Source organism: Prevotella heparinolytica, assembly GCF_004342845.1.
Taxonomy (GTDB): domain Bacteria; phylum Bacteroidota; class Bacteroidia; order Bacteroidales; family Bacteroidaceae; genus Bacteroides; species Bacteroides heparinolyticus.
Genome location: NZ_SLXB01000004.1, coordinates 115,343 through 162,454, shown reverse-complemented (window position 1 = coordinate 162,454; position 47,112 = coordinate 115,343). Strand labels below are relative to the sequence as shown.

31 protein-coding genes are annotated in these 47,112 nt (G+C 50.5%); 7 read left to right on the top strand and 24 right to left on the bottom strand.

Features of this window, described 5'->3' with window-relative positions; all coding sequences use genetic code 11:
* Positions 1 to 202: 202 nt before the first annotated feature.
* The 12 genes from EV202_RS03915 to EV202_RS03860 form a co-directional block, all read right to left on the bottom strand.
* The gene (locus EV202_RS03915; RefSeq protein WP_131925579.1) at positions 203 to 4,228 is read right to left on the bottom strand and encodes a glycoside hydrolase family 2 TIM barrel-domain containing protein; all 4,026 of its coding nucleotides are present in this window, start codon (positions 4,226 to 4,228) and stop codon (positions 203 to 205) included.
* Between the two features lie 54 nt (positions 4,229 to 4,282).
* Complete coding sequence (locus tag EV202_RS03910) at positions 4,283 to 6,271, bottom strand: family 20 glycosylhydrolase (protein ID WP_131925577.1); 1,989 nt, start codon at positions 6,269 to 6,271, stop codon at positions 4,283 to 4,285.
* 287 nt (positions 6,272 to 6,558) lie between these two features.
* A complete protein-coding gene (locus tag EV202_RS03905) occupies positions 6,559 to 8,538 on the bottom strand; it encodes a family 20 glycosylhydrolase (RefSeq protein WP_131925575.1) in 1,980 nt (659 codons plus the stop codon).
* Positions 8,539 to 8,556: 18 nt separating this feature from the next.
* Positions 8,557 to 10,017 (bottom strand): TolB family protein, encoded by a 1,461-nt coding sequence (locus tag EV202_RS03900; RefSeq protein WP_106041150.1) that lies wholly within the window; start codon positions 10,015 to 10,017, stop codon positions 8,557 to 8,559.
* Positions 10,018 to 10,041: 24 nt separating this feature from the next.
* Positions 10,042 to 11,520 (bottom strand): DUF6057 family protein, encoded by a 1,479-nt coding sequence (locus EV202_RS03895; protein ID WP_164996518.1) that lies wholly within the window; start codon positions 11,518 to 11,520, stop codon positions 10,042 to 10,044.
* 69 nt (positions 11,521 to 11,589) lie between these two features.
* The gene (locus tag EV202_RS03890; RefSeq protein WP_106041149.1) at positions 11,590 to 13,224 is read right to left on the bottom strand and encodes a RagB/SusD family nutrient uptake outer membrane protein; all 1,635 of its coding nucleotides are present in this window, start codon (positions 13,222 to 13,224) and stop codon (positions 11,590 to 11,592) included.
* A gap of 24 nt (positions 13,225 to 13,248) precedes the next feature.
* Positions 13,249 to 16,509, bottom strand: a complete 3,261-nt coding sequence (locus tag EV202_RS03885; RefSeq protein ID WP_106041148.1) for a TonB-dependent receptor — start codon at positions 16,507 to 16,509, stop codon at positions 13,249 to 13,251.
* A gap of 212 nt (positions 16,510 to 16,721) precedes the next feature.
* The gene (locus tag EV202_RS03880) at positions 16,722 to 17,828 is read right to left on the bottom strand and encodes a FecR family protein (protein WP_106041147.1); all 1,107 of its coding nucleotides are present in this window, start codon (positions 17,826 to 17,828) and stop codon (positions 16,722 to 16,724) included.
* A 1,381-nt stretch (positions 17,829 to 19,209) separates the two neighbouring features.
* On the bottom strand, positions 19,210 to 20,520 hold the full coding sequence (locus tag EV202_RS03875) for an NCS2 family permease (protein ID WP_106041145.1): 1,311 nt from the start codon (positions 20,518 to 20,520) through the stop codon (positions 19,210 to 19,212).
* A 42-nt stretch (positions 20,521 to 20,562) separates the two neighbouring features.
* The gene (locus tag EV202_RS03870) at positions 20,563 to 21,294 is read right to left on the bottom strand and encodes a DUF5020 family protein (protein ID WP_205729957.1); all 732 of its coding nucleotides are present in this window, start codon (positions 21,292 to 21,294) and stop codon (positions 20,563 to 20,565) included.
* A gap of 116 nt (positions 21,295 to 21,410) precedes the next feature.
* The gene (locus tag EV202_RS03865) at positions 21,411 to 22,316 is read right to left on the bottom strand and encodes a DNA/RNA non-specific endonuclease (RefSeq protein ID WP_394336031.1); all 906 of its coding nucleotides are present in this window, start codon (positions 22,314 to 22,316) and stop codon (positions 21,411 to 21,413) included.
* A gap of 57 nt (positions 22,317 to 22,373) precedes the next feature.
* On the bottom strand, positions 22,374 to 24,059 hold the full coding sequence (locus tag EV202_RS03860; RefSeq protein ID WP_131925573.1) for a SulP family inorganic anion transporter: 1,686 nt from the start codon (positions 24,057 to 24,059) through the stop codon (positions 22,374 to 22,376).
* A 592-nt stretch (positions 24,060 to 24,651) separates the two neighbouring features.
* Between EV202_RS03860 and rbr the strand changes: the two genes are divergently transcribed.
* The gene (gene rbr / locus EV202_RS03855; RefSeq protein ID WP_125239470.1) at positions 24,652 to 25,230 is read left to right on the top strand and encodes a rubrerythrin; all 579 of its coding nucleotides are present in this window, start codon (positions 24,652 to 24,654) and stop codon (positions 25,228 to 25,230) included.
* Between the two features lie 116 nt (positions 25,231 to 25,346).
* On the opposite strand, the gene nadB is transcribed toward rbr, so the two are convergent.
* Positions 25,347 to 26,918, bottom strand: coding sequence for an L-aspartate oxidase (gene nadB, locus EV202_RS03850; RefSeq protein WP_131925571.1), 1,572 nt, complete (start codon positions 26,916 to 26,918; stop codon positions 25,347 to 25,349).
* Between the two features lie 377 nt (positions 26,919 to 27,295).
* Positions 27,296 to 28,276: a tRNA dihydrouridine synthase DusB gene (gene dusB, locus EV202_RS03845; protein ID WP_131925569.1), complete on the bottom strand. Its 981-nt coding sequence runs from the start codon at positions 28,274 to 28,276 to the stop codon at positions 27,296 to 27,298.
* A gap of 101 nt (positions 28,277 to 28,377) precedes the next feature.
* Between dusB and EV202_RS03840 the strand changes: the two genes are divergently transcribed.
* The 4 genes from EV202_RS03840 to dprA all read left to right on the top strand — a co-directional run bounded on the left by EV202_RS03840 (position 28,378) and on the right by dprA (position 31,961).
* A complete protein-coding gene (locus EV202_RS03840; RefSeq protein ID WP_131925567.1) occupies positions 28,378 to 28,842 on the top strand; it encodes a DUF2059 domain-containing protein in 465 nt (154 codons plus the stop codon).
* A 20-nt stretch (positions 28,843 to 28,862) separates the two neighbouring features.
* The gene (locus tag EV202_RS03835) at positions 28,863 to 30,155 is read left to right on the top strand and encodes a peptidase U32 family protein (RefSeq protein WP_106069486.1); all 1,293 of its coding nucleotides are present in this window, start codon (positions 28,863 to 28,865) and stop codon (positions 30,153 to 30,155) included.
* 95 nt (positions 30,156 to 30,250) lie between these two features.
* A complete protein-coding gene (locus tag EV202_RS03830) occupies positions 30,251 to 30,661 on the top strand; it encodes an acyl-CoA thioesterase (protein WP_131925565.1) in 411 nt (136 codons plus the stop codon).
* 175 nt (positions 30,662 to 30,836) lie between these two features.
* A complete protein-coding gene (gene dprA / locus EV202_RS03825; protein ID WP_106069487.1) occupies positions 30,837 to 31,961 on the top strand; it encodes a DNA-processing protein DprA in 1,125 nt (374 codons plus the stop codon).
* A 13-nt stretch (positions 31,962 to 31,974) separates the two neighbouring features.
* Here dprA and EV202_RS03820 read toward each other — a convergent pair whose 3' ends face one another.
* Positions 31,975 to 32,778, bottom strand: a complete 804-nt coding sequence (locus tag EV202_RS03820; RefSeq protein WP_131925563.1) for a glycerophosphodiester phosphodiesterase family protein — start codon at positions 32,776 to 32,778, stop codon at positions 31,975 to 31,977.
* Between the two features lie 214 nt (positions 32,779 to 32,992).
* Between EV202_RS03820 and EV202_RS03815 the strand changes: the two genes are divergently transcribed.
* Entirely contained in the window at positions 32,993 to 34,750 is a 1,758-nt protein-coding gene (locus EV202_RS03815; RefSeq protein ID WP_234878236.1) for a phosphatase PAP2 family protein, read from the top strand.
* Positions 34,751 to 34,839: 89 nt separating this feature from the next.
* On the opposite strand, the gene EV202_RS03810 is transcribed toward EV202_RS03815, so the two are convergent.
* The 4 genes from EV202_RS03810 to EV202_RS03795 form a co-directional block, all read right to left on the bottom strand.
* On the bottom strand, positions 34,840 to 35,595 hold the full coding sequence (locus tag EV202_RS03810; RefSeq protein WP_106069489.1) for a succinate dehydrogenase/fumarate reductase iron-sulfur subunit: 756 nt from the start codon (positions 35,593 to 35,595) through the stop codon (positions 34,840 to 34,842).
* A 30-nt stretch (positions 35,596 to 35,625) separates the two neighbouring features.
* Positions 35,626 to 37,572 (bottom strand): fumarate reductase/succinate dehydrogenase flavoprotein subunit, encoded by a 1,947-nt coding sequence (locus EV202_RS03805; RefSeq protein ID WP_131925561.1) that lies wholly within the window; start codon positions 37,570 to 37,572, stop codon positions 35,626 to 35,628.
* 35 nt (positions 37,573 to 37,607) lie between these two features.
* Positions 37,608 to 38,306 (bottom strand): succinate dehydrogenase/fumarate reductase cytochrome b subunit, encoded by a 699-nt coding sequence (locus EV202_RS03800; RefSeq protein ID WP_106069491.1) that lies wholly within the window; start codon positions 38,304 to 38,306, stop codon positions 37,608 to 37,610.
* A 521-nt stretch (positions 38,307 to 38,827) separates the two neighbouring features.
* The gene (locus tag EV202_RS03795; protein WP_131925559.1) at positions 38,828 to 39,730 is read right to left on the bottom strand and encodes a helix-turn-helix domain-containing protein; all 903 of its coding nucleotides are present in this window, start codon (positions 39,728 to 39,730) and stop codon (positions 38,828 to 38,830) included.
* Positions 39,731 to 39,834: 104 nt separating this feature from the next.
* On the opposite strand from EV202_RS03795, the gene EV202_RS03790 reads away from it, so the two are divergent.
* A complete protein-coding gene (locus tag EV202_RS03790; RefSeq protein ID WP_131925557.1) occupies positions 39,835 to 40,437 on the top strand; it encodes a phosphatase PAP2 family protein in 603 nt (200 codons plus the stop codon).
* Positions 40,438 to 40,445: 8 nt separating this feature from the next.
* Here the strand turns inward: EV202_RS03790 and EV202_RS03785 are convergent, their stop codons facing one another.
* The 5 genes from EV202_RS03785 to EV202_RS03765 all read right to left on the bottom strand — a co-directional run bounded on the left by EV202_RS03785 (position 40,446) and on the right by EV202_RS03765 (position 46,918).
* Positions 40,446 to 42,065 carry a S41 family peptidase gene (locus tag EV202_RS03785; RefSeq protein ID WP_131925555.1) on the bottom strand — a complete coding sequence of 540 codons (1,620 nt, stop codon included), beginning with the start codon at positions 42,063 to 42,065 and terminating at the stop codon, positions 40,446 to 40,448.
* A gap of 10 nt (positions 42,066 to 42,075) precedes the next feature.
* Entirely contained in the window at positions 42,076 to 42,546 is a 471-nt protein-coding gene (gene coaD / locus EV202_RS03780; RefSeq protein ID WP_106069495.1) for a pantetheine-phosphate adenylyltransferase, read from the bottom strand.
* Positions 42,543 to 44,477, bottom strand: a complete 1,935-nt coding sequence (locus EV202_RS03775; RefSeq protein WP_131925553.1) for a DNA topoisomerase IV subunit B — start codon at positions 44,475 to 44,477, stop codon at positions 42,543 to 42,545. Before EV202_RS03775 ends, coaD begins: the two co-directional genes overlap by 4 nt.
* A 236-nt stretch (positions 44,478 to 44,713) precedes the next feature.
* Positions 44,714 to 45,850, bottom strand: coding sequence for an N-acetyltransferase (locus tag EV202_RS03770; RefSeq protein ID WP_131925551.1), 1,137 nt, complete (start codon positions 45,848 to 45,850; stop codon positions 44,714 to 44,716).
* Between the two features lie 111 nt (positions 45,851 to 45,961).
* Complete coding sequence (locus EV202_RS03765) at positions 45,962 to 46,918, bottom strand: calcium/sodium antiporter (RefSeq protein WP_106069498.1); 957 nt, start codon at positions 46,916 to 46,918, stop codon at positions 45,962 to 45,964.
* Positions 46,919 to 47,112: the final 194 nt, after the last annotated feature.

Sequence of the window (47,112 nt, the reverse complement as noted above, 5' to 3'; positions counted from 1 at the left end):
ATTTGAAATAAGGGGGCTTGTCCGAAAAAAGAAATACTCCCAACACGTAATAGTTAACGAGTTGGGAGTAGATAATTATGGTTTAGCGGACAGTAATATATCGGAACAGGAAAAAGGTCTGTCAAAAAAACGGAAAGCCCCGATAGCTTCGTGATGCTATCGGGGCTTTCTTTTCATAAAACCGCTCTTCGATTCTCCTTTCTTATTCGGCCAAGATACCTATTTCCGCTCCCGACGCATAATCCTGCCCGTGTTGCTCGCTCAAAGCCATGAAACGGATGTAGCGTGCTTTCACCGGTTTGTCAAAGCGTACGGTCTTTTCTTTCCGGTCGTTCTCGAAGCTGCCTTTAGCCACGGGATCGCTCCAAGTTTTGCCGTCGGTACTGATCAGGATGCTGTAATCCTTCACGTTTCCGTTGTCGCTGTCCTGCCGGGGCAGATAAGTGACGCCTTTGATTATCTTCGCATCCTTGGCATCCAAATCTATCCAATGCGGATATTTGGCAAGGGTCACGGAGTACATGGTATGCCAAATGGTTCCGGCATCTCCGTCGGTCAGGTTCGTGGCTTCTCCGCCATCGGTTTCCTGACTGCTGGCGTTTATCACTTCAGCCTGCACTTTCTCTATCTTGCCGAATGTTTGCGATGCCTTGATGCCGGGAGTCGACTTGAACCATGCCGTCACGTTGCCGCCTTCGCGCATCGGGATAGGAGCGTTGTAGATTCTCGCTTTCTTTTCTTTCCCCACAGTGTAGCATATCTCGGCTTCGGGGCGTGTGGATACGAATGTCACATCGCCTGCTTCGTTGCGCACGATGTTCAGCGGAATCTCTCCGCCGGCAGCCACTTGTGCGGCTGCACTCAGGTCGTGCGCTGCCGGACGGATGATGAAACCGAACGAATGCTGGCCTGCCAATATTCTGTCGTGTTTCAACGGGCCGCCTTGCCCGCAACTGTTTCCGCCCAATCCGGTAACTCCCAAGTCGAGATGCAGATAAGTGCCCGTCACCTCCGGAAGCTGATAAGGATGCCCCGCCAGAATCATCTCTGTGGCTGTATATTGCAAGGGTGCCACAGACATCTTGCCGCCGGTGGCGATGAATTGCGCTCCTGCACCTGCCTCATCGGTCAACGCACACCAACGCACGTCTTCATGGTTTGCCATGTCTTGCGGCTTGGGGAAATTGGCAAATTCATCCGCCACCTTGTTGCGGTGTATCTCGATGAACTGCCCCGTCTTACGGTCGGGATAGTTCTCGACAGGGCCGCAACCGTAGTACGTAAAGTTCTCGTATTTCTGCGGAAGTTTCATCACATAGCCCAAGCGTGGAAGTATCAGCGTAGGACGGTTGGACGTAATGCCTGCCTGAAGTTCTATCGAACCGTCGCGATAGACCGTCCATACCTGATTGGTGGTAAATTTAAAGTCGTTCTCGCCGAACTTCCGGTCGGTCAGTTCCTCTATCTTGTTCTTACCGCTGGATGTTCCGCCCAGAATGCGTGCGGCATTGGGAGCCTGGGATTCCACGGTGAAGGCCAATACCACAGCCCCGTCGGCACGTTGCATGGTGGTGGCGCGCACCACCTTGTGTTGCAGGTTGTGCAACCCGTTTTCAAACCAACCGGCATACACCCAGTTGTCGTTGTTGACGAAAGCACGGAAAGCATCCAACTTCGGCCCGTTTCCGTCGGCAATGATAGTCTCGCCTTTGTATTTCAAGCGATGAATGCTTCCGGTTTGCGTGTCGAAACAAGCTTCGAAATCCTTACCTTGTACGTCAGTGAAACGTCCGTCCGTCTTGCCGGTAATGAGCTCTCCGGCATTTGCGGTCAACGTACCCATGCCAGGCAGATTGCCTGCCGGCTTCAAGGGGAGTTGCTCCTCCGCCATCACATAGCCCTTTTCCGCCCAAGGCTGCGCCTCTTTCAAGAGGAACTGTACTTTCACGAAATATTCGGCGGCGGGTTTCAACGTTTCATATTTATAAGGAATCCGCACGAGAGCGCGGCTGCGTGGAGCAACTGCAACGTGAGGCAGCATGCCGTTCTGCACCTCCACACCGTTTTCGTAAAGCGACCAACGCACTTCATAGTCGCCGAGGTCTTTGAAATAGTATTTATTGAAGATTTCAAAACTGCCCTGCTGCACATCTTTGGCTTGCACACCGATATGCTGATATACTTTCTTCACCTCATAGTATTGCGGTTTGGGCTCGAGGTCGGCAAAGACGATGCCGTTCATCACGAACTGTCCGTCGTTGGGCGTGTCGCCGAAGTCGCCGCCGTAAGCCATGTATCGCTTGCCGTCGGGGGTATAGTTGTACAAGGCTTGATCCACCCAGTCCCAGATGGCTCCACCGCAGATATAGTTGGAGCTTTCGATGGCTTCCCAATAATCCACCAGATTACCCACGGCATTACCCATGGAGTGTGCGTATTCAGAGATGTGGAACGGGAACTTCTCGTCCGTAAGGCCCTTGGCGCGCAAGCGGGTTTTGCTGATGGAGGGGTATTGATCGGAACCCATATCCACAATGTCGTTGTTACGCTCGTATTGCACCGGTCGGGAAAGGTCGAAAGCCTTCAGGGCATTATAAGCGGTTACGAAATTCTTTCCCGGCCCGGCCTCGTTGCCCAGCGACCAGATGACGATAGAGGGGTGATTGACATTGCTGTGCACCATCTCCATCACGCGTGCCACGTGCGCCTTTTCCCATTCCACGGGGTGAGAAAGGGATGCTTTGCCGTAATAATACTGATGCGATTCCAAATTGGCTTCATCTTCCAGATAAATGCCGTATTTATCGCAAAGATAGTACCAATAAGGGTCGTCGGGATAGTGCGAATTGCGCACGTGGTTGATGTTGGCACGTTTCATCAGCATCACTTCCTTCTCCATCTGTTCGCGTGTGATGGCATGTCCTAATGCGGGATTCGTCTCATGGCGGTTCACACCTTTCAGTTTCACCGTTTTCCCGTTGATGTAGTAATAGCGTCCGGCCAGTCCGAATTCATCTTCAGAAGCCGGCGTGTCCTTGATTTCCACTTTGCGGAATCCCACATAGGCAGAAACGGTTTCCATGGTGCGCCCTTTCTTGTCTTTCAGTTCGCCCACCAATGTGTAGCGGTGAGGCGTCTCTGCCGACCACAGCAGAGGTTTCGGCAGTGCCAGTGTGGTTTCACAGGTGACGACGCCCTCTTTGCCCACGGGCACGATGGAAGCAACGGCCGCAACATTTGCCAACGGCGTGTTCTCGTCCGAATAAAGCTTGTTGGCATAAAGCGAATAGACCATGCTGTAGCCTTTTGCCTCTTTCTTGTCCAGATTGCGAATATCGGCCTTGATGGAGAGTGTACCCTCGTCGAAGGCGGAATTCAGGTCGGGGATAACCACCAAGTCGCGCACATGCAGCTTCGGAACGGAGGTGAGTGCCACCGTACGGAAAATTCCCGGCAGGCGGAACATATCTTGCGCTTCGAGGAAAGAAGCGTCGGAACTACGATAAACAGCCACGGCCACCGTGTTTTTTCCGGCTGTGAGGTAAGGAGTGATGTTGAAGCTCGCCGTGTTTCGCGAGTTTTTGGAGAAGCCCACGTATTGCCCGTTTATCCAAAGATAAAAGAAAGAATCCACCCCGTCGAAGTTAATGAATACTTTGCGGCCGTTCCAGCCGGCAGGCAACGTAAAATCACGGCGGTAAGACCCCACTTCGTTGCGATGCTTGTAGGTGGTCCAGTGGGCAGGCGGTGTGCGCATCACTCCTCCGCGCCAGTCGTCCACCGCCACTTTATGCTGGAAAATGACAGGCTGGTTCACGTAGATGGGCGTGCCGTACTTCTGCGTGCCGTCTTTCTGTATGCCGTAAATGTTCCAGCTCGAGGGCACGTGGATGTCGTCCCAAGCCGACACATCATAGTCCGTGCGTTGGAAGTCTTTCGGACGCTCATCGGGATTGGGCACCCACTTGAATTTCCAGTCACCGTTGAGACTCATCCAATAAGCGCTATGCTCCGGCAAAACTTTCCGGGCGGAGACAACGTCGGCAAAGGAAAAGAAAGTGGCGCGAGGTTGCTCTTTGTTCAGGGCCAATCGCTCGGGCGACTCCCATTCCTTCCCGTCGGGTGCTTGGACTAACGCGTATTGAAATCCGCCCAGACTGTCTCGAACCGCGAATGCTGCCGAAACAAACGACTCAAACAACAAAATGATGACAAGTAGCTTTTTCATAAAATTAAAAGATTGTTTCTGTATCAAAATAGTTAGAATTTATTTTAAAGGTTCTCACTCGTTATATACTTTCAAGTTCCAGATTATGCTGTTGAATGTCCCGGCTTCCTTGAGCGGGAACAGAAGCGTACGTACATAATACATCTTCTTTATCTTCTGACTATCGTTTTGCACGAAATCGCGGCGCAGGATGTTGAGTTCTTCCCGCAACTTGCCGTCTACATAAAGCCGTGTCGATTTATTGTCCCCTTCGATGGAAATGGAGACTTTCTCACCCGGCATCACCCGGTAGTTGAAGGTATTGAGATAACCATCGCGCGCAAAGCCCATCATTCCACTTATTGGGTCGGCAAGGTAGAATTCGGCATCGGGCGAGCGGAACAGCACGGCTCCTTTCGACTCTTCGCGTCCTTCCACATCAAAGGAAACACGATAACCGTATCCTATTTCGCGATAAGGGGTGGTAAAGCCCGGTTTCAGTTCGGAGAGTTCGTACACCAATCCTTTCGTCGAACCGATACGCCCCAGCCGGTTTACTCCCGGAGCTTCGCTCAACGCCAGCCTCTTTTCTTCAAAATCATCGTAAGACCAAGAAATGTTTTCGCCCGTCCACATCTTGACAGCCAATGTTTGCAAAGCCGGATACGTGCGATGGTGAATATCTTGCACCGAAATACCGTTCCCCACATGGTCGTTCCATACGGCGAACATGCCCCCAAGCAAATTCGGATGACGTTCCTCTATCTTTACGGAATTGATTTGCGCCGGTGTCCAGCTCTCATACAAGCGCTTCGTATTCAAGTAGTCGTAATAGTATCCGGCAGCAGGTACGATATACGTCAGTCCGTCGGGAATACTGACTAATTTGTAGCCCAAGTCGAGCATCTCAAGCGGATTGGCATAATCATTAGACCAAGCATCCATAACAACATTGTCTACTTTCACCGGGGTGCTGCCTTTGGCATGCGTCAGCGATCCCCAAATAACGGCCTGCTTGCCGAAGCTCTCCACATATCTGATGTAGCGGTCGGTAAAAGCCCTGAACCGTTCCACCACAGCTTTGTCTTTGTTGGAATACTCGTCCGTGCCGATGTGCACCTGCGATCCTCTGAATACGGGTTGCTCTCCTTCCAGATATTCCTTAAACAGCGCATCCACAAAGGTATAAGTTTCCGGGTTGAACAGGTCGAGATGATCCATGCCATACTCTTTACTGCCGATGGACGGTTTGTACCGGGTAAACGCCAACGCATGCGCGGGCACGTCTATCTCGGGGATGATATTGATGCCCATCTTTCCGGCCTCTTCCTGCAAGGCTATAAATTCCTTTTTGGTGTAGTGCCCGTCTCTTGCGGTCAGCCCCGGATAAGTGTCGCACTCCAAACGGAAAGCGGCATACGTCTTGTTCCAATCGTTTTCAAAGTATTCTTTGAAACCATTATCGTTGAGATGCACCTGCAAAGTGTTCATCTTGTAGTAGGCCATCACTTTGAGGAGGTCTTTCAGATAGGCCATCGGTATGAACTTCCGTCCGCAGTCTATCATGAATCCGCGCACGTCGTAGTCGGGTGAGTCGGTTATGGTGCCTTTGGGCAGCCGATGCTGTCCGTCTTGTTCAGCTATTTGAAGCAGGGTGCGGGTAGCCATATAAAGCCCTGTGGCATTTGAAGCGGACACTTCGATGCGGTCGGCTATGCGGACACGATACCCCTCCCTACCCCGGTCGGGTTTGGACTCCAAGCGGAAACGGATGCTTCCTTTCGTTTTGGCACCGGGCTGTATGCGAGGAGAGAAACCGAACATCAGCCTACAATCATCGGCAAACATCTTCGCCACTTCGGCCACATCAGGATTACTCGCATCGAAAGCAAGCAAGGTTTGAGCGTTTAAGTCGAAGTGCCCTTCAGCCCCTTTCCACCCTTTCAGTTCGGGGATGGTGAAAGGCTTGGGATTAACTTCCGCTCGCACAGAGGAAACAGAGGAAACAGAGAAAAGCAAGGCTGCAACAGCCATCAACAATCGGATGTTTTTAAGGATAATCATGGTATTTTTTATAGCAGTTATAAATATTTTTTTACTAAAGATTTACTTATAAGGTTATAGTACGTAAAGATGATAAATCTACACAATAAATTATGCGTATGGCGTTTTTGTTTATATAGTATTAACTCTTTTATACGAATCTCATACTGACAACTTTACGAAAAGTATCTCTTTCGGTGGGCATAGCGAAAGACCAAGGCGTGCTTTCTAAAGAGAAAAGGGCGTGTGCGACATCGGACGACGCACACGCCCTACGTTTGTCTGCTAAAAAACGTCGGTAGGAACAGCTATTCGTTATACACTTTCAGATTCCGGACGATGCTGTTGAATGTTCCGGCCTGCTCCAACGGGAAGACAAGCGTGCGCACATGGTACATCTTCTTCGATTTCTGCGGATCGTCCTGCACAAAGTCCAACCGGCGTATATGCAGTTCCTCCTGCAATTTACCGTTCACATACAGACGGGTCGATTTATTATCTCCCTCAATGGCGATGGATGCCTTTTCACCCGGCATCACCCGGTAGTTGAAGGTATTGAGATAACCGTCACGGGCAAAACCCATCATCCCCGATATAGGGTCGCAGAGGTAGAACTCCGCATTGGGCGAGCGGAACAGTACCGTCCCTTTGCTCTCGTTACGCCCTTCCACGTCGAAAGATACCTTATAATTATAGCCTATTTCCCGGTGAGGAGTTACAGAACCGGACGCCAAGAGAGTCTGTTCATACACCAATCCTTTCACCTTGCCGATACGTCCCAGTTGATTGACGCCGGGTGCTTCGCTCAAAGCCATTCGCTTTTCCTCGAAAGCCTCGTAAAGGCAGGCCGTGCCGACTCCCGTCCACATCTTCACGGCCAGCGTCTGCAAGGCCGGGTACGTGCGGTGATGAATGTCTTTCACCGAAATGCCGTTGCCCACGTGGTCGTTCCATACGGCAAACATGCCGCCAAGCAAACTCGGATGACGCTCCTCAAGTTTCACATCGCCAATTTGCGCAGGCGTCCAGCTGTCATACAGACTCTTTGTGCTCAGGTAATCGTAATAGTATCCGGCAGCAGGTACAATATATGTCAGACCGTCGGGGACGCTTATCAGTTTGTAACCTTGCTCAATCATATCTATCGGATTTGCATAGCCGTTGTACCAAGCATTCATGACGACGTTGTCCGCTTTCACCGGAGTTTCGCCTTTGGCATGCGTCAGCGCTCCCCAAACTACGGCTTGCTTCCCGAAGCTCTCTACATACCTTATGTAATGGTCGGTGAAAGCTCTGAACTTCTCCACCACCTGTTGGTCTTTATTGGAATACTCGTCCGTACCTATGTGTACACGCGGCCCTCTGAACACAGGCTTTTCTCCTTCCAAGTATTCTTTAAACAGCGCGTCGACAAACGTATAGGTTTCCGAATTGAACAGATCCAGATGATCCATTCCATACTCCTTGCTTCCAATGGACGGTTTGTAATGAGTAAACGCCAGCGCATGTGCCGGCACATCTATTTCGGGTATGATTTCGACACCCAGTTTCTGTGCCTCTTCCTGAAAAGCGATAAACTCTTCTTTGCTGTAGTGCCCGTCTCTTGAGGTCAGACCGGGATATGTGTCGCTCTCCAAACGGAAAGCGGCGTAAGTCTTGTTCCAATCGTTGTCGAAGTACTCTTTGAAGCCGTTGTCGTTAAGGTGCACTTGCAGCACGTTCATCTTGTAATAGGCCATCACTTTGACCAAGTCTTGGAGGTAAGAGAGTGGTATGAACTTACGCCCGCAGTCCATCATGAATCCTCGAACCGAATAATCGGGCGAATCCGTTATTGTACCTTTAGGCAGCCGGCGCTGTTCGTCCTGTTCGGCTATTTGAAGTAGGGTGCGAGTAGCCCAATACAGCCCTTTCGCATGCGAAGCCGACACTTCTATGCCTTGGCCTATCCGTATGCGATAACCCTCTTCGCCCAAATCGGATTTCGATGACAGGCTGAAGCGTATACCGCTTTTTTTCCCACCATCGGCATTCACCTTCGGGGCGAATCCGAACATCAGCCGGCAGTCCTCGGCAAACAGCTTCGCCACTTTCTCGGCTTCAGGCTGTTTTCTATCGAAGATTATCGAGGTTTCTCCGTTCAACTCAAAATGTCCTTTGCCTCCCTTCCACTCTTTCAGTTCGGGAATGGTGAAAGGCTTGGGATTGTTTTCCGCCCGTAAAGCGGAAAAGGAAATGCACAAGATTGCTACAGCCAGCAATAATCGGGTATTTTTTAAGGTAAGCATGGTTAATAAATTGTTATGTTAGTTATTGACTGTTTTCGCTCTCTTTTGCGTACCGTCCAACAATTGCCGCTGAGTGTTTATGGGAGCAGTAATCAGTTCGGGAACATTGAATGTATAGGTACATGTGTTGTAAAATTCAGGATCTTCTTGCGGCAGGAGAAAAGGTTTGCCTGCCCGTCCTGTTTCAGGGTCGAAAGCCGCGAAGAAAAGGCGTGCCCATAGTGTGTCCAACCGCTTGCTGCTGAAGACAAACCAATATCCTGACGAAGACCAAGTATGATAACTGTCCACGTCGTTGCTGTTCACTTCGTCCAATGCCCGGACTTGCTTGGTTTCCAGCTCCAACAAAAACAAGTCGCTTTCCGCATGCCAGATGGAGAAATTGCCGTAATCGGATTGAGTAAACATCAGGTATTTGCCGTTCGGAGAGATACGCGGATGAGATACCGACTTGCCTATCGAAGAGGCTTCATACACACATTCCAAATCATACAGCCTTTCTTGTTTCTTGTCAAATCGGATGCGATACAAGTCGTAGCGGATGCTGTCTAAAGAAGTATTTTTCCGATAAGCCTTCGCTCTGCAAAAGTAAAGGTTCTCCCCATCAGGACTCCAAGTCGGGAATGTTTCCATATACGCTTTCGTGTATACCAGCGAATCGGTGAATATCCGATTCGTTTCGGTGTCATAGATGACAATATCGGATTCCAAGTCGGAGACTTCTACCATTTTCTTTCCGGCGGAGTGGAAAAACTGTTGTACCTCATTCATGGAAAAAGCCAAATAGCGACCGTCGGGATTCCACGAGGGATAAGTCGCTCCGTTCTTGAATCCCTCCGGTTTCAGGTTTGTTTTTTCAACCTTACCGTTCTTGTAAATCAGTGTTCCTCCGTCTTTACCCCGAATATGCATCATCATGTTGTCGGGCGAATGCCGAGAGAAAGAGTGGCAGTTGACGCATTGTCTCCCGAAATCGCGATTCTCCACAACGGGAGTTTGCTCATGAGAAGTCAGGTCGCGTTGATAAATTCCCATTTCATTCCATAATTCATAGCCGGGGTAGAGAAGCCGGTAAACCAGACAGGGGTCGATAGGGTGAGTTGAAATCCGGTTGACGATGTCTGCATAGCCCGTCCATTTCTCACCTTGCAGCACACTGATACGGAAAAATATATCCTCCCCTTTGGCTTCTTGTAATAATTGTTTCCATTGCTTTGCCGGAATCCTGATGGTAGGCTCATCATTGCTTATAATCATCTTAACGGCCGCACCGTATCCTATTTCCGCCTGATAAGCCGTTCCGTCTTCTTTTATGACAAAGTTCGGAGGAGCGATATTGCATGGAAACACAACATTCGTATAGTCGGGATATATCTGAGGAACAGCCTCGCGATAAGCGTCGGGCTTATGATGGCGTGCGCATCCTCCGAGCAGGAAGAGAGAACCTATGATATAGATATGTAGGAAAAAGTTTTTCATGGATAAACCTGTATTACTGCATTATCAATTTGTGAGAACCTTATTGCCGTAGGGACTGATGTAATTCAGGTAAAACCAATACGTATTACCGAATTCCCGTTGCAGTTCATTCATCTGATTCTTTTCGGCCAAGTGATAGTAGCGTTCAAATCGACGCTTTGTTTCTTCGCTTACGCGAAAGCCTACTTTAGCGAACTCCTCTTCGGGAACTCCCAATTCATATACATACAGAGCTTCTTCATAAATCCGGGGCAGTTCAGGGTAAGAGAAGTTGCATATGTATTTCAGCGACTTGGCAAATTTTTCTACATGGTTGCTCAACAGCAAGTGACTCATCAGATACTCGAAAGCCATCCGGTTGGCCGTATCTTTCTCACACAGATAGTTCAGTTCCGGACCTATGTTGACGACATTCGAGAAGCGTGCCGGAACATCGTTCACTCCGATCAATGCGTTGTAGGGTAATTCATCGGATGCCTCCTTTGACTGCTGCTCCAATGAGCAGGCGGCATCACTGTAAAACAAGGATTGCTTAAGCACATTGATGAAACGTTGCGCCACCTGGGGACGCTGAACCGCAAGGTTGTAGCGTGCCAAGTTGAGCAGATGCGGAGCAGTCTCGCCCCATACCACCATTGCCTCGAACTCCCATCGGTGAGCTTCGTTCAGGTGGCCCAGTTCTTCGTAAAGCACGTGTCCGTATTCACTCTCCCTGCTGTTGGCATTCCACGGGAAGTACAGGCCTTTTACTCCCAAGGCCTGCGGATAATCGAACAATCGGTAAGGCATTTGCCCGGCGTGATATAAGGCCATGTTGTGGTAATAAGAGATTAATTGGTTGCTTCTGCCTCTGCGCAGATAGTTTTCGGTATACTCCATCACCTTGTCCCATTGTTTTGCCTTTGCAAACTGGTCGGTACGGAGCATGATACGTTCGCTAACGTTATACTGTTTTATGAAATAATAGTAACCGCCTGCCGTATAAAGCGCCAAAAAGAGGCACACAATGCCGATGCTTATGGCCTTGCGCTTGGGCAGAAAACGAACAATCGCCGGATTAATGTTTACGAACCGCCCGGCAACGGATAGCAGCATGTTGGCCAGCAATAAGGCGAAGAAACTTCCTGTTACGATGTTCAAAGTGTGGTCTACAGACATGGTATGAAGGAAGAGGGCAAGCGAAGGAATCACCGCCAAGTTCATCAGGTCTTCAGATTTGAAGACAATTCGGTACAAACGGTCGGTGAGATAGTAAACTCCTGCCAAAAGAAAGGCCAAAAGGGCGCTTCCCCATGTGGGATGAAAGAAAAACTGTATGAAGAAATTAGTGGCATACGACAAGAAACCCTCCGACAGAACGGTACGGTGGAAATATGCCGAAGAGAAAAGAAAAAGATGATGTTGCTCATGATAGATAATCACATGCGACAATGCTCCTTGATAACACAAAAAATAGGCTATGAAAAGTGTGGCAAATACGATATACTTTAAAAACCTCATCATCGGGAATATTGAATTATAGGGGTGTCCCGAGTGTTTCCGGACACCCCAGTTGTTACATTCACGGTTTTCTTAGTTCGGATAACCGAGGTTTTGAGTCAGATTGGAGTTCAAGTCACGTTCGGATTGCGGAATGGGATACAGATAATTGTGATCCTCGTATTTGCTACCCGTAAGTTTGATATTTTCTCCTTCATAAAGGATGCAAATCTTTCCCCCGTCTCCATCCACGGCACTCGAAGAATCTACCAACTTATATTTCAGTCCCAAGAACGGAGCGTTCAACACCTCTTTGGCAATTCCCCAACGACGGATGTCCCATTGGCGTTTGCCTCCTTCGAGGGCAAACTCTACACGCCACTCGTTGCGGATGCGCTGACGTAGGGCATCTTGTGTGCCGCAATACGTTGGTTTACTTGCATCCTTATTCTGTAAATCCGGCATGCCCACACGCTTTCTTACTTGGTTCACAGCATCAAATGCAGTGGGGTCAAGTGGAGACAACTCATTCTGTGCCTCGGCATACGTAAGCAACATCTCTGCATAACGGATCAAGACAGCGTCTTTGCCCATATCCCATCCCTGTGAAGAGGGTTCGATAGAAGGATCAAGCCATTTCTGTTGATAGTAGCCCGTGGCAGTAGCGTCACCGTGCTGGCCAATACCCGTCACTCCCGAAGATTTCAAGGGAGCTACCTTTATATTTACGCCATACATTGATTCACCATCGTGCAACACATTTACCTCCAAACGCGGGTCTCTGTTTTCGAAAGGCTTCTTCTCGTTATAGATTTTTGACTTTGCTATCGGTGCCCCTTCTATATCTTCAAAAGCATCTACAAGACTCTGCGTTGGGTCAATACCTCCCCATCCTTTGGTGGGGAAAGCTTCCCAGCCAATCAGAAACCAACTGTTTTCCGACTCCTTGAACTGTCTTACCAAAATGAATTCTTCGCAGCCGTCGGCTTTCTCCCAGAACAGTTCCTGATATTTTCCGGTATTCTCTTTGTCGTATAACGCATACTCGCCCAAATCCATAACTTTCTTGGCATATTCTGCCGCTACGTTCCATTGGCTGTAATAGAGAGCCGCTCTCGCTTTCATGGCCATGGCCGCTCCTTTGGTGATGCGGCCGTAGTCTGCCGCAGGCCAGCTTTTGGGCAGATATTCTATGGCCTTGTCGAAGTCGGCCATCATCTTGGTATACACTTCATCACGAGGCATACGCTTCACATCGGCTTGGTCGGCTAAAGCAAGCGGCGAGTCGGTGTAGGGTACATCTCCAAACTGCTGTATCAAGGTGAAGTATTGGAATGCTCTGAAGAAGTGGGCTTGTCCCAGCACCTTGTTCTTCTCGGCAGTGTCATAGTTGACTATATTGTCTATCTTGGCAAAGACTGTATTGGCCTTACGTATGGCAGCATAGTTATCCGACCAACTGAAGTCCGACGGGTCATAGATACCTATAGAGACGTTTCCTGCAGCCCATTTAATACCATGCACCGCATCATCCGAGTTGATGGCGTCGTCCACGTCCCAGTAAGGCAATGACCTATAGAGGTCAGATACCGCCATTTCAGCATCTTTAGGCGCTTTCCAATAACTGTTGTCTGAAAGTTCCTCTAATGGATAACGTTCCAAGTCGACGCAGGACGTCAGTACCGGCATCGTAAATGCTATTGCATATAATATGTTTCTTATTTTCATAATTTCAAGAATGATTTTAAGGATTTAGAATGTCATTTTCAGTCCGACGGTCACTTTCTTCACATTGGAGTAGAAATTACCGCGCGTATCTGATGGTGATTCGGGATCTAAGCCTTCCAAACCGGAGAACGTAAGCAGGTTCTCACCGGCCACATATAGCTTTACGCGCTCGAACCCAATCTTGTCCAAGAAGCGTTTGGGCAGGTTATATCCCAACGAGATGTTCTTCAGGCGCACGTACGATGCGTCTTGCAGCCAGAATGACGACGTGGAGTAGTTTATCTTCGAGCCGAGAGTCAAACGCGGGTACGTAGCATTGTGGTTTTGGGGCGTCCAACGATCCAAATGTCTTTTCAACACCTTTCCGCTGTTGAAGAACGAGTAGGCGGCTTCCATCGTATAGTAGGCGTCTACATCGAACGCTCCCTGCCACAGCATGGAGAAGTCGAAATCCTTGTAGGTAGCGGCAAGGTTAAGTCCCGCCGTCCAGCTGGGGAAGTTCTGTCCGATTACTTGACGGTCGGCCGAATCAATCTTCTTGTTGCCATCCAAATCCTTGTATTTGATGTCGCCAAGTTTTTCAGATCCCGTGCGTTTGGGATAGTTCTTCAAATCATCTTCCGTGTTGAAGTATCCGTTTGCCACGTAGCCGTAGAACGAACCGATGGGATGGCCTTCCAGACGCCAGTATTTGTCGTTGTCGGGATCAACTCCTTCTGTGCCACTCATGTCAGTAATTTCATTCTTCACGTATGCCACATTGAAGTTTACGCTGTATCTGAAGTCCTTGTTCACTTGGTTATTGTGGAAGATGCTCAAGTCGAACCCCTTGTTTTCAACGCTGCCGGCATTCTGTGCGGGGGCATTCATCCCTATCACCCCCAATATGGGCAGGTAGAGCAGCATGTCGTTGGTGCGCTTCTTGTAGAGCGACAGCTCGAAACCCAGCATGTTGTTCAGGAATCCGGCTTCCAGACCCAACTCGTAGTTGGTCACGGTAGCCCACTTCAGGTTAGGATTGACGTAACGCGACTCGTAGGTAGTGGCATAGAGCGTATGGTCGAACATGGTTTTGTTGTAGGCATACGTGCCCACAGAGGGATAGATGTCGGTGTTCTTCAGCTCTTCGTTACCGGTCTTACCCCAACCAAGACGCAACTTCAGGTTGTTTATCCACTCCGCGTTGTCCTTGATGAAGGCTTCTTCCGACAAACGCCATCCGGCGGAGAAAGCAGGGAACACGCCCCAGCGGTTTTCTTTGGGGAAGCGTGACGAGGCATCGGAACGGATGTTGGCTTCAAACAGATATTTGTTCTCGTAGTCGTATTGCAGACGGCCGAAGTATGACAGACGGGCAATTTCGTGACCGCCATCGCTATTCTTTTGCGAGGAAGCGTCCAGCGTGTTTAACGATTCGGGCAAGGCATCGTTTCCGCCGCCCGTACGGCTGGTTTCCGTATATCTGTAAGTATATTCCACTTGCTCCACACCGCCCAGTAAGCCCAACGAGTGCTTACCGAAGCTCTTGTTGTAGTTTACGAGCAGTTGAGAGGTATACCAGTTCCAATTGTAGTAATGGTGATAACCTTCGCGCTTGCCTGAACTCTGGCCGCCATAGCTGTAGTCTTTCTTAAAGCGGCGACGGTCGCGGTAGTCGTGTCTGAGAGAGTAGACGCCCTTGATGCTAAGCCCCTTCAAGGGTGTAAGCGTCAGGTATGCGGTGGCATTCAGTTGCTGGTTCAATGTGCGGTCTATACCGGTTCTACCTTGTTCGGCCACCGGATTGTCTTTTCCGGGATGAACGAAATTACCATCTTTGTCCCGTATAGGATCAGTGGGCGGTATGCGGATTACATGGTGCATCAGTTGGTTAAACGTCACGAATCCATCGTTGTCAATGCCACGGTAGGCCGAAGTATTCAGCCCCCATGCCAACCAGTTGGTAATCTGTGAGTCGAGATTGATACGTCCGTTATATCGTTCATAGTTTTTATCTTGCGACAAACCGTCTTGATACAGATAGGCCAACGAGGCCATGTACGATGTTTTGTCCGTTCCGCCCGATACGGAGATACTGTGCTGCGTTTCAAGTGCGCTTTTTTTCATCACCTCGTTGTACCAGTCGGTGTCGGGGTGTCCGATGGGGTCGGAGCCGTCGCGGAACTTCCGGATATCTTCTTCCGAGAAGGGGTAAGGGTCATTGGGGTTTTCGTTCTTCACCGCCTCATTATATAACGTGGCATAATCGGCCGCTCCCAAGAACTGAAGACGTGCCGTGGGGCTTGCCCAAGACACCGTGCCCGAGTAATTTACGCGTGCTCTTTGTCCTACCTTACCTTTTTTTGTAGTAATCAAGATTACACCATTGGCTGCCTGCACACCGTAGATGGCTGATGAGGCAGCATCTTTCAGAACGGATACCGATTCAATGTCACTGGGATCGATGTTGTTCATGCTTCCCGGCACTCCGTCTACTATCACCAGCGGACTGGCGGCATTAATCGAGTTCTTTCCGCGAATGGTGATGCTACCCGATTGTGCACCGGGAGCACCGGAGTTCTGTATAGTTGTCACACCGGGCATTGTGCCGGCCAATGCCGCAGATACGCTTGCCACCGCACGACTTTCCAAAGCATCTGCGTTGATAGATGCTACAGAGCCTGTCAGGTTGGATTTCTTCTGCGTGCCATAGCCTACAACCACCACCTCGTGCAGCATCTCGGTGTCTTCTTTCAGGCGGATGTCATAGTTGCCGGCCGCATTCACCTTGACTTGGCTGTTGGTGTAGCCTATGTAGGAGATAATCAGCGTGGAGCCTGCGGGCACATTCAGCATGTAGCGTCCGTCAAGGTCGGTGATGGCACCGATGGTAGTGCCTTGCACCAACACGTTGGCACCGATGACCGGTTCGCCGGTATCGTCCGAGACGACACCCGTCACCCGCACCTCTTTCTTCTGTTGCCGGGCGGGCTCTTTTTTATTGAAAAGAGTGATTTGCAGGTTGGAAATCTCGAAACCGAGACCTGTGTTCTTCAGCAATTCTGTCACAGCTTTGCTGACGGTGGCCTGCTTCACGTTCATACTGACGGTTTGCTGCAAGTTCACTTGTTCGGCGTCATAGAAAAACGTATAGCCCGACGCTTGTTCAAATCTGTTCAGGGCTGTTTGTAGAGATAGGTTAGAGAATTGAATGGAAATCGTTTTTTCGGCTTTTCCCGTCTGTGAAAAGACATTGAGAAAGCTCAATAATAATAGAGAAATTAATAAACACAGTTTTTTATTCATATCTTTGTTAATTAGAAGTTAACTGTTGGGGCCTCTATGCTGGATAAGGAAAAGTTGCGGTTTTCCTTCCTCTCCGGCCCGGGTTAATTTTAAGGTTTTCGTGATGAAGGTACTGTCTGATAAGGATGGTACCTTCTGTTTTTCTTTTTCCGTGTCAACTCATAGGCATCTTGTATTTTTTAAGGTTAAACATTATTGGTCGATAATATCGTTTATTTTGCTTTACCGGCGGTTATCAGCAGTTTGTTATTCTCGTCAAACTGATAGTGGACGGGATTGATGCGCGCTATCAGCCTCATGATTTCTTCCAGCGGCTCGTCGCGCAGAGTAAAGGTGTACAGATACTTGTCCGTCAGTTCGGGCGCCAGCTCTATCTCTACGTTGTACCACTTGGACAGGTATCTGGAGATATATCCCAATGTTTTTTGGTTGAACACAATCTGTTTCTGTGCCCAAAGGCAATCGAAGTTCACATCTCCGCTTTCTATTTGCAGGGTGTTTGTCTGCCTGTCGAAAAGGGCTGTCTCACCCGGGTGCATCTTGCGGTTTTCGCGCGAGGTTTCCAGTCCCACAGAACCCTCGATGAGGCTTATCTGCACTTTGCTTTGCTCCTCCATGTTGCGGATGTTGAACTTTGTTCCGTAAACGGTCAGTTTCACCCCGTCCATCTGCACCACAAAGGGATGCCGGGCATCGTGAGACACATCAAAGAAGGCCTCTCCGTCCAGACTCACTTCACGATTGCCACCGAAAGACCGGCGACGGTAGTTCAGCGAAGTGTTGTTGTGAAGCCATACTTTAGTGCCGTCGGCAAGCAACACTTGCGACTTTCCGTTCAAATTGACGAACTTTACTTCCTGTGCCGTCATGTTCCGGGCTTCCCGCATTGTATAATAAGCAATGCCTCCCGTTATCACTGCCAATACAATGGAAGCTGCCGCCACGTAGCGCAGAAAGAAAGACATTCCCGACTGCTTCCGACTTTTACGGTTCTCTGCCGTTGTTTTCGTATTATATGCGGAAAGAGCCTCTGCCTTGCGTGCACGCCCCTGCATTTTCCTAACGTCTAACCTCTCCCCTCTAACGTCTAACGCCTTCTCCTCGTGCATGCGTGCCTGCAACTTCCGCCAATAATACTCTTTGTCGGGGGTATATGTCCCGGTTTCTTTTTGGATGCCGGCCCATAATCGAGACAGTTGTTGGTAGAGGGCCCGATTCTCCGGCAGAGCAGTCCACTGCTCCAGCTCCCGTGCCTGCTCCTCATTTTCTTTGCGGCTCAGGCAGGCTATTATCAAGTCCCAAGGTATATGTTGCTTCATGTTTTCGTCTTGCTTTTGTTATATATGACACATGAAACGGGAAGAACCCTTACTGCAAGCAGAAAAAATCTCTATAACCTCATTCATGTTCTTCAATCCCCACACTTCATCATCCGTAACTCCACACTTCACCGTCTGCAATCCCACACCTCGTACTCGCCGTACCCTCACGTTGCGACGCATACGGTGCGGAACCTCAAAGAGGAAGAGGTATTTTCTATTCTTCTCTTTTCTGTTCTTTTCTTCTCTTCTCTATTACGCGCGCGAGGGAGAGTATATAGGATAACTCACTAAACTACTGCCTATTATCCCTCTTTTTCGCACTTCCCGAACTGCTTGCCGACTGCAATCCGGCAGACAGTCGGCTGCAAGTCCGTTCGGAAACACTGCCATTCGCTTAACGAAGAAACCAAACAAAAACAGAGTCAATATTTAAGCGCATATCGTTTTAAGAATAGCGCAATTCCTTTTTCAAAAGAAATAAAGAATAGTATCCTTATTCCCACAAATATTAGTATTTTTGCATAACATTGAGATTGTTATGCTTTTTACTGAAACAAAATATTTGGATTACAAGTTCCCAGAGCCGCAATATTTAGAGGCCAAATTTATTCATCGAGGATGGATTGCACAATTTATTCCTGAAAATAAAAAGAGCATTTTCTCTAATTGAACCTAAAATCAATAATTATTTGAATCAATTTAAAGAGAAATCATTGAAAGAAATTAACTTTACATTCAAAAAGAATAGCTATAAAACTCTTGCTGATGTAATTTTTATTGTAAAATAATGCAAAAATTATTTCTATGTATATAACTAAATAGTTATCAAAGAGTAGCTCATCGCCTCACCAGACAAATGGAGTTCTCCCCCTTTTCCTCTATCTACGTGCTTATTGGGCAACATTATGCAATAAATACTTCTTCCGGCACTCTAAACCGTCGACACCCTTTGATAGGCGCATCTGATGTATAGATAAATTGATAAAAAAAGGATGTTTGAGCAGATTTTCGCCGACATTCGTTTTCTTCCTCACCGAGGAACGATGCCTTCGACACCGAGGAAGATGTCGTTCCTCGGTGAGGAACCCCTCGTTTCTCGGTGTGGGAGGAGCACCCTCGTCAGAACATGTTTTGAGCAAGGTTCGGAAGCAATGGAGAGAGTGCCGAATGATGTCAAGAATAAATACTTCAGTAAGAGCAGAAAAACAAATCTCGGACAGAAACGGAAACACTTCAAAACAGACAAAAAAATCAGGCGTGGGCTTCGCGAAACAACACAGTGCCTGTCAAACGGCATCCGTGAGATCTGCGAAATCCGCGCCTGAAAATAATCATAAAGAGGTGTTCCGGCAGCGCCGAAACATCCTCCGAATTCCCTTTAAAGTATGTGCATGCCCTCAAGCACCAGCTTGAGCAGCAACAACGCGAAGATAACCCACATCGTGACCGATATGTGTTTGAACTTCCCGCTAAACGTCTTGATGATGACATAAGACAGCATACCGAACACGATGCCGTGGGCAATGCTGAACGTAAACGGCATCATCGTGATGGTGAGGAAAGCAGGGAGCGCCTCGCCCATGTCGTCGAAATTGATTTTCACGACGGAAGAAATCATGAACAAGCCCACGATGATGAGCGCCGGAGAAGTGGCCGCCGCAGGCACCATCAGGAAGAGCGGAGCCAAGAACAGAGCCAAAGCGAACATCACCGCCGTAGACACGGCTGTCAGTCCGGTGCGTCCACCCGCAGCCACGCCCGATGCACTCTCCACGTAAGAAGTCACCGTACTCGTTCCGGTGATGGCGCCGAAAGTAGTTCCCAACGCATCGGCAAAGAGAGCCTTCTTTATCTGGGGGAAATTACCGTTCTTGTCAATCAGGCCTGCCTTGCTGGCCACGCCCAGCAGCGTGCCGATGGTATCGAACAGGTTGACGAAAAGGAACGTAAAGACGATAATCAGCATATCGAGCGAGAAAATCTTGTCAAAGCTGAATTGCAGGAAGATGGGCGAAATGTCGGGAGGAAGTGAGAAGATGCTTCCTTCGGGCAGGTGCACCAATCCGAAAAGTGCCGCACACGCCGTAGCCACCACGATACCGATGAAGAAAGAACCGTATACATTTCTTATATACAGCACGGCGGTCACCACCAGACCGATAAGCGCCACCCATACATTCTTGTCGGCCATATCGCCCAAAGAAACCATCGTATTCGGGTTGGCAACCACCAATCCCCCGTTTTTCAGGCCAATCAGCGTGATGAACAGCCCGATGCCCACCGGAATAGCCTCTTTGATGGTCTGCGGAATGGTCTGCACAATCAGCTCGCGCACGTTGAACAGGGTCAGCACCAAGAAGATGATACCCTCTATGAAGACGGCCGTCAGTGCCATCTGCCAAGAATATCCCAATCCCAACACCACGGAGAAAGCAAAGAAACTGTTCAACCCCATACCCGGAGCCTGAGCGATGGGAAGATTGGGGATGAAAGCCATGAACAGCGTGCCCAACACACTGGCCACCGCCGTTGCCGTGAAAAGTGCGGCTTTGTCCATGCCCGTCTCGCCCAAGATATTGGGATTCACCACCAGAATGTAGGACATGGTGAGGAATGTGATGACGCCCGCAATCAACTCGGTGCGGACAGTGGTATGATTTTCTTTCAGTTTAAAAAGTTTTTCCAACATAGTCATTCGTTTTAAACAATGGATATTCGATGAGAATTTCGTTTAGAAGTTCCACTTGGCAGCCAGTGTGGGAATGGCATAGAAACGTTTGTGTTGGGAGGCGTTTACGAAGTTATAACTCAACTCCACCTCGCTTCCGACGCTGAAGTTCGGTGTCACGTTATACCATATCTGCGGCTCGGAAAGCAAGATAAGCCTCTTTCCCGATTTTCCGCTCTCGCCCGTGGTGTCCTTATTCTCGCTCCAAAGGTCGAGAAAGCCCGAGAGCGTCAGCTTGTTGTTCGCCAGATTGGCATTCCATGTCACCGTCCACTGAATATCATGGCTGTTCTTCTTGAAGGCGTTGAGTTTATAGGCCAGATACGTGCCCATATAGAATTGTCCTAATTGGAAAGGATAAGAAAGACCGGCAAGGTAAGCATTGGGAATGGAGAACCCGAAGTCGGTGTTCCGTACCAGACCGAGACCACCGTTATACTCGATGTGCGGCATCAACGGAAAACCCTTTATCTTAAAGTCGCGGGCTATCTCCATGTAGGCCAGCCCCATATTTCCATCTTTGGCACTGAAATCGAAATCGACAAACATGAAGGTAGAACCCCACTTGTCGGGCTTGAACATCTCGAAAGTGGCAGTCATGAAGTTTACCGGTCCGGCATCATTTCCATACAGGCTGTGACGTGAATCGAAGTGTAACTGCACATTTTGTGCAACAGAGCCGGCTCCTCCGCATACGAGGAACAGACAGGCAAGAAGCATGTTTTTGTAATTCATAAGGCTAAAAAATAAAAAAAAGTAAAATTAAGTGGCGAAGATACAAAAAAAACGTTTCATGAAAGCATTCCCGTGCATCAATTTAGAGCTTTATACCATAAGAATCTGTCAAAACATCAATTCATCTTCCACAGCTTCAGGTCATACGTCGCTTCCACTTCTTTTTCCATCTTGTCCGGCAGTGCAGGAAAGAAGTCGATGCCCGTAATCCGTTCCACTTGGTCTATCGTATTGACATAGCTGTCCATCGGACGGTTGCCCGACGTGTTTTTGTAAATGAAGCCGATGGCTTTGGGAGGGTTGCTTTCAATGCAGAGTATCACCTTGAAGAATGCTTCGGGCACGGTGATAAGGTGTCGCTTCCCTATGGTGCGGTGCTTTTTTTTATAAAGGACAGGCCCACAGACAATGTATATCCTGCCCTCCTCCTGCGCCCAACGACGACAAGCCTCTTCCAGTTCCTTCCAGTCGCCCCGGTTCAGGTTATGGTCTTGCGGACAGATATTGGTCATGTAGAAACTTTCCTGCATGGCTCGCCAATGCCAACGATTGTCGCCGGCAGGACACATGTGTCCGCGATCCAGTCCGGCGCCTTTGTAGTCGTCGGTCGTCACCGCCTCGTCGGCAGGCAGGTCGGGGTCGGGCAGGAACTTGCTGCTGCGGCTTTCGCGTTCTATCAGTTTTGCCGGAGTAAGTTCCCAAGCCACCCAATTAGGAATCTTCAAGTCTCTGTTGTAGGACACGGCATATCCCCTCCGGTACAGAATCAGCTCGTCGGCATGTGCCATTTTGCCCGGTATCTCAAGGCGGGGTTCGGATGGGAGTGCCGCCCCCGTATCGGTTGAAGCAAATGCTTTCTTCTTTGCAGGCTCTTCCGTCTTGGAAACAGGAAGTTCCTTTTCTTTCTGTTCTCTCTCTGCAATCAGTCCGGCAACAGGCTCATAGAGCAGACAGACCGCACATATAAAAGCGATGAGGCAGTAGATGCTTTTGGATTGTTTCTTTTTCTTCTTTCGGGCCACGTGGATTAGTATTTTGCGATGAGGAATGAGCGATTAACGTCAGTTGGTTGCTAATAACTAATCGCTATTTAATTTCTCTTCCGCTCTTTCCAGCGCCACATTGATATTCGGACAGATATTCTCTTCGCCCAGCAGTTCGTAGAAACCGGACTTTTCAAGCACCTTGTGCACTTTCTCGTTTACGCCGGACAGAATAATCGTTATCTTCTCTTTCTGAGACATCCGGCAGAGGCTTGTCAGGTTATGCACACCTGTAGAGTCGATGAAAGGAACTTTGCGCATACGGATGATGCGCACTTTGGGACGGTCGCCCAACTGTGCCATCGTCTCTTCGAACTTGGTGGCGATGCCGAAAAAGTAAGGGCCGTTTATCTCGTACACTTCCACACCTTCGGGGATAATCAGATGTTCTTCGTGAGTACTGATGTCCGATTCCGCGTTCGGGTCGATCTCATCTTTTATAACGGATATCTCGGTAGTTTCCATCACACGGCGCATGAAGAGCACGCAGGCAATAACCAGCCCTATCTCGATGGCAATCGTCAGATCGAAGATAACCGTCAGGAAAAAGGTTATCAGCAGCACGGTGATGTCCGACTTGGGGCTCTTCATCAATGCCTTGAAAGTGCGCCAGCCGCTCATGTTGTAGGATACGATGACCAATACGCCTGCCAGGCAAGCCATCGGGATATATTGTGCCAACGGCATGAGGAACAACAGGATAAGCAGCAGCACTACGGCATGCACCATGCCGGCAACGGGCGATTTACCTCCGTTATTGATGTTTGCCATGGTGCGTGCAATGGCGCCCGTGGCAGGAATGCCGCCGAACAAGGGAGTGGCCATGTTGGCTATGCCTTGCGCAATCAGTTCCGTGTTAGAGTCGTGCTTGTCGCCTATCATACCGTCGGCCACGGTAGCGGAAAGCAGTGATTCGATTGCCCCCAGCACGGCAATGGTCACGGCCACCGGAAACAATTCGCGTACCGCCTCCCAATCCAAAGCGGGCAACACGGCATCGGGCAATTCGGCACGGATGCTGAAACGGTCGCCGATGGTATCTATGCTGTCGATGCCTCCATACACCTTCATCAGCCAGACCGCCACCGTCACCACGATGATGGCAATGAGCGAACCCGGAATTTTCTTCGAGAACCGGGGCGTAACGGCAATGATAAAGATGCTTACGATACTTACAAGTGTGTTCCACCAATTGATGCTATCGAGGTGGCGGAAGTAAATCATCCATTTTCCCACGAAATCGCCCGGCACTTTCTCGCCACCGAACGTCAGTCCGAAGATATCGGCAATCTGCGTGGTGAAGATGGTGACGGCAATACCGCTCGTAAACCCCACGATAATGGGATAGGGGATGAACTTGATGACCGCTCCGAGCTTGAACACTCCCAGCAGGACGAGCATGACGCCTGCCATGAGCGTGGCCACAATCAGTCCCGACTCGCCGTACTGCTGAATGATGCCGTAGATGATGACGATGAATGCGCCTGTGGGCCCGCCTATCTGCACATTGCTTCCACCTAACAGAGAGATGAGGAAGCCTGCGATGATGGCCGTGACGATGCCCTTCTCCGGCGACACGCCGGAGGCGATGCCGAATGCGATGGCAAGCGGAAGGGCTACGATGCCGACGATGATACCCGCCATCAGATCGGCCACGAAAAGTTCTTTCGAGTAATTTTTAAGCGTTGCGTACAGCTTTGGCTTGAATTCGAGTACTTTCATTTGTAATCTGAAAATCTTTATTTTACCTGTTCTTGTTGTCTTTATGAATAGAGGATGCAAAATTAATTAAAATAGTGCAAACAGTTGCAATTATCCGGCTGATTTGTTTTGTCTGTGGATGGACAAATAACCTGAGCTCGGGATAAGAAGCAGGTCGAGAGCCTCACCCGGCGGCTTGTGTTCCGAAGTAAAATACCATTGGTTATCAAGCATCTACCCCTGACTTGTCAGACACTTGCGTCTGACGGCTGAAACAGTTGTGTCTGACGTGTAAAACGCTTGTGTCTGTCGGCTTGAACACTTGCCTCTGTCACGGCAAAAGATTATAGCTGTCAAAACAGGGGGAGAGCGGCCGGCCTGAAAGGTTCTCTTCTGCCTAATCACTGTAAACCGGTGCATTCAGGAAATATCCGTCCGACAGGATGCAGGCCCTCATCTTCAGCAAAAGGAACCGCCTGCTTCGGCCTCAGGTAAAATACGATGCAACAAAAGATAGGTTTTCTCAAACTAAATGCTTAGATTTGCATCATTCCGTTCGATGAGCAGCAATACCATTACGTAATTATATTAACCAATTCAAACAAAAGAGATTATGGCTAAAAGTATCAAAGGAACTCGTACAGAGAAGAATCTGTTGACATCATTCGCGGGCGAATCGCAGGCAAGAATGCGTTATACTTATTTTGCAAGTGTGGCAAAGAAAGAAGGTTACGAACAAATCGCCGCTATCTTCACGGAGACGGCCGAGCAGGAAAAGGAACACGCCAAGCGTATGTTCAAATGGCTGGAGGGCGGCATGGTGGAAATCACTGCATCCTATCCCGCCGGCATCATCGGCACTACTTTGCAGAATCTTGAGGCAGCAGCAGCCGGCGAAAATGAGGAATGGACGCTGGATTATCCCAAGTTTGCCGACATTGCCGATGAGGAAGGTTTTCCTGCCATCGCATTGATGTATCGCAACATTGCCGTTGCCGAAAAAGCGCACGAGGAACGCTATCGCGCTTTCATCCGGAACATCGAAGCGGCCACCGTATTTGCCAAAGAGGGTGAAGTGGTGTGGCAGTGCCGCAACTGCGGTTTCGTCTACACCGGCAAGGAAGCTCCGCAGGCTTGTCCGGCTTGCTTGCATCCGCAGGCCTACTTCGAAGTGAAGAAAGAGAATTATTGATAAGATCGCCTTAGCATTACAGGCAGGCGGTGTGTCGGGAAACGGTTATTCGGGTTTCGGACACACCGCCGTTCTTTTTCCGCGAAAGCGGATATTTTTCAGGAGCACAACTCTTTTTATCTCCCCGCATGCGGATAATCTATCGTGTAGTGCAATCCGCGGCTTTCCTTGCGCTCCATGGCCTGCTTCGTTATCAGGTAACCCACGTTTATCATGTTGCGCAGTTCGCACAGTTCGCGCGTGGCTTTGGTGCGCTTGAAGAGGGCTTCGGTCTCCTCGTAAAGGATATCCAGACGGTTCCAAGCGCGTGTCAGACGGAGGTTGCTACGCACGATGCCCACGTAGGCTTCCATAATCTGGTTCACCTCTTTCATGCTCTGCGTGATGAGTACACGCTCTTCGGTGGAGATGGTTCCTTCGTCGTTCCATTCGGGGATGTCTTCGTTGAAGTCGTAACGCTCCAGCACGCTCAGTGCATGTTTGGCAGCCGCGTCGGCATAGACCACGGCTTCAATCAGCGAGTTGCTGGCCAGACGGTTTCCGCCGTGCAGGCCGGTGCACGAGCACTCGCCGATGGCATAGAGGCGGCGGATGCTCGACTGCCCGTCCAAATCCACCTTGATGCCTCCGCAAAGATAGTGGGCGGCAGGAGCCACCGGAATGTAGTCTTTGGTGATGTCGATGCCGATGCCAAGGCATTTCTTGTAGATGTTGGGGAAGTGCCGTTTGGTTTCTTCGGGGTCTTTGTGCGTCACGTCCAGATAGACATGCTCGTCGCCCCGTTGCTTCATTTCGTTGTCGATGGCGCGTGCCACGATGTCGCGTGGAGCCAGCGAGAGTCGCGGGTCGTACTTCTGCATGAACTCCTTCCCGTCCATGGTGCGGAGCACGCCGCCATATCCGCGCATGGCTTCGGTGATGAGGAAAGCGGGACGGTCGCCCGGATGGTAAAGGGCGGTGGGGTGGAACTGGATGAACTCCATATCTTTTACGATGCCTTTGGCACGGTAGACCATGGCAATGCCGTCGCCCGTGGCTACCAACGGGTTGGTAGTGTTGCGGTAGACGGCTTCGCAACCGCCCGTGGCCATGACGGTGACTTTCGACAGGAAAGTGTCTACTTCGCCGCTCCGCTCGTTCAGCACATATGCGCCGTAGCACTTGATGCCGGGGGTATGGCGGGTGACGATGATTCCCTGATGGTGCTGGGTGATGATTTCCACGGCATAGTGGTCGGTGAAGACGGTGATGTCGGGATGCCGTTTCACTGCTTCAATCAGGCTGGTCTGTATCTCTGCGCCCGTATTATCCTTATGGTGGAGGATGCGGAATTCGGAGTGGCCGCCCTCTTTGTGCAGGTCGAACTCTCCGTTCTCTTTCTTGTCGAAGTTCACGCCCCATTTGATGAGTTCGCCGATTTGTTCGGGAGCATTGCGCACTACTTTTTCCACGGCTTCGCGGTCGCTTATCCAGTCGCCTGCAATCAGGGTGTCTTCGATGTGCTTCTCGAAATTGTCTACGGCCAGATTGGTGACAGAGGCGATGCCTCCTTGCGCATAATAGGTGTTTGCCTCTTCCAGACCGGCTTTGCAGACGAGGGCTACCGTTCCTTTATGTGCCACTTTCAGCGCAAAACTCATACCGGCAATCCCGGAACCGATAACGAGGAAATCGTACTTTCTTACCATACGTTTTATGTCTTTTGATATGGCAAAGATAGTGCAAAGCTCTTAAAAACATTCATCTTAGCCGCAAAAAACAGAGAAAATGAGGAGAAGAACCGTCGGCAGCCTATCATATCCAGACCTCATACAAGCTCACTTTAAAAATTTATTACCATGACAATTTTATGCCACAAGCCGCCCATACCCCATCGAGAAGGTATTCTGAGAGGGGTACAATCAGTCGGCGACTGAAAGGGTTTCACTCAGGGACTGAAATGGTTTCAGTCGCCGACTGAATCTCATTCAGTCAGGGAGTGAATAAAAAAGCGTCGGGAAGGAATGTTATTTTTCTCGGGAATGTAAAATAAAATCAAGAAAAATATTTGTCCTGCCAAACAGTTTCAAGGCAGCATCGGACTGATGGCGTCGAAGATGCGATACAGTTCTTCTTTCGTTTCGGCACGCAGCATGGCTATCCGCGTATCGCGGAAGTTGGGAATGCCTTTGAACAAGGGGCTGGCAGCCAAATGGCGACGCACGTGCAGAATGCCCCGGCGCTCGTCAAGCAGCCGGATGCTGTCTTCCACTTCTTGGCGCAACACGTTCAGTTGCCACTCGGAACTGAGCGGGGGCAACTCTTCGCCGCTTTCCAGGTAGTGCTTCACTTCTTTGAAGAACCACGGACGGCCGAAGCTGGCACGCCCTATCATGACGGCATCCACCCCGTAAAGGTCGAAACACTCTTTGGCCCGCCGGGGGGTGGTGACGTCGCCGTTGCCGATGATGGGGATGTGCATGCGCGGATTCCTCTTTACCTCGCCGATGAGTGTCCAGTCGGCCTCGCCGGTGTACATCTGCGCACGGGTGCGCCCGTGTATGGTGAGGGCGGCGATGCCACAATCTTGCAGTTGCTCGGCCAAGGTGACGATGATTTTGTGGTCGGCATCCCATCCGAGGCGCGTCTTCACGGTGACAGGTATCTTCACGGCATCTACCACCGCGCGAGTGATTTCGAGCATGAGCGGGACGTTTTGCAGCATGCCGGCACCGGCGCCCTTGCCGGCCACGCGCTTCACGGGGCAACCGAAGTTGATGTCGAGAATGTCGGGGCGGGCCTGCTCCACGATGCGGGCGGCTTCCACCATCGTAGGCGTGTCTCGGCCGTATATCTGTATGGCTACGGGACGCTCACGGTCGCTGATGTTCAGCTTCTGTTCGGTTTTGCTCACCGAACGTATCAGAGCGTCGGCAGAGACGAACTCGGTATATACCATATCTGCACCGAACTGCTTGCACATCAGGCGGAAAGCTGGGTCGGTGACGTCTTCCATCGGAGCGAGCAACAGGGGGCGGGCGCCCAAATCCATATCGGCTATCTTCATGCGTAATCAGGTTTTTCGGGCAAAGTTAATCATTCGTAAGATAAAAAGAACTACCTTTGCCGTGTTAAATGAAAGAGTATTCACCCAGAACGACAGTCCAAATGAAAAAGTTTTTCTTCATGGCAACAATGTGCATCGCCATGTTGTCGCTTCAACCGACCGGCACTTATGCGCAAGAAACAAACAATCAGTACAAGGAAACCCTCTACAAAATGCTGGATAAATCCGGAGGCTTGGAATCCGTGAAGCTGATGGTTCCGCAACTTGTAAACATGATGAAGCAGCAGACTGCATCGCAACCCGACTCTTTCTGGGAAGACTTCACCAAACGTTGGACGAAGCAGCTCATCGACAAGATGGTGGAGGGCATCACCCCTATTTACCAAAAACACCTTACACTGAAAGATCTGGAAGATATTCTGGCTTTCTACAACACGCCTGCCGGAAAGAAGTTGTCTGCCAGTACGCCCGCCGTGGCCAAGGAAGTCATGCCGATAGGACAGCAACTCGGCACGGAAATCGGCCGGCAGATGCAGAATGAGATTGCCAACATGGTAAGTAAATAACCCCTTTCCCTTTCGGCTTTATGAATTCACCCCGCCTTTCCGATTTTGAGATAATGGCCCCCGTAGGTTCGCGCGAGTCGCTCGCGGCAGCCATACAGGCAGGTGCCGACTCCATATACTTCGGCATCGAGAACCTGAATATGCGTGCCCGCTCGGCGAATACCTTCACGATAGACGACCTGCGGGAGATAGCCCGCACGTGCGACGAGCACGGCATGAAGAGCTACCTGACGGTAAACACCATCATATACGACCACGACATCGCCCTGATGCGCACCATTGTGGATGCCGCCAAAGCGGCGGGCATCTCTGCCGTGATTGCGGCCGATGTGGCCGTGATGGAGTATGCCTACCGCATAGGGCAGGAAGTACACCTCAGCACGCAGCTCAACATCTCCAACGTAGAGGCGCTCCGTTTCTATGCCCGCTTTGCCGATGTGGTGGTGCTGGCACGCGAGTTGAATCTGGAGCAGGTGGCCGAAATCTACCGCCACATCAGGGAGGAGAACATCTGCGGACCGGGCGGCCGGCCGGTACGCATCGAAATGTTCTGCCACGGCGCGCTCTGCATGGCCGTGAGCGGAAAGTGCTACCTCTCGCTGCACGAGATGAACCACTCGGCCAACCGGGGCGCCTGCATGCAGGTGTGCCGACGCAGCTACACGGTGCGCGACAAGGAGACGGACGTGGAACTGGAGGTAGACAACCAGTACATCATGTCGCCCAAAGACCTGAAGACCATCCACTTCATGAACAAGATGCTGGATGCCGGCGTGCGCGTGTTCAAGATTGAAGGGCGTGCCCGCGGGCCTGAGTACGTGCGCACGGTGGTGGAATGCTACAAAGAGGCCATCCGCGCTTATGTGGACGGCTCCTTCACCGACGAGAAGATTGCTGTGTGGGACGAGCGACTGAAGACGGTCTTCAACCGTGGCTTCTGGGACGGGTATTACTTGGGACAACGCCTGGGCGAGTGGACCAAGAACTACGGCTCGGCCGCCACGGAGCGCAAGATTTATGTGGGCAAGGGCATACGCTACTTCAGCAACATCGGGGTGGCCGAGTTTCTGGTGGAAGCCGCCGAAGTCAGCGTGGGCGACAAGCTGCTGATAACAGGCCCCACGACGGGAGCGGAATTCCTCACGCTGGACGAAGCCCGTGTAGACCTGAAGCCGGTGCACACGGTGAAGAAAGGAGAACACTTCTCGATGAAATCGCCCAAAATACGCCCCAGCGACAAACTCTACAAGCTGGTCAGCGTGGAAGAGCTGAAGAAGTTCAAAGGACTGGATGTGGAGAAGCAACGGGGATGACCGACCGGAAACCTGTAAATCAGTGAAATCGGTGCAATCCCGCCGAGAAACCAATGATAAAGAAGGTTCGACAGAACCTCGACAAAAAAGCATTTATGGAAAAGTATATTTATGAACTGAAAATGAAGGTGCGCGACTATGAGTGCGACCTGCAAGGCATCGTAAACAATGCCAACTACCAACATTATCTGGAACATACGCGTCATGAATTTCTGATTTCGGCAGGCGCCGACTTCGCCAAACTGCACACAGAGGGCATCGACCCTGTGGTGGCGCGCATCAGCATGGCATTCAAGACACCGTTGAAGAGCGGAGACGAGTTCGTCTGCAAGCTCTATATGCGGAAAGAGGGCATCAAGTACGTCTTCTATCAGGACATCTTCCGGGCAAGCGACGGAAAAGTCTCCCTGAAAGGCGTGGTGGAAACCGTCTGTGTGGTGAACGGCCGCCTGACGGACAGCAGCCTCTTCGACACCCTCTTCGTGCCTTACTTGAAAGAAGAGTAACCCCGTTGTATAACAAACGTTTAAACCTCGGCCGACAGACACAAGCCTTTGTCATGACAGACACAAGTCCTTGTCGGCACAAACACCGGACTCTGTCACGACAGACACAAGTGTCTGTTGCGACAAACACAAGTGTCTGTCGGACGGGGTCTTTTTGTTGCAGAAAAGACTACCGATGAACAGCGAAGAACAGCTTTGCAGCATAGCCCTTACGCTCTGTCCCGGCATCGGGCATGTAGGGGCGAAACGCCTGATAGAGGGTACAGGCAGCGCCGCCGAAGTATTCAGCCGGCGAAAGGAACTTCCTGAAATCATACCCGAAGTGACCGGCGGCGTGGTGGCCGCACTCGATTGTCCCGCCGCCTTCGAGCGTGCCGGGCAAGAGATGAAGTTTGTGGAAAAGAACCGACTGACATGTCTGACCCTGAAAGACGAGGCTTATCCCGGTCGTCTGCGCGAGTGCGACGACGCCCCTGCGGTACTTTTCTTCAAGGGGAACGTCGACTTCAACCGGCTGCACGTCATCAATATGGTAGGAACCCGGCAGGCCACGGACTACGGCAAGCAGTTCTGTGCCGACTTCCTGCACGACCTCGCGGCCCTCTGTCCCGATGTGCTCGTGGTGAGCGGACTGGCCTACGGCATCGACATCCACGCCCACCGCGCAGCGTTGGCAAACGGGCTCTCCACAGTTGCCGTCCTTGCCCACGGTCTGGACCGCCTCTATCCATACGTACATCGCAAAACGGCGGTGGATATGCTGGCCGACGGCGGTTTGCTGACCGAATTCCTCACCGGAACCAACCCCGACCGATACAACTTCGTCAGCCGCAACCGCATCGTGGCAGGCATGTGCGACGCCACCATCGTGGTAGAGTCGGCAGCCAAAGGCGGCTCTCTCATCACGGCCGAGCTGGCCGAAAGCTATCACAGAGATTGTTTTGCCGTGCCCGGACGCATCACCGATACCGCTTCCATCGGCTGCAACCGGCTGATACGCGACAACAAGGCGGCTCTTATTCAGAGCGCCGAAGAGTTTATGCAAGCCATGGGCTGGGATACTGCACGCAAAGAAGTTCGTCCGGAAGGCATTCAGCGCAACCTCTTCCTTGAGCTCTCGGAAGAGGAAGAACGGGTGGTACATATCCTTTCACAGAAAGGAGACCTGCACATCAATACACTGGTAGTGGAGAGCAACATCCCCGTGAACCGCATGAGCGTTCTGCTGTTCGAGCTGGAGATGAAAGGAGCGGTAAAGGCAATGCCGGGCGATGTCTATCATTTGCCGGCAAGAAACTGAAGGATTCCCTTTCTCATCTTTCCCTGCCATATTCCTTGACGAAAGCATCGGGACGGTCGGTGGCTACAATGTCTACGCCCAGCTCTACGGCTTTCCGGTTTTCGGCCGTCTTGTCTTCCAAACCTAACACAAGAGCTACCACTTGCAAATTATATCCGCGACACTTCTTCATGAAGTCCGGTGTCAGCGAGTCAATGTGCACCACAACGACATTGGGTTTAAACTCATTGACCACATATTCCAGCTCGTCCCGACTTCTGACGTAGGCCTGTAAGGTCTTCACATCCGGTTCAAGGCTTCTGAACAGCCTCATGTCTTTTTCTTTATAGAAAGAGAAGTTGCAACTTTCCAGCATCCCCTCCTCCTTTATCAGTTCCAGCAACTTCCGCATGTCTCCGTTCCAAAAATCCACAGCGAGTCTCATGCCGGCTTGTCTGGCTCTGCGCAGCAAGTCCACAAAGCGCGGCACACGCTGCCCGGCAAATTCGGGTCCGAACCACGAACCGGCATCCAGCGTATCAATGTCGGCAGACATCCATTCACAGATTTTGCCCGTTCCATTGGTAGTGCGGTCCAGCGTAGAATCGTGCATAAGGTAGAACACACTGTCCTTGCTGATGCAGATATCACATTCTATATTGCCTATGCCATACTTGATGCAAGAGTCCGCCGACGCCATGGTATTCTCCGGCGCAATGGTATTGGCACCTCGATGCCCGCTTGCAGCAGGCACCTTGGCATATCTCACCGTCTGGCGGCCGCCATATACAACGGTGAACAAAGCAACAATAGAAAATATATACAGAATGACTCTCATTTTCTTGAATCAATAGGTTAAATATTTGTCAAAGATAGAATAATTCCATTATTCAACGAAAAATTGACACCCTTCTTTTATCAATCAATATCTTTATAAACATTTATTGTCTTCAGCTTGTTTCATAAGAACTCCCGTTTTCCTCCGATAAACGGTCGGCATAGTATTAATAATGATGTATGTACGGACATTTTTCCTTATCTTTGTCCACGATATGCATACTATCTGTAAAAGAATACTCTATTATACCCAAATTCTTCTGCAAGAATTCCTAAAGGCAGGTAAAAGAGAGCAACTGTTTGCCGGGTATATTCTGCAAGGAATCGCATCTGTCGATGCGACAGTGAACAACAACCGGCAAACCCCTTTAACAATGGCATTGCGAGGCTTTCCGGTCGTGTGTTGGATGATGCTTTTCTGCACCGCTCCGTTGCAGGCACAATCTGTCGGCTCTGCCCGATTATCTCTTCCTGACACCATGACTGCACAACGCTTCCCTACCCCCCGCACGAAACACACTTTCCGCTCCGACGTGTCGTGGGTGGGCCTGCCGTGGATTGTTGCAGGCTTCCTCCTTCGCAACGACAAGGCAAACTTCCGCGAAGTGCGCAACAAATTCCTCTATAACTTCCACCATACGGCCGACAACTATTCGCAGTACGTGCCGCTTGCCGTTACCACAGGCCTCAAGCTTGCCGGCTACGAAGGGCGCAGCCGTTGGGATCGTTACGGCGTAAGCGCAGGAGCCTCATATGCCATCATGGCCGCATTGGTCAACGGAGTGAAATACAGCATGAAGGAGTTGCGCCCCGACGGCTCCACACGCAACTCCTTCCCATCGGGACACACCGCTACGGCTTTTGTTGCCGCAACCATTCTGCACAAGGAATACGGCATGACGCGCAGCCCGTGGATAAGTATCGCCGGATATGCGCTGGCCACCGCCACAGGGTGCATGCGGGTGCTCAACAACCGCCATTGGATAAGCGACACCTTTGCAGGGGCAGGCATCGGCATCCTATCCACGGAATTGGGGTATGCCATCGGAGACCTCCTATTCAAGGACAAAGGATTGCAACGCCCCGACATCGAACGCCCCAACAACCTGTACCGGTATCCTTCGTTCTTCAATGTGCATCTGGGTGTGGGACTGGGCGCACAGTCGCTCGACCTGATAGCAGGCAATCCCGACCTTGCCGACTTCTACGAAGGATATTCCGTCCGAAATCTCAAATTCAGCCGGGCCACTGTGGTAGGTGCAGAAGGGGCTTACTTCTTCAATCCTTACTTCGGCATCGGAGGACGGCTAAGGGTAAATTCGAGGCTGGTAAAGAACTGGAGCGATTTCGCCCGAAGCCCAATCGGCGACTTGTCTCAACTGGATCCCTATCTGGAGAGCTTCATCAACAAGTATGAACTGAACGTAAAATCCGATCGTCTCTCCGAATTCTCCTTATCTGCCGGAGCCTATTTCAGCCTGCCCCTTACACCGAGGCTGGCACTCGGCACAAAACTGCTCGTAGGCAGGAACTATACTCAGGGCATCGACATCAACGCCCACGTCGAGGGGCAAAAGCGCGATGTCGACATGTCGTATGACGAGGAAGACGGAAGACGCTTTCTCGTCTACGAAATAAAAGGAGAGAATAGTCCGGAAGGAGAAAAATACGAGACCGACTGGGATTATCTCAGCGTGAAAGCAGGCAGGTCGATGGAGGTGGGCACAGGAGTATCGCTTACTTATGCTTACAAATCACGCATGGCATTCAGGCTTTTTCTCGACTACGATTTCACGCGCAAACGCTACGAAATCGACTACGCACCGATGCTCTTTATGAAGGCTGCAGCCCGAGATCTTACTTTCAACGGCCGTCCGGCCAATGCCGACGATTATATCACCTCATACACCATGCATACAACCAAGAGCATGTCGAAATTCGTCTTGGGAGGAGCTTTTTGTGTCACCTTCTAAAAACCGGCTTTCAGGACTAAAAAAACTCCCCTGCCGGCTTGCCCGGCAGAGGAGTCGTCTGTGCTATTAATCAAATATAGAAAGGCTGATTAGTCTTTCAGTTTCGCAATGATAAAGTCGCGGTTCAAGCGAGCGATGTTGCTGATGGAAATGTTCTTCGGGCATTCGGCCTCGCACGCACGGGTGTTTGTACAGTTACCGAAACCCAGTTCGTCCATCTTGCTCAACATGGCTTTTGCGCGGCGCAATGCTTCCGGTTTGCCTTGAGGCAACAGATTCAACTGGCTTACTTTGGCAGATACGAACAACATGGCCGAACCGTTCTTGCAGGCAGCCACACAAGCACCGCAACCGATGCAGGAAGCAGCATCCATCGCTTCGTCGGCAACAGGCTTCGGAATAAGGATAGCGTTGGCATCCTGAGGAGCGCCGGTACGCACGCTGACGTATCCGCCGGCCTGCATAATCTTGTCGTACGCCGTACGGTCCACCATCAAGTCCTTGATTACCGGGAAACCGGCCGAACGCCACGGTTCTACGGTGATGGTATCGCCATCCTTGAAGCGGCGCATGTAAATCTGGCAGGTGGTGGCACTCGTTGCCGGACCGTGCGGATGTCCGTTGATGTAGAGCGAACACATTCCGCAAATACCCTCGCGGCAGTCATGGTCAAACACTACCGGTTCCTCGCCTTTGGCAATCAGCATTTCGTTCAAGATATCCAGCATCTCCAGAAAAGAGGTGTCGCCCGGAATATCTTTCATTTCATATTCTTTAAAAGCGCCCTTTGCCTTCGGACCGGCCTGACGCCAAACTCTCAGTTTGAATGATATATTTTTATCCATTTCTTTTAGTCTTTAAAGGTTGAACATCTGTTAGCTCTTGTAGTTGCGAGTCTGCACTTTGATAGCTTCGTAAACCAGCGGTTCTTTCAGCAATACCGGAGCTTTTTCGTCCGAACCCTGATACTCCCAGCAAGCTACGTAGAAGAAGTTTTCATCGTCACGTTTGGCTTCACCTTCCTCCGTCTGATACTCTTCGCGGAAGTGTCCACCGCAACTTTCGTCACGGTTCAAGGCGTCATAAGCCACCAACTCACCCATGATGATGAAGTCGTACAGACGAATGGCTTTATCAAGTTCCACGTTCATACCTTCCTTACTGCCCGGAATGAAGAGGTTAGTCTCAAATTCCTTGCGGATTTCTTTCATCTTGGCCAGACCTTCTTTCAGACCTTCAGCCGTACGTCCCATACCTACGTATTCCCACATTACGTGGCCCAGTTCCTTGTGGATGGAATCCACCGATTTCTTTCCCTTGATGTTCATCATCCAGTCGATTTTTTCCTGAACGGCTTTCTCTGCGGCTACAAATTCGGGCAAGTCGGTAGAGAAACGGGGAACGGTAATCTGGTCGGCCAGATAGTTTTGGATGGTATAAGGCAATACGAAGTAACCGTCGGCCAAGCCTTGCATCAATGCGGAAGCACCGAGGCGGTTGGCACCGTGATCGGAGAAGTTACATTCACCGATGGCGAACAGCCCCTTGATGGAAGTCATCAGTTCGTAGTCTACCCAGATACCGCCCATTGTGTAGTGGATGGCCGGATAAATCATCATCGGGTTCTCGTATGGGCTGACGTCGGTGATTTCTTCGTACATGTCGAAAAGGTTACCGTAGCGCTGGGCCACGACATCCTTGCCCAAGCGGTTGATGGCGTCGCTGAAGTCGAGGAATACGGCCAAACCTGTGTTGTTCACGCCGAAGCCTTTGTCGCAGCGTTCTTTGGCTGCACGGCTGGCCACGTCACGCGGCACGAGGTTACCGAATGCCGGATAGCGACGTTCCAGATAGTAATCGCGATCTTCTTCGGGGATATCTTTTCCTTGCAGCGTGCCTTCCTGTAGTTTCTTGGCGTCTTCTATCTTTTTCGGCACCCAGATGCGCCCGTCGTTACGCAAAGACTCTGACATCAACGTCAATTTAGACTGCTTGTCACCGTGAACGGGGATACAAGTGGGGTGAATCTGCACATATGCCGGGTTGGCAAACCAAGCTCCCTTGCGGTAGCAAGCCACAGCTGCCGTACAGTTACAAGTCATAGCGTTGGTAGAGAGGAAGTAAGCGTTGCCATATCCGCCGGTGGCGATAACCACAGCATGGGCGGCAAAGCGTTCCAGCTTACCGGTCACGAGGTTCTTGGCGATGATACCACGTGCACGTCCGTCCACAAGGACAACATCTTCCATTTCATAGCGAGTGTAAAGCTTCACAGTACCTACATTCACCTGACGGCTCAGTGCCGAATATGCACCCAGCAGCAACTGCTGTCCGGTCTGACCTTTGGCGTAGAATGTACGCGAAACCTGCGCGCCACCGAAAGAGCGGTTGTCCAGCAAGCCTCCGTATTCGCGAGCGAAAGGCACACCTTGTGCCACGCACTGGTCGATGATACTGTTAGAAACTTCGGCCAAGCGGTAAACGTTGGCTTCGCGGGCACGGTAGTCGCCACCCTTTACTGTATCGTAGAACAGACGGTAAACGGAGTCACCGTCATTTTGATAATTCTTTGCAGCGTTGATACCACCTTGTGCAGCGATGGAGTGCGCACGCCGTGGAGAGTCCTGAATGCAGAAGTTGAATACTCTGAAACCCATTTCGCCAAGCGAAGCGGCAGCAGATGCACCGGCAAGTCCGGTTCCTACTACGATGATGTCCAAACGACGTTTGTTGGCAGGGTTTACAAGTTTTTGGTGAGCTTTATAGTTGGTCCATTTCTCAGCTACCGGCCCTTCGGGTATTTTAGAATCGATCTTAGTCATAATGCAATTTCAATTTAGTCATTTACAATTTAATTTTAGCAAGTGCCGCACAGAGATTTTACAAAGAATACGACAACTACCAGAGCGAAGCCTGCAACAATGATGGTAGAGTATATGTTGGAGATACATTTCCAACGCTCGATCCATACTTTGTTGTTCCAGCCCAACGACTGCATGGAACTCCAGAACCCGTGTGTCAGGTGGAACCACAATGCCGCCAACCAGATGAGATAAAGCACTACGAATACCGGATTGCTGAATGTGTTCTGAATGTGATAAATGCCATTGGCAGCATACGCCAGCGTCATTGTGTCAGCGTGCATGCCCATGTTGTGCATCAGCTCGGGCAACTGCATCTTAGACCAGAAGTTCACCATGTGCAAAGCCAGACCGACAATAACGATGATACCCAATACGAGCATGTTCTGCGAAGCCCATTCCACGTTTTTCGGTTTATCCACCACTGCGTAGCGTTCGTTACCGCGGGCTTTGCGGTTCTGCATAGTCAGCCAGAATGCATAGATGATGTGGATGATGAACAAGGCGGCCAAACCTGCTGTGGCTGCCAGCGCGTACCAGTTTGCTCCCAGGAACTCACAAACCATGTTGTATCCATCGGCCGAAACCAATGCAACAAGGTTCATCGCCATGTGAAACGTTAGAAACAGGACAAGGGCGATGCCGGTAACGCTCATCACCACTTTCCTTCCTACAGATGAATTACTTAACCACATAAATGATTGAATTTAAGTTATTTAATAGTTAGAAATATTATTTATTGAAGACACTTTCACTATTTTCTCGCAAAAATAGAGGAAAAACCTTGATTAAGCAAGGAATTAAAGAAATTATTCCATAATAGAGGAAAGGACATGGAAGACCCGTGAAACAAGCCTCCAAATTACTACCTGAGTTAGGGATAGGTAGTTCCTTTTGCTAAAGATGAGGGGCAGCATCCTATCGGACGGATATTTCCCAGATGTACCGGTTTACGGAGATCAACCGGAAGAGAAGAGAGCCTTTTACGCCGACCGCCCTCCCTCTGTTTGACAGCTGCAAGCCTTTGTCGTGACAGAGGCAAGTGTTCAAGCCGACAGACACTTGTGCCTGACGTGACAGACACAAGTGTTTGAGCCGTCAGATGCAAGCGTCTGACAAGTCAGGAGTAAGCAACTGATAATCAATAAACATTTACTTTGAAATACAGGTCGCCGGGTGGGTTATCGACCTGCTTCTTATCCCGAATTCAGGTAAATTACTCGTCGTCCGAATCTTTATCTTGTCTTTTATAAACGATTGTAATTTTCTCTCCGCTTACCAACCGCTTCCTAAGGTTACGAGGAGTATCACCAAAAGAATCTTTACAAAAATGCGCAAAATGAGATAGAGAATCGAAGCCGTATCGGGAACTGATGACCGAGATACGTTGCTTGGTATATTGCAAATCATTCAAGATGCCTTCCCGTTTCTTGTCCAGAATCCATTCGTACACCGGCACTCCATACATGTTTTTAAAGAGACGGCGGAAAGTAGTGGTGGTATATCCTCCCAAATGTGCGAACTCTTCCACATTCTTCACCTTGTCGTAATTCTGCATCACAAAATACTGGAAGCTTTCCGTGTACGTACTGATGGGGTAGAAGAAAGAACTGATTTGAGGCAACGGATAATAGCATGTCAGGATGTACACCAGTTCCTTACATTTTATTTCCAGATACCTGCCGCAGGCATAAGGTTGATCCTTGAGATAGGCCACCAGGAAGTCCAGTTGATTTTGCAGTGCGGCGATTGCTGTCAGCGGGGTATAGGTCAGCGGAGTTTGCGAACGTTCCAATATCTCTTTGTAACGCTCTTCGCATAGCACCGGAAGCTCGGTGAACCAATACACGATATATTCTACTTCTGTCAAAGCCAGCAACTCCACTTTGGAGCCGATGGCTTGCAAAATGATTTGGCGGCTTTGGAGGGTGGTTCCGGGATATTCTTCACTGTTTACAAGCAATTCGCCCTGCAACATAAAGAGCATGCAGTTCTGGGTAAACTTTTCGGCAGAGAAATGTTGCCCCTTGGAATAATGGTGATAAACCAATACTCCTTCCGATTTTTGGGGACATTCATTACAGTTAATCTGTCGCTTGCAATAAGTTTCCAATCCCATGAAATAATTAGCGAATTATAATAAACTAATTGACAAAGATAGAGCTTTTTTATGAAAACTCTATCAGTTTATTCTATCTTTGCACCAAACCAATAAGTTAATTGATGAAAAGAAATGTTTTTTGTGCATATTTCGCCCTACTTATCGCGTTCAACCTCCCGGCTCAAAACTGTGATATTGATATTTTGCACAAAGTGAACAGCTGGAATGGGCAGTTCATACGCAACTACAACAAGATTGTTTCGGTAACGGAACCGTACATCGCTGTCGGTGTCCCCGTAGCCATGGCTGCCGTGGCTTGGATCAGGCACGATAAAGAGTTGTTAAAAGATGCGGCCTACATAGGTACCAGTGTGGCCGGAGCGTTCGCCGTGACCTATGGCATGAAATATCTGGTAGGCCGTGAGCGTCCTTACGACAAATATCCCGATAGGGTGCATGCCTACAGTCATGAAAACAGCCCGTCTTTTCCATCCGGACATACGGCAACGGCCTTTGCCCTTGCCACCTCACTCTCTCTGAAGTATCCCAAATGGTATGTGATAGCCCCCTCGGCTTTATGGGCCTGCTCTGTCAGCATCTCGCGCATGAACGAAGGGGTACACTACCCGTCGGATGTACTGGCAGGCGCGGTAGTGGGTGCAGGGTGTGCCGTGGCCAACGCCTACATTAACCGTTGGCTGAACCGCTGGTTGTTCGGAAACTGAAATTCTGTTTATTCAGCTTTTATCGTCTCCTCATACTTCCCCTCATTCAATATCTTCAGAGCTTGATCCACGCTGCTATTGGTAGCATTCATCACTTGGAAATACTCGTTCATATCCCATAGGTCACGGGCAATCAGGGCTTTGAGTTGGGTCTTGATCAGCGGTAACGAGCGGCTGTACTGTTCTTCGTTGAAAGCGATTTTCTCGTTGTCGGCCAACGTGCGCAGCCCTGCAAGCATTTCGTCGTCTATCTCGAACTTTTCATTGAATGCCTCAAACTTCTTATAGAGGTTCTGCAACTCTTTCCTGCACTTCTCGATATATTTTGCAACTCCTTTGATGACCACACCTTTGGCCACGAGATTGCGGTGATAATCCGTATATCGGGTGGTGTCAATCGGAACAAAGAAATCCGGCATGATGCCTCCGCCCCCGTAGACAATACGCTCCATGCGCTTTGTCCGGACTTTCAGCGAGTCCGCAAAATGTATGCTGTCTGCATGAATCATTTCCCCATGATTGAAACGGTCTGTCAGTTCCTGATTGTATTTTTCCTGACTGCCTTCTCCGCCCGTCCGACCGTCAAGGTTGGCAGTGTTGTCATAGGGCTTCTGAATACAGCGGCCCGAAGGGGTGTAATAGCGGGCCACGGTGAGACGTATCATCGAACCGTCGGGCAGGTCGAGAGGCCGTTGTACCAGCCCTTTGCCGAAGGTGCGGCGACCTACCACCACTCCTCTGTCCCAGTCTTGCACGGCACCGGTCACGATTTCACTGGCCGAAGCAGAATACTCGTCAACCAACACGACAAGACGTCCCTGCTTGAAATTGCCCGTTCCTTTGGCAAAGAAATCGCTGCGGCGCGCAGCTCTTCCTTCGGTATAGACTATCAACTCTTTTTGTTGCAGGAATTCATTGGCAAGGTCGATAGCGGCATTCAAATAGCCTCCCCCGTTTCCTTGCAGGTCGAGAATCAAATCTTTCATACCTTTCTTCTGCAAGGCTTTCAATGCTTTTACAAACTCCTCGGCGGTGGTCGCCCCGAAACGATTGACGCGTATGTAGCCGGTCTGCGGCTGTATCATGTACGAGGCGTCCAGACTGAGAATGGGTATTTTGTCGCGCTTCACCGTAAAAAACAAGGAGTCGTCCACGCCACGGCGCACGACAGTCAGCTTCACTTCCGAATCCTTCGGGCCGCGCAAACGGGCCATGATGTCTTCCGTGCTCATCTTTACCCCTGCGATGGCACTGTCGTTGACAGCCACAATACGGTCGCCGGCAAGAATGCCCACCTTCTCCGAAGGGCCGTTGCTCACGGGTTGTATGACGAGCAGCGTGTCTTCTATCATCTGAAACTGCACGCCGATGCCCTCGAAATTTCCTTGCAAAGGCTCGTTCATTTTCTTCACCTCTTCGGCATTGTTGTAGGTGGAATGCGGGTCAAGTTGCGCCAGTATCCTGATGATGGCCTCTTCTACCAGCTTGTTTTCATCCACCTTGTCTACATAAAGGTTGGTAATGGCAAACTCGGCCATTTGCAATTTGCGCAAGGCTTCGTTGTTCGAATTCTGCGCCTGCACCGTCGCAAGGCACAGGCATGCTATGATAAACAGTATTTTCTTCATATCGTTTCTTCTATTTCCGGTCAGCCGGCGGAATTTCCATTCCTTCCGGCAGGAACATGCTGATATCTTTGCCGAATTGCAGCAATTCGCGAACGATGGTAGAGCTGACACACGTCAGTTCCGGCTCGGTGAAGAGCAGGATTGTCTCGATTCCCGTCAGTTTGCGGTTGATGTCGGCAATGGTTTCTTCGTATTCAAAGTCCTTCACGGTGCGGATACCGCGTATTATCAAGTTAGCGTCCACCTGTTTGGCAAAGTCGATGGTCAGGCTGTCGTAAGCCTGTACCATGACGCGAGGCTCATTCCGATAGTAGTCGCGTATCATCTGTTCGCGCTTGTCAAGGGGGAAATACGTGTTCTTGTTTTCGTTGATGCCGATGCCGATGACAATCTCGTCTATGAATGTCAACGCGCGGTTCACCACCGAAGCATGCCCGATGGTAAAGGGGTCGAATGTTCCCGGAAAGATGGCTCTTCTCATGACGCTAAATCTTCTTCTATAACCAGATTGTTGATGATAAAGGTTTGCCGCTCCATGGTGTTCTTTCCCATGTAGAACTCCAGCAACTCCTTCACGAGGTCTGTCTTGCGCAGGGACACCTGCTCCAAGCGCATATCCTTACCAATGAAATACTTGAACTCATCGGGCGATATTTCGCCCAATCCCTTGAACCGCGTGATTTCGGGGTTGGGGCCTAACTCCTCGATGGCTTTTACGCGCTCCTCTTCCGTGTAGCAGTAGTTGGTCTTCTTCTTATTACGCACACGGAACAAGGGAGTTTGCAAGATATATACATGCCCTTTCTTTATCAGGTCGGGGAAGAATTGCAGGAAGAACGTGATGATGAGCAGGCGGATGTGCATGCCGTCCACATCGGCATCGGTGGCTACGATCACTTTGTTATAGCGCAGCCCCTCTATGCCCTCTTCTATGTTCAGGGCGGCTTGCAGCAGGTTGAACTCTTCGTTTTCGTACACCACTTTCTTGGTCAGTCCGTAAGAGTTGAGGGGCTTGCCCCGCAGACTGAATACGGCCTGTGTGTTCACATCTCGGCTTTTGGTGATGGAGCCGCTGGCAGAGTCGCCCTCGGTGATGAATATGCACGACTCTTCTTCCTGCGCTTTTCCTTTCCCGTCGCTCAGGTGGTAGCGGCAGTCGCGCAGCTTGCGGTTGTGCAGGTTGGCTTTCTTGGCACGTTCGCGTGCCAGTTTGGTGACTCCGGCAATGGCTTTGCGCTCTTTCTCGGAGTCTTGTATCTTTTGCAGTATCACCTCGCTGACCAACGGATGCTTGTGCAGGTAGTTATCCACCTCGGTCTTGATGAAGTCGCCCACATATTTGTTCACCGTGGGTCCTGCGGCTTTCTGTTCCTGGAGCACGGCGGGCCACATGTTGTTGCTGCCCAGCTTCGTCTTGGTCTGGCTCTCGAACATCGGCTCCTCCACGTCAATGGCGATGGCCGCCACCAGTCCGTTGCGGATATCGGCATACTCCTGATTCTTATTGAAGAACTCCTTGATGGTTCGGGCGATGTGTTCCTTCAGTGCCGTCTGGTGTGTTCCGCCCTGAGTGGTGTGCTGCCCGTTGACGAAAGAGTAATACTCCTCGCCGTACTGATTGGTGTGCGTAAAGGCTATTTCGATGTCCTCGCCTTTCAGGTGGACGATGTCGTAGAGGCCTTCGCTGGTCATGTTGTCCTTCAGCAGGTCTTCCAACCCATGACGGGAGACGATGCGCTGACCGTTATATATAAAGGTAAGACCGGTATTGAGATAAGTGTAGTTGCGCAGCAACCCTTCGACAAACTGGTTCTGGAAAGAATAGTTCAGGAACAGTCCGCCGTCCGGTTCGAAGAAGATGTAGGTTCCGTTCTCTTCGGTGGTGTCTTCGGTGGTGTCGGCTTGCAGCATGCCCCGCTCGAAGGTAGCGGAGCGCACTTTGCCGTCGCGATAGCTGCGCACCTCGAAGCGGGCGCTCAGCGCATTGACGGCTTTGATGCCCACACCGTTCAGCCCCACGCTCTTTTTGAAGGCTTTCGAGTCGTACTTGCCGCCGGTGTTCAGTTTGCTGACGGCTTCTATCAGCTTGCCTTGCGGGATGCCCCGTCCGTAGTCGCGCACGCTGACGCGCAGGTTGTCTTCGATGGCAACTTCAATTTTCCGCCCCGCTCCCATCTTGAATTCGTCGATGCTGTTGTCCATCACTTCCTTCAGCAGCACATAGATGCCGTCGTCGCTTTGCGAGCCGTCGCCCAGCCGGCCTATGTACATGCCCGAACGTACACGGATGTGCTCCATGTCGTCGAGGTGGCGGATATTGTCGTCGGTATATTCTACGGTAGAAGTGGCGGAGTTGTCCGGCAGGGTGTTTTCGCCGTCCGGAGATAAGAGCAGGTTGTTGTTTTCTTCCATTATTCTATTTTACGATGCTTCCGGTTGATACTTTATGAGGAGAACGCAGAAAAAACACTTTGTGATTTTCCGGGCACGGGTTGCACCGATTAAGACGGATTCTATGCATCGAACCCATGCCGTCCGTGCCCGGAACATCATAAAACAGCGTTGCCATGCGCTCGCTATTGCGCAAAAATAATCAGAAAATCGGAGCTTCGCAAAGAAACGGACGTTTTTTGGGACGATTTTACATCTTACTTTATTTCCTTCACGAAACAGCGTCTGCGTTTATGCTGCTCCGTCTTGAAGTACTCCCACTGTGCCTGCACCTTGCCGTTCATCTCCAGTTCGGGATTGCTTTCGGCATATTCGAAGCCGAGTTTCCGATAGACGGGAATGAGGTCGGAGAAGAGCAGCGCATTGACGCCTTTGTTCTGATATTCGGGCTTCACGGCCACAAGCAGCAGGTCCAGTATCTTGGGATATCGTTTCAGGAAGATGGTCTTGCCCAGATAGTACCAGCCGAGGGGCAGCAAGCGCCCGTTGCTCTTTTGCAACGCTTTAGAAAGCGACGGCATGGATAGGCCTACGGCTATCAGGCGGTCGTCGACATCGGTGATAAGCGTCACCATGCGCAGGTCGATGATGGGCAGGTACATCCTGATGTATTGGTCTATCTGCCGTTGCGAAAGGGCGGAATAGCCATAGAGCGGCCGGTAGGCCTCGTTCATCAGTTCGAAGATGGCCTGTCCGTATTTCTTGGCAAGCGTCCGGGCCGAGGTGCATTTCACCACGTTCAGGTTGTATTTGCGCTGAATCAGCTCGGAGATGCGTTTGTGCTTGTCGGGGATGTCGTTGGGGATGTAGATTTTGTACTCCACCCAGTCGGCATCTTTCTCGAATCCCATGCGCTCTATGTGCGTGCTATAATAAGGATAGTTGTAGGTAGTGGACATGGTGCTGAGCTGGTCGAAGCCTTCAATGAGCATGCCCTCGGCATCGAAGTCGGTGAAGCCCAACGGCCCTTGTATGTGCGTCATGCCTCGTTCCTTGCCCCATTGCTCCACGGTGCGCATCAGGGCTTCGGACACTTCGGCATCGTCTATGAAGTCTATCCATCCGAAGCGGACGTCTTTCTTGTTCCACGTCCGGTTGGCTTTATGGTTGATGATGGCTGCCACGCGGCCCACGATTTCGCCGTCGCGAAGAGCCAGAAAATAATCGGCTTCGCAGAACTCGAAAGCTGCGTTTTTCTTCTTGTTGAAGGTGTTCAGCATGTCGTCGAAGAGGTCGGGCACGGAATAGGGGTTCTCTTTGTATAACCGGTAGTTGAACCGGATGAACTTTTCCAACTCTCTTCTTGTAGAAACTTTTTTGATTGTAATAGCCATATCTGTATATTGTTATGCGGCGCAAAGATACTTTATTCTCCTTAAAAAGAGATATATCTGTCCGAAAAATGGATGCAGGCACATTCTTCTCGCTTCAGACGAAGTGCGTGTTCAGGCGTTATAGACGAGCACAGCCGTGTAGGCGATGTAGCACAGTACCATCAGGCTGCCCTCTACGCGCGTGATGGTGCGCTTGCCGAAGAACACGCCGACGAGCCAGAGCAATATACTTGCCCCGATGAGCACCAGCAAATCCATGTTGTTGATGCCTCCTAAATGCAACGGAGTGATGGAAGCCGCGCAGCCCAACACGAAGAAGACGTTGAAGAGGTTGCTGCCTATGACGTTTCCGATGGCTATCTCGGGATTCTTCTTCAGGGCGGCTACCACACTGGTGGCAAGTTCGGGCAGCGAAGTACCGCCTGCCACCAGCGTAAGGCCGATGACGGATTCGCTGACACCCAGACTGCGGGCTATGCCGCCGGCACCCTCCACAAAGAAATTACCGCCGAGGATGAGTCCTGCCAGTCCGCCGAGAATATAGAGCACCGACCTCCACAAGGGAAGTTGTTTTATCTCTTCCTCCTCTCCGCCCTCGTTTCCGCCTCGCGCAATGGCGAGCGTATAGCTCAAGAAAATAATAAAGAAGCAGAGCAGCACAAGCCCGTCGGTGACGCTGATGACGTTATCTGTGCTGCCATCGAGCAAAATGTCGTTGGCACAGAATAAGAGCACCACGGACGAAAGGATGCAAAGCGGGATTTCTTTGACCAGTGTGTTACGCGTCACCACGATTGGGGCAACGAGTGCCGTGCAGCCCACAATCATCAGTACGTTGAAGATATTGCTGCCCACCACGTTACCTATGGCCAGGTCGGCACTGCCTTTCAGGGCAGACGACACGCTGACCGTCAGTTCGGGAGTGGAAGTACCGAAAGCCACGATGGTGAGTCCGATGACAATGTTCGGGATGCGGAAACGTTTGGCCAAAGAAGCGGCACCGTCTGTCAGGCCGTTGGCTCCCAAAAGGATAAGGAGGAGGCCTCCGATGAGAAGAAGTATGTTCATAACGATTGGTTTTGGGTGCAAAGATAGCAAGAGTATCATTTTATACGCTCATTCTCTTGTGAAAATAAAGCCATGGAAGTTTCAACCGCCGCTTATATAGCTACGGTTCCTTCCCCCGGCCACCACCCCGAGGGTTCATTTCTTTTTACAAACTTCCATAGGATGCGGAATGCCCGCTTCCCGGACACCGAGCA

Coding starts and splice junctions, on each gene's coding strand:
- EV202_RS03785 (WP_131925555.1), bottom strand. CDS start 42,065: ATGAAGAAAATACTGTTTATCATAGCATGCCTGTGCCTTGCGACGGTG.
- EV202_RS03795 (WP_131925559.1), bottom strand. CDS start 39,730: ATGGGATTGGAAACTTATTGCAAGCGACAGATTAACTGTAATGAATGT.
- coaD (WP_106069495.1), bottom strand. CDS start 42,546: ATGAGAAGAGCCATCTTTCCGGGAACATTCGACCCCTTTACCATCGGG.
- EV202_RS03875 (WP_106041145.1), bottom strand. CDS start 20,520: ATGTTGGAAAAACTTTTTAAACTGAAAGAAAATCATACCACTGTCCGC.
- EV202_RS03765 (WP_106069498.1), bottom strand. CDS start 46,918: ATGAACATACTTCTTCTCATCGGAGGCCTCCTCCTTATCCTTTTGGGA.
- EV202_RS03895 (WP_164996518.1), bottom strand. CDS start 11,520: ATGATGAGGTTTTTAAAGTATATCGTATTTGCCACACTTTTCATAGCC.
- dprA (WP_106069487.1), top strand. CDS start 30,837: ATGAACAGCGAAGAACAGCTTTGCAGCATAGCCCTTACGCTCTGTCCC.
- EV202_RS03815 (WP_234878236.1), top strand. CDS start 32,993: ATGCATACTATCTGTAAAAGAATACTCTATTATACCCAAATTCTTCTG.
- EV202_RS03885 (WP_106041148.1), bottom strand. CDS start 16,509: ATGAATAAAAAACTGTGTTTATTAATTTCTCTATTATTATTGAGCTTT.
- EV202_RS03810 (WP_106069489.1), bottom strand. CDS start 35,595: ATGGATAAAAATATATCATTCAAACTGAGAGTTTGGCGTCAGGCCGGT.
- EV202_RS03910 (WP_131925577.1), bottom strand. CDS start 6,271: ATGATTATCCTTAAAAACATCCGATTGTTGATGGCTGTTGCAGCCTTG.
- nadB (WP_131925571.1), bottom strand. CDS start 26,918: ATGGTAAGAAAGTACGATTTCCTCGTTATCGGTTCCGGGATTGCCGGT.
- EV202_RS03790 (WP_131925557.1), top strand. CDS start 39,835: ATGAAAAGAAATGTTTTTTGTGCATATTTCGCCCTACTTATCGCGTTC.
- EV202_RS03820 (WP_131925563.1), bottom strand. CDS start 32,778: ATGAGAGTCATTCTGTATATATTTTCTATTGTTGCTTTGTTCACCGTT.
- EV202_RS03775 (WP_131925553.1), bottom strand. CDS start 44,477: ATGGAAGAAAACAACAACCTGCTCTTATCTCCGGACGGCGAAAACACC.
- EV202_RS03840 (WP_131925567.1), top strand. CDS start 28,378: ATGAAAAAGTTTTTCTTCATGGCAACAATGTGCATCGCCATGTTGTCG.
- EV202_RS03835 (WP_106069486.1), top strand. CDS start 28,863: ATGAATTCACCCCGCCTTTCCGATTTTGAGATAATGGCCCCCGTAGGT.
- EV202_RS03860 (WP_131925573.1), bottom strand. CDS start 24,059: ATGAAAGTACTCGAATTCAAGCCAAAGCTGTACGCAACGCTTAAAAAT.
- dusB (WP_131925569.1), bottom strand. CDS start 28,276: ATGAAGATAGCCGATATGGATTTGGGCGCCCGCCCCCTGTTGCTCGCT.
- EV202_RS03900 (WP_106041150.1), bottom strand. CDS start 10,017: ATGAAAAACTTTTTCCTACATATCTATATCATAGGTTCTCTCTTCCTG.
- EV202_RS03890 (WP_106041149.1), bottom strand. CDS start 13,224: ATGAAAATAAGAAACATATTATATGCAATAGCATTTACGATGCCGGTA.
- EV202_RS03870 (WP_205729957.1), bottom strand. CDS start 21,294: ATGAATTACAAAAACATGCTTCTTGCCTGTCTGTTCCTCGTATGCGGA.
- rbr (WP_125239470.1), top strand. CDS start 24,652: ATGGCTAAAAGTATCAAAGGAACTCGTACAGAGAAGAATCTGTTGACA.
- EV202_RS03805 (WP_131925561.1), bottom strand. CDS start 37,572: ATGACTAAGATCGATTCTAAAATACCCGAAGGGCCGGTAGCTGAGAAA.
- EV202_RS03880 (WP_106041147.1), bottom strand. CDS start 17,828: ATGAAGCAACATATACCTTGGGACTTGATAATAGCCTGCCTGAGCCGC.
- EV202_RS03905 (WP_131925575.1), bottom strand. CDS start 8,538: ATGCTTACCTTAAAAAATACCCGATTATTGCTGGCTGTAGCAATCTTG.
- EV202_RS03800 (WP_106069491.1), bottom strand. CDS start 38,306: ATGTGGTTAAGTAATTCATCTGTAGGAAGGAAAGTGGTGATGAGCGTT.
- EV202_RS03915 (WP_131925579.1), bottom strand. CDS start 4,228: ATGAAAAAGCTACTTGTCATCATTTTGTTGTTTGAGTCGTTTGTTTCG.
- EV202_RS03830 (WP_131925565.1), top strand. CDS start 30,251: ATGGAAAAGTATATTTATGAACTGAAAATGAAGGTGCGCGACTATGAG.
- EV202_RS03770 (WP_131925551.1), bottom strand. CDS start 45,850: ATGGCTATTACAATCAAAAAAGTTTCTACAAGAAGAGAGTTGGAAAAG.